The organism is Paludibacterium sp., from assembly GCF_019232825.1.
Classification (GTDB): domain Bacteria; phylum Pseudomonadota; class Gammaproteobacteria; order Burkholderiales; family Chromobacteriaceae; genus Paludibacterium.
Map to the genome: position 1 here is coordinate 1 of NZ_JAFAND010000127.1, position 54,205 is coordinate 54,205.

Below are 54,205 nucleotides of genomic sequence, written 5' to 3' on the forward strand. Positions count from 1 at the left end.
GGGCGTTTCGCGCCCGGAGCCTCGCCTGATGCGCCGCCTGATCCTGTGCGCCGACGACTTTGCCCAATCCCCCGGCATCAGCCGCGGCATCCTGGCACTGATCGATGCCGGCAGGCTGTCCGCCACCAGCGTGTTCGCGCCCTCGCCCTGCTGGCCGGAATTCGCGACCGAGCTGGCGACACGGCCGGTCGACGCCGGTCTGCACGTCAACCTGACCGAGGCGCTCGGTATGCCGACGCGCGGCCTGGGCTACTGGTTGCTTGCGAGCCAGCTGCGGCTGCTGTCCCGCGCGCGCCTGCGCGACTGTATTCTCAACCAGATCGACGCTTTCACCGAACAGCTTGGCCGCCTGCCGGACTATCTGGATGGTCACCAGCACGTGCACGCGCTGCCGGTAGTGCGCCAGGCGCTGACCGACGCCATCGCGCGACGCTGGCCCGAGAGCCACCGCCCGTACGTCCGCCGGCCGGACCGGCTGGCGAGCCTTGGCGATAGCGGTTTCAAGGGCAAGGTGCTGCGAACCTGCGTGGCCGGCTTCAGCGCCCATTTACGGCGGCAGCATCTCGACGGCCCGGACTGGTTCGCGGGGCTTTACTCGCTCACGCCCGGCGCCGATTTCGCCGCGCTCATGCGCCACTGGCTCGACATGGCGCCGGATGGCGCGCTGATCATGTGCCACCCCGGGCTTGCGGATCCCCTGCCCGACCCCATCGCCGTCACGCGACCGTTGGAATACGCCTACCTGATGAGCGAGCGCTTCGCCGCCGACCGCGCCGCGTGCGACGTGCGGCTCGCGCGCTACCGCGACTGACCGCCATTTTCGTCTGACACGGATTCGGGGGACGGCCCGGCGGCGGACAACCATTGTTCCAGCAACGGCTTTTCGTCCGGTTCGGGTACCGCGCGCGGCGGCAGTTTGAACAAAAACGGCGCCGGTGCTTCGATGGCGCCGGACAGATGCCGGTCCCGCGCCAACTGCGCGCAGCGTATCGCATCGATCGCCACCCCGGCGGAATTCGGGCTGTCCTCCACGTCCAGCCGTACTTCGATGGAAAATGCCATATCCAGGCAGGCATTGCCCTCCAGGCGGATATACGCCACTTTGCGGTCCTTGAGCAGCGGCAGGTAATCGGAGGGGCCGACGCTGATTTCCACCTGGGGCCCGAGCAGATCGGCAATGGCGTGGGACTTGGTGAACTTCTTCGAGGCGGCGCGACCGCGCTCGGCCATATTGTAAAAATCGGCATTGCCACCGACATTCAATTGATAGGTCGAGCGCACGCGCGCACCACGGTCGAGCAATGCCTGGCAGATTCGGCGATGCAACATCGTCGCGCCGATCTGGCTTTTGATGTCGTCGCCCAGCACCGGCACACCCGCCAACCGAAAACGCTCCGCCCAGGCCGAGTGGGTTGCCACGCGCTCGGGATTGCAATTGACGAACGCGCAACCGGCCAGCAAACTCGCCTCCGCATACAGATCGGTATCCTGGCGCGCACCTACCGGCAGATAGTTGACGACCACGTCGACGTGCCGCCCGCGCAGCAGCTCGACGATGCTGTCGACCGAGGTTTGCAGGCAGGCCGGATCGACTTCGATCTCCTGGCTCAAATTACTGCCGAGGCCATCCTGAAAGGCCCCCGGCGCCACGGTCACCCCCAACACCGGCACCGCCACATAGCGGGTGGTGCAGTTGGGGGCAGCGCCGATCGCCTCGGCCAAGTCCCGGCCGACCTTCTCGCGGTTAACGTCGAATGCCGCCACCACCTTGACCTGCCCGACGCCGTAGCCGCCGAGCGTCTGGTGCATGACGCCGACAAAGCCGTAATCGAACTGCTTGGATGCGTGGATGAGCTGAATCAGACTGGCGGCGCAATTGCCCACACCGACGATGGCCACATGGATGTTCTTCATTCATGACTCCTGATGGAAAGGGGAGAAATGAACCAACGGGCAGCAGGCTTGACGTTTTGGATTTTGAAATTTTGCACCGCCCATCGTAACGACGGCGTGACAAGACGGAAAGTTGGCGCGGCACGCTCACCAAGCGTCAGGCCGCCAGGCGGGTGCGTCAATCAGCGCACGGAAATCCGCGCGCAAGAATAGCGTCCCCTCTTGCGGCACACATTGAAAGGCGAAAGGCTCGTCCTCCAGCTGGAAACGAAGCTGCCAAGCATGCAGATAGCCCCGGTCCGCCGGCTCGCCGCCGGCGGGATGGTAGCGCTCATCGCCGATGATCGGCGCCCCCAGGCTCTTGAGCGCCACACGCAGCTGATGCGTGCGACCGGTCAACGGCTTGAGGAAAAACACCCGCAGCCCTGGCGCGAGCGACACGCTATGAAAATGGGTGACGGCAGGATTGTCCCGTGATGCCAGCAAGCGCCAGGAACCGCCTCGCCCCTTCTCCATATCCCCGCGCACCCAGCCCTGCTTCTTGGCCGGCTTGCGATCCGACAACGCCAGATAACGCTTGTCGATGCGCCGCTCGGCAAGCGCGGTGGACAGTTGCCGCGCCATATCGGGCGAACGCGCGAGCAACATGAGCCCCGACGTCATCCGGTCGAGCCGGTGCACCGGCCACATATCGCCAAGCTCAGCCCGCGCCAGCTCGATCAAACCCGGTTCCTCGTCTTGGCGATGAAAGCTGACACCGGGGCATTTGTCGATCACAAAAAATCGCGGATCTTGGTGTACCAGGCGGAACGCGCGCTCACTCCCCGGCATAGCGAAGCCCCAGCGTCGCGCGCGCCGCGTCCAGGATGGCGATCATGCGGCGCGAGTGGTCATGGCTGACCAGCGGGCTTTCCAGCGCGCCCTGGCGCAGCAGCTGGCAGAAGTGGGCGGTCTCGTAATTGAGGCCGCCGCCCTCGGCCGGTTCGTTGAGCTCGATGACACGGCCGTCGTTGTATTGGATGGTCGCATGCGCCGGATTCCACCACTTGTCGTGCAGGGTCACGTGGCCCAGCGTTCCGGCAAGCATCGCATCGCCCTTGCCGCTGACGTCCAAGCCGCTAAAGAGCTGGGCCATACCCTGATCGAAGCGCACGTTCAGGCTGGCGAACAGATCGACGCCGCCATCGCTCATCCGTCCCAAGGTTTGCACCTCGCGCGCCTCGCCCAGCCAGTCGACCGCCAGGAACGCGCCATAGATGCCGATATCGAGCAGGCTGCCGCCGGCCTGGTCGTGTTGAAACAACGTGCTGTCGGCCGGGGCGGTCGAGGTGGAAAAACCCGCGCGCACGAGCCGAACCGGGCCGATCGGCGCCTGCGCCAGATGCTGGCGCAAGCGCTGGTAGAGTGGAAAAAACGGCGGTTTCATCGCTTCCATGAATAGCCGTCGATGGCGGCGCGCCTCTGCCAGCACGCCCTCCAGCTGCGCTGCGTTCAATGCCGCCGGTTTCTCGCACAGCACCGCCTTGCCGGCCGCGAGTGCGGCGCGGGCGTAATGTGCGTGGCTGTCGTGCAAGGTCGCGATGTACACGGCGTCGATGTCGCTGGCCAACAGCGCCTCGAGCGAATCGCAGGGACTGGCGTCGCCGGCGAGCGCCAGCGCGGCGGCAGCCTCCGGACGGCGCGCCCAAACATGCCGTAGACGCGCTTCGGGCACATGACGCAGCGAATCAACGAAGCGTTGGGCAATGCGCCCGGCGCCGATGATACCAAAGCGCACCGGGGCAGAAGGTTGTTGCGGCATGAAGGGCTTCCATGGAAGAAAGGCGCCCATTGTGCCCGCGTTTTTCAGCCGGAATCAATCCACGTCCAGATCGCGCATGCGCGCCTCGGCCTCCATGCGCATCTTGCGGCGGATCTCGGCTTGGCGGAAGCGCTTTTTCTGCGCGTCGGTATCGAGCGAGAGCGCCGGCACCTTGACCGGCTTGCCATCCTCCAGCGCCACCATGGTGAAGTAACAGCTATTGGTATGGCGCACAGAGCGCTGCTGAATATTCTCGGCCACCACCTTGATACCGACCTCCATAGAGGTACGGCCGACATGATTGACGCTGGCGAGAAACGTCACCAGTTCGCCGACATGGATCGCTTGCTTGAACAGCACTTGGTCGACCGACAATGTCACCACGTAACGGCCGGCGTAGCGGCTGGCGCAGGCATAGGCGACCTGATCGAGCAACTTAAGCAATACCCCGCCATGCACATTGCCGGAGAAATTCGCCATATCCGGCGTCATCAGCACCGACATCACCAACTCGCGCTCTACCATGCCGCGTTCCTTATTCGTTTGAATTGACGGGAGTAACTGCTAAGATCATAACAGCATAAAGGCTTGTTTCCATGTCGATTTCCTCGATCAGCGCCAGCAACTACACCAGCAGCAGCAGCCCCTTCCCGGGCAGCAGCCAAACGCTGACGCCCGCGCAGCAACAAGAAGTCGCCCAACTCCAGGCGACCGACCGCGACGTGCGCGCGCACGAACAAGCCCACCTTAACGCCGCCGGCGGACTTGCCACCAGCGGCGCCAACTTCACCTATGAAACCGGACCGGACGGTAAGCGCTACGCCATCGGCGGCGAAGTGTCGATCGACACCTCGCCGGGCCGCACGCCGCAAGAAACGCTGGACCGCGCGCGCCGGGTGGTGAAGGCCGCGCTGGCGCCGGCCGATCCGTCGGCGCAGGATCTGCGTGTGGCTGCCGAAGCCGAGCAGCAGATCAATCAGGCCGAGGCGCAACTGCGCGCACAACAGACCCAGCAACAAAAAACCGGCGGCGCGAACGCCGCCGGCCCTTCCGCTTATACCGCCAGCGGCGCCGGGGTAACCAGCAATACCCAGAACGGTGGTCTGGTCAACACCTACGCCTGAGCCGGTTGATGCCGCGTCAGCCGAAGTCCATTTCCCACCACGATCAGACTGGCGCCGACATCGGCGAACACCGCCATCCATAACGTGGCGACGCCGGAGAGCGCCAAGGCAAAGAACACCAGCTTGATCGCCAACGCCAAACCCAGGTTGAAACGCAGCACACGCATCGTGCGCCGCGCCAGCGACAGCATTTGCGGCAACTGGGCGAGGCGGTCGTCCATCAAAGCCACCGCCGCGGTTTCCAGCGCCGTGTCCGAGGCCGCGCCCACGGCAATGCCAAGGTCGGCGCGCGCCAGCGCCGGCGCATCGTTGACGCCGTCGCCGACCATGGCCACCACGCCGTAACGGTTTTGCAACCGCTCGATCTGCGTCAATTTGTCCTGCGGCAGCAAAGCGCCGTGCGCGTCCTCGATGCCGGCGATCCGTCCCAGGCTATCGACCACGCGCTGGTTATCGCCGGAGAGAATGGCGGCGTGCACGCCGAGCGCGCCCAGACGCGACACGGCCAGGGCGGCATCGGCGCGGGCGCTGTCGGCCACCGCGAAAATCGCCAATAGCCGCGCGCCGTCCAACAGCAGCAGCGTGGCTTGCCCTTGCTGTTCGATGTCGTCCAACTGTTGCTGCAGCTCGACATTCAGCGCGCCAGCCTCAAACGCCATGCGCCGGCTGCCGATGGCGAGTTCGCGGCCGTCGACCGTGCCGGTCACCCCGAGCCCCGCGCGCTCGCTAAGGTCGCCGGCAGCCGGCAAGACCAGCGAACGCGCTCGTGCCGCCTGTTGCAGCGCCAATGCCAGCGGATGGGTGGAATGGGCATCCAGCGCGGCGGCCAAGGTCAGCGCCTGCGTCTCGTCGATGCCTGGCATCGGCACGATGCGCGCCACCTGGGCCTGGCCGGTGGTCAGCGTTCCGGTCTTGTCGAAGGCCACGGCGCGCACGCGGGCTGCGGTCTCCAGCGCCTCGCCGCCCTTGATCAATAACCCATGCCGCGCCGCCGCGGCCAGCGCGCTCACCAGCGTCACCGGCGTGGCGATCACCATCGCGCACGGGCAGGCGATCACCAGCAGCACCAGCGACTGATAGAACGCGGCGCGCGCCGGCATCAGGCCGACGAGCGGCAGCAAGATCGCTGCGGCAACGGCCAACAGCACCACCACCGGGGTATAGGCGCGGGCGAAGCGGTCGATGAACCGTTGCGTCGGCGCCTTCGATGCCTGCGCGTCGCGCACGCTGTCGATGATGCGCGCGAGCACCGAGCCATTGGCGGGCGCGCGGGCAACGATTTCCACCAGCCCCTGGCCGTTGATACTGCCGGCGAACACGGTGTCCCCCGCCTGCTTGTCACGCGGCAGGCTTTCACCGGTGATCGGCGCCTCGTTGAAGCTGCTCCGGCCGGCGGCCAGCTCGCCGTCGAGCGGTACGCGCTCGCCCGGACGCACTCGAAGCCGCGAACCCACCGGCACATCCGCCACCGGCACTTCGCGCCAGTCGCCCCCTGCATGCACCCAGGCGGTGGCCGGCGCCAAGTCCATCAGCGCCCGTACCGCATGGCCGACACGTGCGAGCGACAACGCTTCGAGCTTTTCCGCCAAACCAAACAGAAACAGCACCATCGCGGCCTCCGGCCACTGGCCGATCAGCAGCGCGCCGCCCACCGCCAGCGCCATAAGGAAATGAATGTTCAACACGCGCGAGCGCAGCGCGATCCAGCCCTTTTTCAGCGTCGGCAAGCCACCGCAGAGAATCGACAACACGGCGAGCGCCATCACCAGCGGATGTTGATCGCCCGTCGCCCAGGCCACACCCTCGGCCGCCACCGCCGCCATGCCGGAAAACAGGAATACCCAAGACCGGGCCGGCGCGGCGGGCACGGTTGCCGCAGGCGCGTCGGCAGCGATCGGCTCGGCGCGCATGCCGACGTGCCCGACGGCGGCAATCAACTGCGGAATCTCCAGCGGCGCGTGCTCGACCGTCAGCACCCGTTCGAAGAAATCGAACTGCAGCCCGGTCACACCCGGCACGGCGGCCAAGGCCTTTTCGATCAGCCGGGCCTCGGTCGGACAATCCATCGCCTGAATGCGCAGCAGGGTGCGCTCGGCGCCGGCTTGATCGCTGAAGCGGGTGGCGTGCGCGCCGTGATCGTGATCGTGATCGCGGTCGTGACTGTGATCGTGCCCGTCATGCGGGGGGTGGCGGTGGCCGTGCGTGGGCGGCGTGGGCGCGCAGGCATGGCCGGCGCAACCGCAAGAGGTCTTGCGCAGGGTCGGTTCGCTCATGGTACTGTCCTACATAGTAAGGGGTGCTATGTAGCGCATTTCAGACCCTGAAGCTACTATAGGGTCAAGGACTTTTTTGCGAGCAATAGGATGCTGATCGGTGAACTAGCCAAAATGGCCGGCTGCGAAGTCGAAACCATCCGCTATTACGAAAAAGAAAAACTGCTGTCGGCGCCGGAACGCGGCACATCCGGCTACCGCCACTATCGCGGCGAGCACTTGGGCGAATTGAATTTCATCCTGCACTGCCGCTCGCTCGGCATTTCGCTGGCGGAAATCCGTCAACTGGCCGACTTCCGCGCCGATCCGTCATTGGCCTGCGAGGAAATCAATCAGCTGATCGACCGCCACATCAAGAGCGTGCATCAGCAACTGGAATCGCTGCGCCTGTTGGAACAGCAACTGCTGACCTTACGCCAGCGCTGCCTGCATGCCAGCGACGCCGCGCACTGCGGGATCTTTCAGACCCTGGTGCAAGCCGCCGAGGGCGAAGGCTGCGCCTGCCACGACGGCGTGCTGACCACGCCGTCGTCCAGACAGGACTAGGGTCTATCTGCAGACAGGCCCTAATCGACAGGCTCGGCAGCCTCTTCCGCGGCATACTCCAGAATGTCCCCCGGCTGGCACGCCAGCGCGCGGCAAATCGCGTCGAGCGTGCTCAGACGCAACCCTTTGACCTTACCCTGTTTCAGCAGCGACAGGTTCTGCTCGGTAATATCGATCATGGCGGCAAGATCCTTGGATTTGATCTTGCGGCGGGCAAGCATGACGTCCAATCGAATGACAATCGCCATACGGCGCCCTTTCAAATGAATTGCTGGTTTTCCTGCTCGACCGCGACACCCGCGCGCAGCACGTGCGCAATCACCGCGAGGCAACCGGCCAAATACAGCGCAACCAGATCCGGCGACCCCAACGACAGCGACACCACATGTCCGCCAGCGGGGGCGGTCGCGGTCAACCACATACTGAGCGCCGGTTCGGACACCAGCGACAGCCCCACCCACAGAGCGATGTAACGTGCGATGCGGCTCATCAGCTCGGCCGTATGCTCGGAGAAATACGCGCGCCTGCTAAATGCGTGGAACAACCCGCGCGAGCACCAGAATGCGGCGGCAAGCGCGGTGAGTGGAATGCTGCTAATCGCGGCGGCACCGAACAACTGCCAACCGGCAAGGGAAGCCAAGTCGACGTGCCAACGGGCTGCAGCGCCTTCCGGCATGCCGAAGCGCAGACCGTATTGTTGCGCGATGTCGGGATTAAACCAGCACAACACGTTCAACAACAAGGTCGCGGCTACCAAAGCAGTTGATATCGCGGCCAACGCGGCGCTTAGCTTCGAGATTTGTTGCGAGGTCATGTAAGCTCCGATTAAAGAGATAAATACATAAATTATCGTAGCACAATCATTTATATTTACAAAAGGATAATTCTTAAACAAGAAAGCCGACGCAAAACGCCGGCCAGGTTGATTCGTGCGCGCCAATTAGGATATGCCGCGGAAGACCGCACTCACCGTGTCAATGGCAATCGAGACCTGGATCATGGCCAGCGGCCGCAGCCGCTTGGCGATACTCAGGAGCAGCGACTATTTTTTCCTGAAGATCAAAGCCGCCTTCCCCGGTAATCCGTGAAGAACATCGAGTAGGAGGCGGGGTCTCCCCGCCATCCTCGTGAGTGCGCCCTGCCGGGCGCGCAAAAAAAATGGGCCGGCTTGAAGGCCGGCCCTAATCAACGCTCGTTATGGGACATACGGAGAAAACGTCTTCCGCAATGGTGCCCACACAGCACACAGGGAACTGGTTGCTACAAATACATCACGACCGTGGTATCACCACAATCGCCAACAAAATCTTCAGACCGGCGGTTATAATCACGTCCGGAAACCCTTCGCCTGGAAGCCATCCCAGCCAGAGCACCCCGAGTACCAGGAACATCCCTAATACCCCGGCGGGTACCGCTGGCAGGAACTGACTCACAACACAACACAGGGAGAGTCGTTAGTATAGGGTCGCTGCTAATATTCTAAAAATGAATTAAAATTATAAAATCGATTCCAATTTAGAATGTGATAAATGGACATCCGCGCCCTACGCTACTTCACCGAAGTCGTTCGCCAACAAAGCTTTACCCGTGCCGCCGAACGCTTGTTCGTCACCCAACCCACGATCAGCAAGATGATGAAACAGCTCGAGGACGAGCTGGGCGTGCCGCTCTTTATCCGCGAAGGCCGCAGTTTTCGTCTGACCGACGCCGGCCGGGTCGCCTTTGAACGCGGCCAGGATGTACTCTCGGCGATGACGCGCATGAAAACCGAACTCGCCGATCTGGTGTCGTTGGAACGGGGCGAGCTGATGGTGGGCCTGCCGCCGATGTCGGGCGGCGCCTTCTTGGCCCCGGTTGTCAGCACATTCCGAGAACGCTATCCGAATATCGAACTCAAAGTAGTGGAAGACGGCGCGGTCGCGATCGAAAACAGTGTCAAGAGTGGCCAATTGGAAATCGGCGCCGCGGTGCTGCCGGTGGACACGCAAGTCTTCGAGCAATTCGGTTTCGCCCGCGACCCGCTGTGCGTGGTGGCGCCGGCCGGCTCGCCCTGGCACGGTAAGGCCTCGGTGCACCTGGCCGATGTGGCCGATTGGCCGATCGTGTTCTTCCCGGAGGACTTCACGTTGAGCCGGCGCATCCGCGCCGGCTTCGCCCGGCTCGGCGTGCCGATGCGCATCGCCGGCCGAAGCGCTCACTGGGACTTCATTGTCGCCATGGTCAACGCCAACCTGGGCATCGCGCTGCTGCCGCACTCGGTGGCGGAACGGCTCGACGCCCACGCCTTCGACGTGATCCTGCTCGACGAGGAGCAGATCGTGTGGAGCCTGGGGCTGATCTGGCAGAAAGACGTTTACTTATCGCACGCTGCGCGCGCCTGGATTCAGGTCACGCAGGAAATTTTAGGGAAATTGCCATGAAAAACACCCTGCGCCGCCTCGCCCTACTGGCGACTTTGAGCCTGCTGGCCGCCTGTGGCAGCCTGAACTTGAAGAAACCCGAGGTGCAGGTGGCCGATATCCAGGCCGGCCACAGCACGCTGCTGCAACAGGATTTCACCGTGACGCTGCGGGTACAGAACCCGAACGACCGCGAACTATCCGCCCGCGGTCTGGCGTTCGAGCTGAAGAGCCACGGCAAAACGTTGGCCACGGGGCTGAGCAACCAAGCGATCTCGATCCCGGCGATGGGCGAAGGCACGGTACCGCTGACCGTGCACGCCTCGCTGCTCGACCTGATCCAGCTGGCGCAAAACGCGCTGGAGCAAGGCGACGGCACGCTGGACTACCAGATCAGCGGCTACCTCGACGGCGTCGAGGGCTGGGGACGTATCCCCTTCAAGCGCGAGGGAAATTTGAAAGTGCCGCATTGACGCAGCCTTCGGGCGAGGAGAATGAGATTGCAAACCGCACTGCAGACCGAGCGGCTTTCGTTGCGCCAGGTGCAGCAACATGACTACCCGTTTTATCTGAGCCTCAACCAGATTCCGCAAGTCATGCACTTCATCGAACAGGGGCGTAGCGAGCAAAAAATCGCCGAATTGTTTGCCAAGAGCCTGCCGCCGTGGCATCAGCAGGCGGAACAGACGCTGCAATGGCTGATCGCCGAGAGAGAAACCGGCGCCTTGGTCGGTTTTTTTGGCGCTCGTTTACAAAACCCGCCGCAAGGCCCGGCCGAGATCGGCTACCGGCTGCACCCGGCCATGCAGGGCCACGGCTACGCGCAAGAGGCCGGCAGGGCCGTGCTGCGCTTTTTGTTCGAAACCTGCGGGGTACACAAGGCGGAAGCGGTGGTCACCGGCGGCAACCAGGTGTCCAGCCGTTTGTTGGAACGGCTGGGCTTCCGCTTGGAGGGCATCCAGCGCCAGCACTATTGGATGGGCGGCGCCTGGCATGACGATTGGCACTATGGGCTGTTGGCGGATGACCCGCAGCCGGGTTAGGGTTTATCCGGGTGCACCGGCCCCGCGGCAAAGCTGGTGCCGCCGCCGGTGGCATCCGGAATGAAGGTCATCGCCACGTCCTGCATTTTCCCGCACAGTCTGAACGTCCAGATTTCGTTCCAAACGCCCTTGAACGTTTTATCGCCTTCGACGACGTCGTGCGCCGGGGTCGTGACGCGCATATCGAAAACGTCGATTTGCCTGCAATCCTTCTGCCCGGTGCTCACGACGGCCGTCATCAGCGCGGACTTCATCGCATCCGCGACCAAAACCGGGCCCGCATTGGTCGAACCGGGGATGTAGGCTTTCGCCGCAGGCGCATCGCCGTTGGCGTTGGCCAGGAAGAACGCGTTATAGAACTTGGCCTCGCCGCAACGCTCAAGCTGGTAGCGCGCCATCCACAAACCCTTGGTGGGGTTCGCTTTGCCGGCCTCAAAGCTTATCGGCTTTAACACCACGATGCTGAATGGCTTCACTTGATATTGCGATTTACAGTCCGGTTTCAGGCCGAATTTCTTGTCTTGCTCCACCCCAAACCGAAACATCTCCTCCGCCAGCGGCGGGGAAAAGACATAGTCGAGCGCCGGCTTATTATTGTGCAGATCGGCCGCCGTATTGATGACCGTATCGGCCTGAGCAACACGCGCCAGCATGAACGTGGCAACAAAAACGGCGGCCAGCACCGCCAGATTTTTTTTGATCATGAAATGTCTTCGCTTTGATCGTTAAAGTCGTCGAGCGGGCATTGTACGCGCACACAATGCTATCATCATTGTTTTTTGAAACCATATACTCACCATGCAAGCCATCCTCGAATTAACCGATCAGCCGGCGGACAGCGAGCTGGCGCAGATCTCCGATGCGCTCGACCAATTCAACATCCAGGTTTCCGGCGTTGCCGACCGCACGCCGCTCGCCATTCTCGTGCGCGATCCCGAAACGCACGCCGTGTTGGGCGGGCTGACCGGGCGCACCTCGCTAGGTTTGCTGTTCGTCGATATTTTCTATTTGCCCGAACAGCTGCGTGGACAAGGGATGGGGAGCCGCATGCTCAAGATGGCGGAAGACGAAGGGCGTCGGCGCGGCTGCAATGCGGCGGTGCTTTACACCATCAGCTTTCAGGCCCCGGAGTTTTATCAGCGCAACGGCTGGCAACGATTCGGTGAGATCCCCTGCCAGCCGGCCGGCACCAGCAGGGTGTTTATGAGCAAGCGCCTCGCCTAGGGTTTGTCTGCACGCGGCGGGTGGTTTTAAAGAGGAGAAAACCCGTAGTTAATAACTGCATTGTTATTTTACAAATCCGCCATGCTGTTCACGATCACCGTCACGGCACAGGCGATACGCAAGAGCACTAACGTTGTCACCTAAATGGCAACCAACGCCGTCCGTATGTTCTTATTTATGCATTTGTCCACATTCCATTTATTCAACATCACGCTGAAATTGTGCAGCCAAGGCCATCTATGTAAAATAAATTACCGACGTAGCCTTATTTTTAAAAAGCAATAAAAACGGAAAATGAAGGAAACAATCATCAATGAAACGCCCATTGTTCTTCAGCTTGCTATGGCTATTTACCCATAGCGCCTGGGCAAGCCAACCGCTTGCATTGCTTCCAGTAATCGATTCATCCGCCAATATCCCCCGGCCCCTGGTCGAGGATATGCTCGCCCAGGCTTTTACCGGTACCCATCAATTCTCCCTTGTCCAGCCAGCACAAGCACCGAGCCCCCTCGACCAGCTCAGAACGCCACCGGCGAAGTTACTTGATGCCAACCCCGCCACCGTGACTAGCATTGGCAGACAGGCCGGCGCCAGCATGGTGGCGTTGATGAGTCTGGATCAGTACATCTATACAACCAAAGTATCAAAGTTCAACGAGGTTACTTTCCCTGGCTCGAACGAAATCATGTACTACCGAACCACGGGATTCGCCTATCACGCCCAATTGACCCTCAACGTGAAATTGGCAAATGTTAAAACCGGTCGGATAGCTCAGTCATTCGATATCAAAAGCAACTGTGAAAATGGATTTACAAACGATGCCGTCGAATGTTCGCTGGAGCTTCTACAGGACAAACTGAAACGCGAGCTGAAGACTCACTATCCCACGGTTGCACATATCGTCAAAGCCAAATCCGATACCGAATATATACTCGATATTGGCGCCGGCGAGGGAATTGAAATCGACGACAAAATGACCGTGTTCAACGAGGGTAAAAACGGCGCCGCTCGGTCAGTACTCGGAGAGGGGGTTATTACCCAATTATCTGGTGATATAGCCGTGCTGAAAGTCTCACAACTAAATGGGCCTATCGAGCTCGGAAAGACAAAAGTAGAATCGCACCCACCCGAGAAAAGCAGGCGTGAAAAATATAACGACGGCGAGTCTTAGCCTCCAATAAACACGTCAAGGACATGAATCATGAAACGCATTTTGTTGCCTGCAGCGCTTTGGCTATTCTGCCTCGGCGCACTTGCCGCCCCAACGCTCACGTTACTCCCGATCATTGAATCCTCACCCAATCTGCCAACCGCCTCGGCCAGCGATACGTACACCCAGGCGTTTGCCGATGTGCATCGCTTCAGTCTTGCGGCAACCGGCAACCTCGCCAACACACTGGATAGGCTTAAGCAGCTGCCTGCGGGGTTGCTCAATGCCGACCCGCGCGCCCTCGCCGATCTGGGCAAACAAGCAGGCGCGCAAATCGTGGCCGTTGGGCGCGTGAGAGGATCGGAAACCACACTGCAATTGGATGAGGACCGTTCTGCCAACAATACGCATGCCACAACCTACGCCACCGTCCTCATGCTGGAAGTCAGGCTCATCGATGTGCAGACCGGTGCGGTGATCAAGAACCTGTTTTTCAACGCGCGCAACTTTTCCGTCAAGAAAGACGACTGCTTGGATGACTCGTTTTCCGATCTTCAGGATGACCTGACGAAAGAACTCCAGACTATTTATCCACTGCAAGGCCATATTGTCCAAGCGAGCGGCAATTCGGAATACATGATCGACATCGGCTCTGCGAGCGAGCTGAAATCCGGCAGCCACATGCTGATTTTTGAGGACGGTGCGCCGATTCCGGACCCAAGCACAGGCAAACTACTGATGGGCGATCAAACCGTGCTTGGCGAAGGGGTCATCACCCACGTTGCGCACGATAGCGCCGTGCTGAAAGTCTCACATCTGAACGGCACGATCGAGGCGGGGAAGACAAAGGTGGAAGCGGCGCCCAAAGAGGCGGGATTCTGGTCGTCAATGGTCAAGAAAATACTCTGAGAGAACGCACGCTGTAACGCCGAGAGGGCGCTATCCGCGCTGCCGCGCCCACCCCCCTCTCAGCGAGGCCAACAGCGCTTCGCCCGGCCAGGATGGGCGGCTATCGGCCCGCTCCGCCTCGTGCACCCATTGGCATAGCAGCGCATTGACCGGCGCGGCCTGTCCCAGGCTGAGCGCGAGGCGCACGACCTCGCCGTTGATCCAATCGATCTCGGTGGCGCGCCCCGCGGCAAGGTCATCGGACATCGACGAACGCGCCAACGGGTCGATCTGCAGCATGGCGCGGCCCAGCCACGCGAACACCGCGTCGGGCAAGCCGAGAACGGACGGAATCCAAGCGGCGGGCAGCGGCGTCATTCTGGCGGGACGGATGCCGGCTTGCTTGAGCAGCGCCAGCGCCTCTTGCTGCGCCAGCCCCAAGCAGCGACGGTAGGCGCGTTGCGACAGTTCTTGTTTCAGGGGAAGATCCGCCAGCGCATTGATGGCGTTGTTGAGGTTAAGCAGCAGCTTGGCCCACTGCACTGGCAACATATCGGCGTATTGCCGCAGCGGCAGCGCGGCTTTCATGAACATGTCGACAAATGGTCGCATCGCCGGCGCCTGTTGGACCGCCAATATCCCCGCAGAGCCTTGATGAAATGCGCCCGGGCCGCGTTCGATGACATTGAATGGCACCATCCCCGCCAGCACGATATTGCCAGGCAAGGCGGCACGCAGCGCGTCGGCGTTGCCCAGGCCATTTTGAAAGCTGACGACGATCGTTCCGGGACGCAACACTGCCGCCAGCTCGGCCGCTACCGTCTCGGTCGCGGCGGACTTGACGGTGACCAGCACCAGATCCGCCGCCGCGGCCAGATCGGCCGCGGTCGACACTTCGACGCGCGCAGGCGCCACCTGCCAGCGCCGGCCATCGTAATGCGAAAGCGTCAGGCCATGCGCGCGAAGACGGTCCGCCATTCGCGCGCGGCCGACAAAACCAACGTCGCAGCCGCTGGCAAGCAGCCGGCCGCCAAGATAGCAACCAACCAGCCCCGCGCCATAGACACAGATTTTTGCCATAGCTCCCTCACGAGAGAACGACGGGACGCGATGATTTATCGACGAGACGTGGACGCCCGGTTCGGGCCTCGCCCTTCAATGAAGCGGAAAGTGATGCGCCCTTTCGTGATGTCATAGGGCGACAATTCCAGCGTTACCTTATCACCGGCAAGAATACGGATGTGATGCTGGCGCATTTTCCCTGCCGTGTAGGCAACGAGTTGATGCCCATTTTCAAGCGTCACGCGAAAACGGGCGTCGGGCAGGACTTCGTCAACCGTGCCCTGCATTTCGAGGTGTTCTTCCTTGGCCAAGTTCACTCTCCATGAAACCAAATAAAAAGCCCGGACCATCGGCCGGGCTAGGGATGAACAGACCGCGTCAAAACGGCCTGTCGCACTGCTTACTCTACGCGGATGTTGGACGCTTGGTCGCCCTTCGGGCCCTTGGTCACATCGAAGGTCACGCGTTGATTTTCTTGCAGCGACTTGAAGCCGTTGCCTTGAATGGCGGAGAAGTGAGCGAACAGATCGTTGCCGCCGTCATCCGGGGTGATGAAACCAAAACCCTTGGCGTCGTTAAACCACTTAACGGTACCAGTTGCCATATCTTGAATCTCCAAAGAAAAATAAAGGTGGGAATATCCCAGAGCAGTCTTTAGTTAGACACCGACTCTGCGAAGCTCAAGACAGCGAGGTAATGAAGGGTGAAACAACCAGGAAGACCGGGTGACGCCAGACAAAACTGAACATTGCTTGATGATCGCGCGCCTATCATGCGCGCATACCTCGGTTTTGGCAAATTTTTTATTCACCTGGCGTTGTTGCGCCTCTATCGCTTCGTCTACATCGCGCCACAGATCAGGCCTTTCCTATCGCAAAACCAGACCAAGTCCAACGGGCATCCACGCCTATGTTGTCGCGTGCGGCACATGTTTGTTAGAGGCCCTCGCGCGCAGGAAGGATGTCAGGGGTAGCACGTTCATCGGGCGAATCAAGCAAGCCTTTCTTGTAGATCAAACTCTTGACCCCACCGATTGAAGCAACCGCCATCGGCACAAATCCAAACGATTCGTAGAGCTTTTGCGCCGCGTATTGTTTAACGGACGTGTCCAACACCACCGCCTCCCCGCCGCGTTCACATGCAACAGACAAAAGACGACGTAATAATTCCGCGGCAATCCCACAACGTCGATACTCGGCGGCCACCCGCATTCGCTTGATTTCGAATTGCCTGCCATCGATATATCTCAGCGCCCCCATCCCCACCACTTTGCCGGCGGGATCAACGGCCAATAAATAAACGCCGCCCTTCGCAAAATAATTTGCCTCGACGTCATCTAGATCCGCATCGAGGCCAGGCTCTAAAGAGAAGCTGCCGGATTCCATCAATCCCGCAACGTGCAGTGCCTTGATTTGATCAATGTATGTATTCACAGCAGGGATAATGTTAAATCTTCCGTCCACCATCGCCGCCCCCTCGCTTAGCCACGTCGGAGTTTATAGATAAGGCGTGATATTTTTCAGCGCCTGCTCGACATACGCATCTTTTTCCCCGACCGGGGCGACGTAATGCAGCGCGCTCGCCGCCGCGTCGACACCCTCCCGCTTCGCCATCACCCACGCGGCCAGATAGACCGAGGACAGACAGCCACCAGCCGTCGCCAGATTGTCGCGGGCGTAGAACGGCTGGTTGAGCACCTCGACGCCGGCCTCCTGCACCCAGGGCTTGGTGGTCAAGTCGGTACAGGCGGGCATCGCCGACAGCAAACCCAACTTGGCCAGGATCAAGGTGCCGGAGCACTGCGCGCCGAGCAGTTGGCGGCTGGGGTCCAGTTGCAGTTGCCGCATTAATACGGGGTTGGCGGCAACGTCGCGCGTCTGTATGCCGCTGCCGACAATGACCGCATCGGCATGGCACGCCTCGGTGAGCAGCGACTGCGCCTCCACGGTCACACCGTTCATCGAAGTCACCCTTAGGGACCCTCTGAACAAGTTATTTACCGCTGCGGCGGCCCCTGGCGGGATGGGATGCGCGGCGTGGGGCGTAGTGGATGGTCATTCCATCCACAAGCCGCGCAACAAAGCAGACCGACCGCCAGGCGCCGCCCCCAAGGGTTTGGCCAACAACAGGCCGCCTGACGGCGTTGCGCTCCTTGGCATCGCAGAATGACTGCGACCAGCGTCGCGCGCCTTGCATCCGGTCTGTTGTTGACCAAACGCAGTGGCAGATAACTTGTTCAGAGGGTCCTTAGCTCCGGACAGCAAATCGACACGCGCCAATCGGGCTTTTTGATGCGGTTGAGAAGACTCAAGGCGATGAACGAATCCAGCTCGTTAAATCCTTGAAACGTCAGAATCGCGATATCCATCCAGACCCTTTCGATTAACCGATTGCATGCGTTTATCCAGCCGCTACGCCCATTGCGCCCTCTGTATCACCACGCGATAACCGTCGTGGTCTGCGAAGGTCCGCCCTTTCACTTGCCAATACGGATTGAACGGCGAGGTTTCCACGAATCCCGCCTGCAGTAATGCCGCACATTGCTGCTGCCACGCCATTTCGTCAGGGACGTAGAAAACCAGCAGATCCTCAGGCGTCGGCGCGGGTTTTACCGGATGGCTGCGACAATAGGTGAACTCAAAGTGATAGTTCTCGCCAGGACGGCCCAGCATGATGCCGTCGAAGCCCGCATGGTCCTCGAACCGGCCCAGCTCGATGAAGCCGAGCGCCGTCGTGTACATGGCCGCGGATTTCGCCAGCGCGCTGACTGGGCGGGCAATGCGGATTTTGGTCTGCATCGTGAGGCGGTGCTTTCAAGCGTCAAATAATGCATTCATCATATCAGAATCGGGTCGTTCATACAGTCACCACAGGCCGTTAACCGGTTCTTCAGCCGCGGCGCGGCGAAATCGAGAAAAGCGCGCAACTTCAGCGGCAAAATACCCTGCCCGGTGTGTACCAAACTGACGGGCCACGGCGCGGGTTCAAACGGCGCAAGCACGATGTCGAGATCGCCAGCCTGCAGTGCATTCGCCATTTGGTAAGACAACACGCGCGTGAAACCCACCCCGGCCACCGCGGCGTCGACCGCCGCTTCCGCCGTACTGACGGCCAGCCGCGAACGCACAGGCACCGAGATTTCCGACTTGCCCGACAAGAAACGCCAATCATGCCGCGAGGTCATCTGTTCGAACGTCACACAGGCCTCGGCGGAGAGGTCTTGCGGATGCATCGGCACGCCGTGCGCGGCCAAATAGGCCGGACTGGCGCACACCACCCGGCGCACGGCGCCCACGCGCGTGGCGATGAAACTGCTGTCTGGCAGCTCGCCGATCCGCAAGGCGATGTCCACATGCTCTTCCAGCAACGACACCACGCGGTCGGTCAATATCATGCGCACGTCGATGTCCGGATAGGTTTTAAGGAAATCCGCCACCACGGGCAACACGTGCAGACGGCCGAACACCATCGGCGCGGTAAGAACCAGCTCTCCCTTGGGCGCGGCATACTCCCCCGCCGCGGCGCGCTCCGCCTCGCCAAGTTCCTCCAAAATACGCCTGCAGGCGACGACATACGATTGACCAGCCTCTGTCAGCGAGAGTTGGCGCGTCGAACGGTGCAGCAACCGCGTTTTGAGGTGCGCCTCCAGGTCGCCGATCTTGCGGCTGACCGTAGCCAACGGCATGTTGCGTAGGCGCGCCGCCGCGGAAAAACTGCCCGCCTCCACCACAGCCAGCAGCAACGACATCGATTCGAATCGATCGACCATATTCTCACCAATTGGAATGATGATTATCAATTAAGGGTAATTATCTTAAATGATGGGAATAAATACAATTTGGCCAATGATTTTGGAGAATGCATGATGTCGATCGTCTCAACCGCCCCGGCGCCCACTGAGCGCAAAACCGCTTCCATCAGGAACCTGCCCGTCAACCTGTTCGCCTCGGTCATTGGCCTTGCCGGGCTTTCCATTGCCTGGCGCCAAGCCAGCCACGAGTTTGGGGTGAGTCCGATAGTCGCCAACGGGGCTGGCCTGCTGGCCTTCGCCGCTTTCTTCGCACTGAGCGCGGGCTATCTGATGAAGTGGGTCAAACATCCCGATGCCGTCATGGGCGAATACCAGCACCCCATCGTTGGCAATTTCTTTGGCACGATTTTTATCGGCATGCTGCTGTTGTCCGCGGTGGCGGCCCCGGTCAGCGCGCCGCTGGCCGAGATCATCTGGACCATCGCCAGCTTGGCGACGTTGACACTGTGCTTCGCGATTTCGAGCCGTTTGCTGCGAGGCCAAATCGACGTTACCCACGTCGCTCCGGCCTGGTTCATTCCCGGGGTGGCTACCTTGGATATCGCCGTGACCGGCGGCGACATGCCCATGGCGTGGGCACATGAGGTCAATCTATTCGCGTTGGCGATTGGGACGGTCATTGCGCTGTTATTCTTTACCATGATCATGGCGCGCATCATTCACCATGCGCCGTTGCCTAGCGGCATGGTGCCGTCGCTGCTGATCCTGATGGCGCCGTTTGAAGTGGGCTTTCTCGCCTATGGCAGCCTATTGCACCGTATCGACACCTTCTCCGCCATGCTGTTCTACTTCGGCCTGTTCATCTTTCTGACGCTAGCACCAAAGGTGTTTCGCGGCGGCATACCGTTCACCACCAGTTGGTGGTCGATCAGCTTTCCGATGGCGGTGCTGGCCATTGCCGCGCTGAAGTATTCGATGTTCGTTCAAGCTTGGCCGATGAAGGCGATCGCCGCCATCCTGCTTGCCTTGCTCAGCCTGGCGATTGCCGTGCTCTTGGTCAGGACGCTGCGTCATCTCGCCACGGGCAAGCTGCTGGCCGGTTAGCAGTATGAGAGAGGAATCGATGCCACCGTTGGCTGACGTGATCGCACCGGATTTGGCCGTCGTGTTCTGCGGCATCAACCCCGGCTTGAAAGCCGCGGCCAGTGGCCACCACTTTGCCGGCCAGGGCAACCGCTTCTGGCCGGTGCTGCATCGCGCGGGCTTTACCCCTCGACGTCTACAGCCGGAAAACGACAACGACCTACTCGCCTACCGTTGCGGGCTCACCACGGCGGTAGCCCGGCCGACGGCTCGCGCCGACCAACTCCACCAACAGGAATTTCTTGCGGCGGCAACGACGTTGCGACAGAAAATCGAGCACTATCGCCCGCGCTATCTCGCCTTCTTAGGGAAGAGCGCGTATGCCACGCTGTCGGGACAGCGGCAGCTGGCGTGGGGTCATCAGAACGCCCTGTTCGGCGGCGCGCGCGTATGGCTGCTGCCCAACCCGAGCGGCTTGAACCGCTCGTTTCGCCTCGACGATCTGGTTGCGGCGTATCGCGCGCTCTATCTGGAAATCGCGGAAAACTCGCTCAACACATAAGCGCCCAGGCCCCGGGGGCAAAGCCCCCGGCCTCCAGGTTAACGCCTTACGCGGCGGTTAAGATCATGCATCCCGCCACCCGCCGGGTACGCACGGTGTCTGGCAAATACATCCAAGAACGCTCCGAATCGACGCGCAGCGACGACCACGGCAAACGTCGGGGTCGGTGCGGAAGGCATCCGCACAAGTCTTGTAGCGTGCATTCGCCGCAGGCAATGCACGTCTTAAGCGAGTCCTAAAGCCGTGCGTTACTTCGCGAACGCACGCTACCCAACCGCGAAATGTGTTCAGAGGGTCCTTAGAGTTCTTTGCCACGAGAACACTCCGTCCATTCGCTACGAGGCACGGCTGCACATCGACACCAGCGCGCGAATCAGCCCGCCGATCATACCGAGGCCAATCAACAACCCGCCGGTAGGCAGCAACACAAACGGCTCGCGCAGAATCCCCTGTTCATCGATTTCCGATCCGATGGCGGCAAAGGCCAGCCAGCAAGCCAGCCCCGCGACCATGAACCCCGCGCAAGTTGCCCAATAGCGGCGGCGCTTTGCTTCTTTGACCGCCATCAGGATGGTCAAAACCAGCGCCGCCAGCGCAACGGTCAGAGTGATCAGTGGCATCATCATGCGCTCCTGTTCTGGCTGTTCACCGGAAGTTAGAGCCGCATGCCGATTGTTCCGTTCTTATTCCTGACCGGCCGCGCCGCCAATCACTTCAGCAAAACCGACCCCAACGGCGTCTGCAAGCGCTCGGCAAACGCCGCCTGGAAGGTGGCCAGCGTTTCCGGGCTCGCGCCCACCGCGCCATAGAACGCCAGCGGCTGGTTGTATTTCATGCCGACGTAGTAGGCGCTGGCCTTCATCGGCGTCAGCACCTCGTCCATCGAGCTGCGGATCAACCCTTGTTCACTGTAGGTCAACGCATTGGCGCCGGCCGTGACCACCACCTGCATCTCCTTGTCCTTCAGCGCCGTACCATTCGGACCGAAACTCCAGCCGTAAGACCACACCTGATTCAAGTAGGCCTTAAGCATCGGGGTGAGATTGAACCAGTGGATCGGAAACAGATAGACGATGCGGTCAGCGGCTTCGTGCGCCTTTTGTTCCGCGGCGATATCGAAGCGAGCCAGATCGTTTTGATACAGCGTCTCCAGGTGGCGCACGGTCACGTCGGCGGTCTGTTCGGCGATCTGCTGCAGCGACTTGATCGCGACCGATTGTTCCGGGTACGGATGAGAAACGATAACCAGGGTCTGCATGTTGAATTCTTTCTGAATCGTGGGATGTATCAGCTGCGGGTTCACAGCGCGACGCCTTCGAGCAGGAAGGCGATGCATTCCGCCGCCGCCAGGCGATAACCGATGATTGCTTGATAATCGGGCGAGTCGTACCAGGCGCGGGCGTCCGCCATGCTGTCAAAGCGCACGATGAAAATCTTGCCTTGCGGCGCGGCGCCTTCACGGGACTCCACCGCTCCGCCGGCCACAACGACGGTGCCGCGATAAGCCTGCAGGGTACCGTGCACCCGTTGCTGATAGGGTTTCATCCCTTCGACATCGTTGATGGTGGCTTGAAAGACAAAATAGGCAGGTTGGCTCATGGCGCTCTCCTTAGAGGGGTGACTGAGCCAGGATTATCGCCATTGACACAATCAACTATAAGTAGGTATATGGTTGATTAATTATTAACTTTAAGTTGATTTGTGAGCGCCATGGACTTATCGCAACGCACGCGGGCCATTCTCTCTTTTGTACAGACGACCGAGGCCGGCAGCTTTGCCGGCGCCGCGCGCGGTCTGGGGATCAGCACCGCCGCGGTAAGCAAGAATGTGGCCGGCCTGGAAAAAGCGCTGGGAGTGCGCCTGATCAACCGTACCACCCGCCAGCTAAAACTGACCGAAGAGGGCCAAGCGTTTCTCAAACAAGCCCGCATCGCGCTGGATGCGCTCGACGCCGCTGTCGACGCGGTGGCGGCCAAGCGCGTCGAGATCAGCGGTCAAGTGCGCATCTCCACCAGCGCGGGGTTCGGCCGTGATCACTTAATGCCGGCTCTACCCAGGCTCATGGCGCGCTACCCGGCGCTCTCGGTCGAAATCGATTTTGACGACCGGCTGATCGACCTGGTGGGAGACGGTTACGACTTGGCGCTTCGCGGCGGACAGATTGCCGACTCCGCGTTGGTGGCCCGCCCGGTATGCCATTTGAGCATGGTGCTGGTCGCTTCGCCCGACTATCTGGCGCGGCATGGGGTGCCGCGCGCGCCGCAAGACCTGCAGACGCACCGGTTGATCGTGCGGCGTTTTCTCGGCGGCAAAGCGGCGCCGTGGCATTTCCGATGGGACGACGGCGCGATCTCCACGCTGGATCTATCCACCGCGAGCGTTTCCCTGTCCGCGCCGGAGACGCTGACGCAGGCGGCGTGCATGGGCATGGGGGTGGCGCAGGTGGGCGTACATCACGCCTGGGCGCATTTGAAGGCCGGCCGCTTGAAAACGGTGTTGCTGGGGATGCACGATCCGGGAGGCTACGAGATGGTCATCCAATACCCGCACCGCGCGCTGGTGGCCCCTCGCGTCAAAGCCACCATCGACTATCTGCTCGACGTCTTTGCCCGCGACGAAGCCCTGCATGTGCCACTGGCGAGCTTGCAGGCTTTTGCCGCGGAATAGACCTAGCGCCCCTCTGCCATGGCGATCGGCAGTGCGGTGCGGGTGCCGATAAACACCATCGGCACCGCGAGGGCATAGAGAAAAAAGCACCCGCCGTCGGGTGCTCATAGTGACATCAAACGTCAATGCACTCCCACAGGAAACCAGACCTTACCATCGTCGATCGATTTCCAGAAGGCGCCTTGATTACTGACCGCGTAGACCGTCGTGCCGGTCGGCGCGTAGAACATCTGCGCAAGCGGATCATCGAAAGCCTGCCCTTCCAACCACGTTTTACCACCGTCCTCGGTGCGGAACACCGAGAACTTGGCAAAAAAAGGCCCTCCTCGGAAAGTCAGTCCATGCAGGGCATCACGCATGATCGGCAAGGCAAGAAAATGAGTTCCGTCCGGACTTTGCCAGGTCTGCCCCAGATCGCGGCTTTCAAAGGTTTGCATAGCGATCGTGGCAACGCATTTGCAACGTGCGACCCCGTCACCACCGAAAGCAGCGACGAATATATCTCCTGGGTACTTGCGCATCGCGGTCGCACCCGTTTTCAGGTCCAACACGGCCAAGTCGTCTGCCGGCAGCGCCACCAACAATTGATCACCGAACATCCCACTCGCGGGCCCAACGCCTTTGGGACCCAGCAGCGAATAGTGCAGCGTATAGCGTGCTAGCTGCTGCCAATGGTCGCTACCTTCTCCCGCAGAAAACACCATCACATCTAGATTTTGCCGCAGGGTAACAATGATTCTGTCGTGCCATTGGAACAAACCGAAGATTTGGCCAAAAGGCAGATTGCCGCGTTGCGAATGCCACGACAGTCCATTGTCGTCCGACTGCATCAGCGTGGAAAATTCGCCGCCAGCCAGCCAGTGTCCCTTGGCTGTGATCAGCGTGTTATCTAAAGAAACGTGCTCGCCCAAGTAAGCCTGCACTCGTTCGCCATTGGTGGTCACATGGGACACATTGCCAAACCGAGTGCCATAAATGAAACTGCCATCGCTGGCAAAAGCAGGCGAGTAAACGCCGGCAAGAAGCATGTGCGGATCTTCATCGCGGCCAAGGGGGGGATGCAGCGGGTCCCAGGACAAGGTTTGCCCGTGTAATTGCGTCACCATTTCCGGTACCGTGCTTGACGCGATTTCACGGTTGTTGCCGGTATGGGAGTGCTGAATGTAACGATGCAGCTCGTTATCCATCCCTCTTTCCAACGAAAACGACAGTAACCCCAGATCGGTCATCTGCCGCGGCTTAATATCGAACTCGCCAAACTGCTCGTTCAGAATTTTGCTCTCCATGGCATTCGCAAAATGATCGATGCGATAGTGCCCGGCGGGCAATGTCCCCACAAAGACCAGTGAATTCGAGCTTGCCTCGTTGGAAAAATCAATCTGATAGTATCCCAACGCGTTTTCATTCATATTGCGCACCACCATGGATCCATGCTTGCCATAAACGTCATCAAATACGTAGGCGGTACGCACGACCACGGCACCATCATCCGGCTTTTCAAATTGGGAGGAACGCTTAAAGGGGTCGTTGGCACAGGCAGTCAGCAATGCCAGCAGGGCGATGGAAAGACAGGTTTTGAACATGGGGAAGCCAAACAGATCCAAAACAAATATATTAATTGTTTAAATATATTTCGTCACCATCCGTCACAAAAAGAAAACATATGACCGCCAGGTACGGTCCGTCCACCCAAAGCACGGGCCTCAAGGCAGACATGACGAAAACGCCTCCCGCCAGCTCAGCCCATCACCCGATCGGCGATAGCGGCCTGAAGCGCGGCTTCGGCGTGCAACACGGCGGTGTCGAAGAGAGGAATGTCGCAGCTTTGCTGATCGACCAATAAGGGAATTTCCGTGCAGCCCAGAACAATGCCTTCTGCGCCACTGCCAATGAGCTGTTGAATCACGCTGAGATATTTGGCTTTGGATGCGGTAAGGAACGTTCCTCTTACCAACTCGTTCACGATAATACTGTGAACGAGTTCTTGTTCTTCAATACAGGGAACAAGCGCGCTGATACCGTGCCGGGCCAGGTAGTCGCGATAGAAGTGCTCACCCATGGTGAATTGGGTGCCGAGCACGCCCACCTTGGATAAGCCCGCCTTTTTAATCTCGGCGATCGTCGCGTCGAGAATATGCAAAAGCGGAAGGCGGGTGCCTTGCTGCACTTGGTAAAAGACCTTGTGCATAGTATTGGTGGCAATCAAACCGATATCCGCCCCCGCCTGCAGCAATTTGTTGGCGATATCGATCATTTCCGCCGCGATCAGATCCCAGCGGTTGATCGCGCGCCACTGATGGTATTTTTCCAGGTTAACGCTGTAGATGATGATTTCCGGGTAGCCATCGCTGCCGAACTGCCGCACAAACGAACGGGTCATGTGCAGGTAGTAACTCGCCGTCGACTCCGGGCTCAAGCCACCGATGATCCCGATCTTTTTAAACCCCATTCTCTACACCCATTTGACTGAAGCGAGAGATCATTCTACGCCAAACATCGCCCCCGCTTCGGCGCGGACGATATCGATGAAACGGCGCAGCCGCGCCGGGTAAAAGCGGGCGTAGGGATAGACCAGATTGACCGGCAATGGTGCGGCTTGCCACGCCGGGGTCAACTGTATCAGTTGCCCGCTCTTGAGCGCCTCGGTCATGACCCAGCGCGAGCCCAAACCGACGCCCAGGCCTTGGATGGCGGCGCTGCGCAGCGCGTAGAGGCTGTCCGTGCTGAAGCGCGGCTTGATCGGAATGCGCTTGCGCTTGTGGCTGGTGGCATGCGTCAACAGCACTTCATTGCGATAGAAAGTGCGCAGCGCGAGCCACGGCAAGTCGATCAGCTCGGCCGCGTCTTGCGGCACGGGCCGCCCCGCCAGCAGTTCCGGCGAGGCCACGACGATGCGCGGCACCTGCCCGAGCGGAATCGCCACCATCCCCGGATCGGTCAATTCGCCCACTTGAATGGCACAGTCGATGCCGGCGGCAATGTAATCTTGAATAGCACGGTCATCGTGTAGCAGCCACTCCACCGCCATGCCGGCATGCTGTTGCAAGTAGCGGGACAGCGGGCCAATCAACCGCTCCTGGCCAAACGCGTGCGGCACGATCACTCGCAGGATACCCTCCGGTTCCTCGCGCGCGCCCTTCAATTCCGACTCGAAGCGCGCCCAGCCCGCCAGCAATTCCTTGGCGCGCTCGTAGCAACGCTCGCCGTCGTGCGTCAAACGCATGGTATGGGTGGTGCGTTGGAGCAAACGCAAACCGAGCGCGCGTTCCAGCATTTGCAGCCGGCGGCTGACGGTGGGCTGGGTAGTGCCTAGTTGCGAAGCGGCGGCGGAGAGGCTGCCGGCTTCGACAATACGCAAAAACGTCAGCATCAGCTCGATGCGTTCGCCGGTGCCGGGCAACAAGGGCAGCGTCGCGTTGAGGGAAGGTTCCAGGGGGGCATCATCGGTCATCAAGATCGGCTCGGCTTTACTTATACGCTACATGTATAACAAATCTACATTTCATTCGTCTACACATACGCTTTGCGAACAGCCATCATGCAGCCATCACCAACATGCCTAGAGGTTGATCATGGCCACTACCGATATCTTGCCGGCGAACACCGCGCCGGCTACCCACCCAGCGACCGCACAGGGGCTGTCGCGCGCGCTGATTTTATTGCTGGCCATCGGCGCCGGCCTGTCCGTTGCCTGCTTGTACTACAGCCAGCCGATGCTCGGCGTGCTGGCAAGCGATATCGGCGCCTCCGATCGCGCCGTCGGTTTGATCCCCACCCTCAACCAGCTGGGCTACGCGCTGGGCATTCTGCTGCTGGCGCCGCTGGGCGACCGCCACGACCGGCGCAACATCATGCTGGTCAAGGCGGTGCTGCTGATCGCCGCCCTGGTGCTGGCGGGCCTCTCCCACTCGCTCGCCGCGCTGTTGCCGGCCTCGCTGATCATCGGGCTGATGGCGACATTGGCGCAGGACATCGTGCCGGCGGCCGCGGCGCTCGCGCCGGAAGCGCAGCGCGGCAAGGTGGTGGGCACCATCATGACGGGACTGCTCACCGGCATTCTGCTCTCGCGCGTGGTCAGCGGCTTGGTCGCCGAGCAATTCGGCTGGCGGGCGATGTTTTTCATCGCCGCCGCCACCATTCTGTTGATCGGCGCGGCGATTCGGCGCTTCCTGCCCCACGTGCGGCCGACGACCACGCTGCCCTATCACGCCTTGCTCGCCTCGCTGTGGACGCTGTGGCGGCAGCATGATGCGCTGCGCCGCGCCGCGATCGCTCAGGGCTTGCTGTCGTTGGGTTTCAGCGCCTTCTGGTCGACATTGGCCATCATGCTGCACGCTGCGCCTTTCCATCTGGGCAGCGCCGTGGCGGGCGGCTTTGGCCTCGCAGGCGCCGCCGGGGCGCTGGCCGCGCCACTGGCCGGCCATCTGGCTGACCGCCGCGGGCCGGAAGTGGTCACGCGTTTCGGCGCGGGCCTTGCCACCGTGGCCTTCGTACTGCTGAGCGTGGCCACGGCCTGGCCCATGCAAGCGCAACTGATCATGCTCGGCGTCGGCGCGGTGCTGTTCGACCTGGGCGTGCAAGCCAGCCTGATCGCGCACCAATCGGTGATCTATCGGATCGATCCCGCCGCGCGCAGCCGGCTCAACGCCGTACTGTTCGTCGGCATGTTCATCGGCATGGCGGCGGGCTCGGTGATCGGCAGCGCCTTGCTGGCGAGCCACGGCTGGATCGGCGTGACAACACTCGCGGCGGCCGCGTCGCTGGGAGCGCTGGCGGTTCGCTGTTGGAAAGGCGCAAAGGCATGATTAGCGCGTTGCACCCCGCGTCATTTGATTTTTCCGTTACGCTCCACCATTATGACCATAGTGTACGACCATAGTCGGAGTAGTTATGGAAACCATCGTTGGCGCGGGGGAGTTCAAAACCCACTGCCTAAAGCTGCTGGACGAGGTAGCCGCCACCAGGGCTCCCCTCGTCATCACCAAGCATGGCAAGGCGGTAGCCAAGCTGGTGCCCATGCCTGAGAAAATCGACTTGTTCGGTGCACTCAAAGGCACCGTCTTGCATCAAGAGGACATCATTTCCCCACTGGAAAATGAATGGGAGGCCGCGCTTTGAATGGCCTGCTGATGGATACTCACGTCCTGGTTTGGCTGCTCAACGGTGAAGATAGGCTATCCGCTAAAACCATCGAATCGATCACGCACGCGGCCGAGCACGATATGCTCTATGTTTCCGCCATCAGTGTTTGGGAGATTGCCATGTTGGTTAGCAAGGGACGGCTATCCTTGGACCGAGATGTGGGAGAGTGGATACAGCAAGCGCTCTCTCAGCCGGGGATCCACTTGGCATCACTGACGCCTGATATTTCGGTGGCGAGCACACGTCTTCCTTGGGAATGTCATCCCGATCCAGCCGATCGAATCATCGTGGCAACCGCGCGCCATCTTGGCGTGACGCTGGTCACCGAGGATTTGTTGCTGCTGGGCTATGCGACGCACGGGCACTTTCAGGCAAGACAAGCTAGCCGCTGAGCAGCGTCACGTTCTTCGTGTAGCGTGCACCGAGGCCGTGCGTTGCTTCGCGAATGCACGCTACCCAAAGCGCAGGCTCACTGGGGCAAACACCCCAAACCGCGCAGCGTCGCCTCCACCGCCTCATCCAGCGGCGTCAGCCATTCCCGCCCCTGCACCGCGCATAGCTTGCTGTTGTCGAGCCGCACCGGCCGGCGCCACAAGTAACGCATCTCCATCATTTCGCGCAGCGTGGTGTTAAACGGCGCGATCAGCCGGATCAGCCACCAAGGGAAAGCGGTCACCTTGGCATCGGTGCCGTGGCGTTGCAGCACCCGGCGGATCGTCTGCGCCATCAGCGTACCATCCTCGTCCCAATGCCCCCCTAGGTGAAAGGTAGCGAAAGCCGGCAAGGATTCACGCCTGACCAACAGCGCAACGATATTGCGCGCCACATCCGGCAAATAGGCCCATTGATGCCCCACGCCCGCTTTCGCCGGGTTTTGGATACGCTTGATCGTCTTGCCCGGCGTAATCAGCCCCTGTGAGAACCAGTTGTTGCCCGCCTTGGGGCCAAAAAAGTCGCCGGCGCGCACGATCAGCACCTTGCCGCCGTCGGCGGCGTAAGCATGCAAGCGCGCCTCCATCTCCGCCCGGATCGCGCCTTTCCGCGTGACGGGGTGCTGCGGCGCGGTTTCCGTCAGCAGCGGAAAAGCATCCGGCCCATAGTTGTAGACCGTGCCCGGCAACACGATGGTCGCGCCAGCCAGCCGCGCCGCGGCGATGGTGTTGTCGATCATCGGCAGCACCAGCTCGGCCCAGCGTCGATACCCCGGCGGGTTGACGGCATGCACGATCACTTCGCACCCCTGGGCCGCCCACGCCACATCCTCCGCGCGCATGGCGTCGCCCCTGACCCAGGTGATGCCGTCGCGATGCTGCGTCGGCTGCTCCAGGCGGCGCACCATGCCTTGCACCATCCAGCCGGCATCATGCAACTGCCGCGTCAGCTCACCGCCGATACCGCCAGCCGCCCCCACCACCAATACCTTCGGCTTCGTCTCCATGGCCCTACCCTTTCGTTGATATGAATGACCTCATCATAGAGAGAGAACCAACAATACAAAATTGACTAAAAAGGCAGACTGTCCATACATTTATGCATGGACACCTCGATCGACTGGCAACTCTACCGTTCTTTTCTCGCCGTACTGCGCGAAGGCTCACTCTCCGCCGCCGCGCGCGCGCTCGGCCTGGCCCAGCCCACCCTTGGGCGCCATATCGATACGCTTGAGACCACCCTTGGCATTTCCCTCTTCACCCGCTCTCAGGGTGGACTGATGCCGACGGATGCGGCCGATGCGTTGCGCCCCTATGCCGAGGCCATGGCCAGCCAGGCTGCGGCGCTGGAACGCATGGCATCCCGCCAAGGCGATGCGCCGCATGGCGTGGTGCGGGTGACGGCGAGCGAAGTCATTGGCGTAGAGGTGTTGCCGCCCATACTGGCCTTGCTGCGCCGCCGCTACCCCGCCATCACGATCGAACTGGTGCTGAGCAACCGCATGCAAGACTTGTTGCAACGCGAGGCGGATATCGCCGTGCGCATGCTGCAGCCGCAACAGGCACAATTGATCGCCCGTCCCGTCGGCACCATCGCCATCGGGCTGCACGCCGCGCCGGACTATCTCGCCGAATATGGCGAACCCGGTACCGTGGCCGCGTTGGAGAGCCATCGCTTGATCGGCTTCGACCAGCCCAGCGCCTTCGTGCGCGAAGCCGCTAAGCGGATGCCGGCCCTGTCGCGCGAACGTTTTGGCATGCGCAGCGATAGCGATTTGGCGCAACTGGCGCTGCTGCGGGCCGGCGCCGGCATCGGCTTCTGCCAGCTGCAGCTGGCACAGCGCTACGGCCTGCGGCGGGTACTACCCGAGCAGTACGCGCTCGCCATGGATACCTGGATCGCCATGCACGAAGACTTGCGCCATAACCCCGCCTGCAAGGCGGTGTTCGACGGGCTGGTGGAGGGAATGCTGCGCTACGCGGGACATCAGGCGATGCGCTAGGGTCTGTCTTCAGGTATTCGGCGCAATGCCGCGCGTTGCGCGGCGATTGCACCCTACGTAACTGGACTCACATTCGCGTAGGGCGCACTCGCCGAAGGCAGTGCGCCGCCATCTTATGACGACACGACCTAGGCAAACAAAAAGCGCCGACATCGAGCCGGCGCTTTGTCATGGCTAAAACCGGCGAGCTTAGGCCATGCCCTTCGACTTCAAGAGTTCCAGCATGGTGCTGCCGATTTCCGCCGGGCTGCGGGTGTAGGCCATGCCGGCCTTCTCGAAGGCGCGGAACTTCTCTTCGGCCGTGCCCTTGCCGCCGGAGATGATGGCGCCTGCGTGACCCATGCGCTTGCCCTTGGGGGCGGTCACGCCGGCGATGTAGCCGACTACCGGCTTCTTCACCTCGGACTGGATGAACTCGGCCGCTTCTTCCTCGGCGGTGCCGCCGATTTCACCGATCATGACGATGGCCTCGGTTTCCGGATCGTTCTGGAACAGCTTCAAGGCGCCTACATGGTTCAGGCCCGGGATCGGGTCGCCGCCGATGCCGATGCACGTGGTCTGGCCGAGGCCGAGCTTGGTGGTTTGCGCCACGGCTTCGTAGGTCAGCGTGCCGGAACGCGAGATGATGCCGATCTTGCCGCGACGGTGGATGTGACCCGGCATGATGCCGATCTTGCATTCGCCCGGGGTGATGATGCCGGGGCAGTTCGGGCCGATCAGGGTCACGCCGCCGACGGTTTCGATGTAGCGTTTGGCCTTGAGCATGTCCAGCGTCGGCACGCCCTCGGTGATGCAAACGATCAGCTCGATGCCGGCATCGACCGCTTCGACGATCGAGTCGAGCACGAACGGCGCCGGCACGAAGATGACCGAGGCGTTGGCGCCGGTGTTCTTGACCGCTTCGTTCATGGTGTTGAACACCGGGCGGCTCAAATGGGTCGCGCCGCCCTTGCCCGGGGTGACGCCGCCAACGATCTTGGTGCCGTAGGCCATGCACTGTTCGGCATGGAAGGTACCGTTTTTGCCGGTAAAGCCTTGTACCAGCACCTTGGTATCTTTATTGACAAGTACGCTCATTCTTCAATCCTTTGTGTGCTGGGTTAGGCCTTGACGGCGGCCACGATCTTGGCGGCGGCGTCGGCCAGGCCATCGGCCGGCGTCAGCTTCAGACCCGACTCGGACAACAGCTTCGCGCCCAGCTCGGCGTTGTTGCCTTCCAGGCGAACCACGACCGGCACGGTGACATGCACTTCCTTGACCGCGGCGATGATAGCCTCGGCGATCATGTCGCAGCGGACGATGCCGCCGAAGATGTTGATCAGCACGCCCTCGACCGACGGGTCGGCCAGGATCAGCTTGAAGGCTTCGATCACGCGCTCCTTGGTGGCGCCGCCGCCGACGTCGAGGAAGTTGGCCGGTTGGCCGCCGTAGAGCTTGATGATGTCCATCGTGGCCATCGCCAGACCGGCGCCGTTGACCATGCAGCCGATGTTGCCTTCCAACGCCACGTAGTTCAGGTCGAATTCGGAGGCCTTCAGTTCGCGTTCGTTCTCTTGGCTCTTGTCGCGCTGGCAGGCCAGATCCGCATGACGGTAGAGCGCATTGCTGTCGATGCCGATCTTGGCGTCGACGCAAGCCAGTTCACCGCTGGCGCGCACCGCCAGCGGGTTGATTTCGAACAGGGCGAAGTCGTTTTCCACGAAGGCTTGATAAGCGCCGAGCATCAACTTGGTGAAGGCGCCGATCTGCTCGCCTTTGAGGTTGAGCGCGAAGGCCACTTCACGCGCCTGACACGGCTGCATGCCCACAAGCGGATCGACCGTCACCTTGAGGATTTTCTCGGGCGTTTCTTCGGCGACCTTTTCGATTTCCACGCCGCCTTCGGTCGATGCCATGAAGGTGACGCGGCGGCTGCCGCGGTCAACCACGGCGCCGAGGTACAGCTCGCGCTCCACCGGATACATGTCTTCGCACACCAGCACCGAATTGACCGGTTGGCCGAGCGCGTCGGTCTGGTAGGTCACGAGCCGGGTGCCCAGCAGGGATTTGGTCACTTCCGCGGCTTCTTCGCGGCTCTTGACCACTTTCACGCCCCCGGCCTTGCCGCGGCCGCCGGCATGCACCTGCGCCTTGATCACGGCGAATTTGCCGCCGAGCTTGTCGAACGCGGCAGCGGCCTCTTCGGGCGACGCCGCCAGCACGCCCTGCTGCACCGGCAGACCGTATTTGGCCAACAGCGCTTTGGCTTGGTATTCGTGGAGATTCATCTATGGTTTCCTTTTCATTGAGACGGCGGCTGACGCCGCCGCGCCCGATGGTGGCTGATTTGCAGCTTCTTTCCGGGCGGGGGTCGCCCGCCCGGCGTTTCCTTGACGGCGGCTAGCCGTGCAGCGCGCGCTTGTCGCACGCCAGCGCCGCTTCGTGCACCGCCTCGGACAAGCTCGGGTGCGCATGCACGATGCGGGCGATGTCTTCGCTCGCGGCCTTGAACTCCAGCGACAGCACGCCTTCGGTGATCAGCTCGGACGCCATCGGTCCGATCACGTGCATGCCGAGGATGCGGTCGGTCTCGGCATCGGCCAGAATCTTGACCGTGCCTTGCGCCTGACCCATGCCAAGCGCGCGGCCATTGGGCGCGAACGGCGCGGTGCCCTTCTTGTAGGCCACCCCTTCCTTCTTGAGCTGATCTTCGGTCTTGCCGACCCAGGCGATTTCCGGCGAGGTGTAGATCACCCACGGAATCGAACCGAAGTCGACGTGCGGCTTCTGACCGGCGATACGCTCAGCCACGGCCACGCCCTCTTCCATCGCCTTGTGCGCCAGCATCGGCCCGCGCACCACGTCGCCGATCGCCCAGACGTTGGGCAGATTGGTATGGCAGCTGTCGTCGACGACGACGAAGCCGCGCTCGTCCATCTGCAGGTTCACCGCCTCGCCGCCAAGGCCGTCGGTGTTCGGCACGCGGCCGACGGCGACGATCAGCTTGTCCACGGTCAGGGTCTCCGCCTTGCCGTCCTTTTCGTATTCCAGCGTCACGGTCTTGCCGACCTTGACGCTGCCGATCTTGACGCCGGTATGGATGGTCAGCCCGGTGTCCTTGGTCAGCGTGCGCAGCGCCTCGCGCGCGATTTGGCTGTCGGCGGCGCCGAGGAAGGTCGGCAGCGCTTCCAGAATGGTCACCTGGCTGCCCACGCGGGCCCAGACCGAGCCCATTTCAAGGCCGATGACGCCGGCGCCGATCACGCCTAGGCGTTTGGGCGTGCTGGTCATCGCCAGCGCGCCGGTGTTGTCCAGCACGGTTTGGTTGTCGATCTCGACACCCGGCAGCGGACGCGGACGCGAACCGGTGGCGATGATCACGTGGCTCGCGGACACGGTGTCCACCACCTTGCCGCCGTCGCGCACTTCGATCTGCCATTTTTCGTTGTCGCGGCCCTTCAGACTACCCAAGCCATGCAGGCTCGTCACCTTGTTCTTTTTGAACAGGAAAGCCACGCCGGAAGTCAGCTTCTGCACGATGCCGTCTTTGCGCGCGATCATTTGCGCCGCATCGAAGCTCGGGCTCTTCACGTTGATACCATGTTCGGCGAAGCTGTGCTTGACCGCGTGGAAGTGTTCGGAGGATTGCAACAGCGCCTTGGACGGGATGCAGCCCACGTTCAAGCAGGTGCCGCCCAGCGCGGGCTGGCCGTCCGAACCTTTGAAGGCATCGATACACGCGGTCTTGAAACCGAGTTGCGCGGCGCGGATGGCGGCGATGTAACCGCCGGGGCCGGCGCCGATCACTACGACATCAAATTCCTGACTCATCACTTTTCCTTGAGGGCGAAACGCAAATCTTGAGGCATGGCCCGGCGAGAGGGATCTCCCCTCGCCGGGCCATGCCGCCGGTCCGAATTACAGGTCGAGAATCAGACGGGCGGGGTCTTCCAGCAAGTCCTTGATGGTCACCAGCGTCAGCACGGCTTCGCGGCCGTCGATGATGCGGTGGTCGTAGGACAGCGCCAGATACATCATCGGCCGCACCACCACCTGACCGTTCTCGACCACCGCGCGCTCCTTGGTGGCGTGCATGCCGAGAATCGCCGATTGCGGCGGATTGATGATCGGCGTCGACATCATCGAGCCGAAGGTGCCGCCGTTGGTGACGGAGAAGGTGCCGCCGGTCAACTCTTCCAGCGACAGCTTACCGTCCTTGGCCTTGACGGCAAAATCGGCGATCTGGCGTTCGATTTCGGCGATCGACATTTGGTCGGCATTGCGCAAAATCGGCACCACCAAACCGCGCGGACTGCCGACGGCGATGCCGATGTCGAAGTAGCCGTGATAGATGATGTCGTTGCCGTCGACCGAGGCGTTGACCACCGGGTACTTCTTCAGCGCCGCCACCGCCGCCTTGACGAAGAACGACATGAAGCCGAGCTTGATGCCGTGCTCCTTCTCGAACTTCTCCTTGTACTTGTTGCGCAGATCCATCACCGGCTTCATGTTGACTTCGTTGAAGGTGGTCAGGATCGCGTTGGTCTGCTGCGACATGATCAAGCGTTCGGCCACGCGCTGGCGCAAGCGCGACATCGGCACGCGCTGTTCGGGGCGGTCGGCCAGAAGGCTTGCGACATTGACCGCGGGCGGGGTCGAGGCAAGCGCCGCGCCGCCGGCCGGGCTGCTTACCGCCAGCACCGGGCCCGCTTGCGCCGGGGCCACCGCCGGCGCGGTCTTGGCCGCGGCCTGCACGTCTTCCTTCAGGATACGGCCGTCGCGGCCACTGCCCGAAACTTTGCTCAAGTCGACGCCGGCCTCGGCGGCAAGCTTGGCGGCCGACGGCATCGCGGCGCCGCCCGGGGCGGCTGCTGCGGCAGCCGGTGCCGGCGCTGCGGCGGGCGCCGCCGGGGCGGAAGCCGACACGCTGCCCGCGGCAGCCTCGGTATCGATCTGCGCCAGCAGTTGACCGGATACCACCGTGGCGCCGTCGGCCTCGACGATCTTGACGATCACACCGGCCTGGGGCGCCGGCAGCTCCAGCACCACCTTATCGGTTTCCAGGTCGATCAGATTCTCGTCACGGTTGACGGCTTCCCCCACCTTCTTGTGCCAGGTCATGAGCGTGGCTTCGGAAACAGACTCCGGCAACTGCGGGACTTTGACTTCGATCAGCATCTTCTTCTCCGTTTCGCGGGGCACGAACCCCGCGGGTTATTCTTGTCCGGTGCCTTACTTGGCAAGGGTCATGGCCTCATCGATGAAGGCCTTGAGCTGCGCGACGTGCTTGCTCATATAGCCCACGGCCGGCGAGGCGGACGACGGCCGACCGGCGAACGCCAGCGATTGCTTGCCGATCAGGAGCCCCTCCAGACGGTGGCGGATCTGGTACCACGCGCCTTGGTTGCGCGGCTCTTCCTGCACCCACAGCACTTCGCGCGCCGCCGTGTAGCGGGCGAGCTCGGCGGCCACCTGCTCGGTCGGGAACGGGTAGAGCTGCTCGATGCGCACGATGGCGATGTCCTTCTCCAGGCCGCGGTCGCGGCGGGCGTTGAACAGGTCGTAGTACACCTGACCGGCGCACAACAACACGCGCTTGACCTTCTTGGCATCCGGCACCGTGCTGTCGCCGATCACCGGACGGAAGCCGCCGGACGTCAGCGATTCGATCGGGCTCATCGCGTCCTTGTAGCGCAGCAGGCGCTTGGACAGGAAGATGATCAACGGCTTGCGGTACGGGCGCAGCACTTGGCGGCGCAGCAGGTGGAACATCTGGCCGGCCTCGGACGGCATGATCACCTGGATGTTGTGCTCGGCGCACAGCTGCAGCCAGCGTTCCACGCGGGCGGACGAGTGTTCCGGCCCCTGACCGTCGTAGCCGTGCGGCAGAATCAAGCCCAGACCGCACAGGCGGCCCCACTTGGTTTCGCCCGAGGAAATGAACTGGTCGATGGCGACTTGGGCGCCGTTGGCGAAGTCGCCGAACTGGGCTTCCCAGATCACCAAGTCGTTCGGCGACGAGCAGGCATAGCCGTATTCGTAGGCCAGCACCGCTTCTTCGTTGAGGATGGAGTCGATCACCAGGAAATTGCCCTGGTTGTCGGCCATGTTGCGCAGCGGCACGTAGACGCCCTGGTCCCAGCGCTCGCGGTTCTGGTCATGCATCACGGCGTGGCGATGGGCGAAAGTGCCGCGGCCGGAGTCCTCGCCCGACAAGCGCACGGCGTAGCCGTTGGTCACCAGCGACGCGTAGGCCAGCGTTTCCGCCATGCCCCAGTCGACGTCCTGCTTGCCCTCGGCCATCGCGCGGCGGGCGTTGATCACCTTTTCCACCGTCGGATGCAGCTTGAAGCCCTCCGGCATCGTGGTGAACTTCTCCGCGAGACGCTGCAAGTCCGCCAGCGGCAACGAGGTGTCGGTCGGGTGCGCCCAGTGGGTGCCGATGAAGCTGCTCCAGTCGTTGGCGTGTTCGCGCTTGTAGTTGGACAGCACCGTCTGCTCGACGTGTTCACCCTTATCGAGCGCGTCGCGGTAGGCGGTGATCAGGCGATCGGCCTCGTCCTTGCCGATCACGCCCTCGGCCGCCAGGCGGTTGGCGTAGACCGCGCGCACGCCCTCGTGCTTGGCGATCCGCTTGTACATCATCGGCTGGGTCAGGAACGGATCGTCGCCCTCGTTATGGCCGAGCTTGCGATAGCAGACCATATCGATGACCACGTCCTTGTGGAACGCCATGCGGTAATCGAGCGCGAGCTGGGTGACGTAGCAAACCGCTTCCGGATCGTCGCCGTTGACGTGGAAGATCGGCGCCTCGACCATCTTGGCCACGTCGGTACAGTACAGCGTCGAACGCACGTCGCGCGTGTCCGAAGTGGTGAAACCCACTTGGTTGTTGATCACCAGGTGGATCGTGCCGCCGGTGCCGTAGCCGCGCGTCTGCGACAGGTTGAACGTGCCTTGGTTGACGCCGAGACCCGAGAAGGCCGAGTCGCCGTGGATCAGAATCGGCACGACCTGGTTGCGCTCGGTGTCGTTGCGGTGCTCCTGGCGGGAGCGTACCGAACCTTCGACCACCGGGTTGACGATTTCCAGGTGCGACGGGTTGAACGCCAGCGATACGTGCATCGGGCCCGACGGCGTCGGAATGTCGCTGGAGAAGCCCATGTGGTATTTGACGTCGCCCGAGGCCAGGTCGGTGGTCTTCTTGCCTTCGAATTCGGCGAACAGATCGCGCGGCAGCTTGCCGAGCGTGTTGACCAGCACGTTCAAGCGGCCGCGGTGGGCCATGCCGATGATCAGCTCTTGCGTGCCGTGCTGGCCGGCATTCTGAATCAGGTGGTCGAGCGCGGCGATTGCGCTCTCGCCGCCTTCGAGCGAGAAGCGCTTTTGGCCGACGTATTTGGTGTGCAGATAACGCTCCAGCGTTTCCGCGGCGGTGATCTGCTTGAGGATGCGCGTCTTGCGCGCGACATCGAAGCGCGGCGTCGACAGATCGGCCTCGAAGCGGTTCTGCAGCCAATGCTTCTCCGACGACTCGGTCAGATGCATGTACTCGAAACCGATGTTACCGCAGTAGGTCTGCTTCAGCCGCGCCAGAATCTCCGACAAAGGCAGGCGCTGCGGGCCGACCAGCGAGCCGACGTTGAACTGTACCGCCATGTCGGCGTCGCCCAAGCCGTGACTGGCCAGGTCGAGTTCCGGCACCGCGTGCTGGTCCATGCGCATCAGCGGATCCAGATTGGCCTGACGTGCCCCCAACACGCGATAGGCCGAGATCAGCTTGAGCACGCCGACCTGTTTCTGCATCGATTCCCATTCGGCGACGGCGCTTCTGCCCTTTGAGCCAGTTGGCTGTTTCGCCAATTGGATGAACGATTCCTGAATGGGAAGGTGCGGTACGTCGCGCTCGCTGGCGCCGGGCGCCTGCGCGAGCTTGTCGAAGTAGGCGCGCCACTCTACATCGATAGCGTTCGGATCGGTCAGATACTGTTCGTACAGTTCCTCGATGAACGGTGCATTCCCACCGAACAGGTAGGAATGACTGTACATGCTTTGCATCATGGTTCGGCCCTTTGTCTTGTCTTGGTGCAGCGTGGTAAAAGCGTTATGGCGATGGCGGGCGGCCCTGCGATCGCCATAAAGCTCTCAAAGCGGCGAGAGCGATCCGCAGCATCTTCGCCCTGGCATTTATTTGCTCCCGTCATTTTGGTCGGCTGCCGCGGGAGTAACGGCAACACCTTTAAAGCGGGAGTGGGGGCGAGCTTTTACTGCCGCCGTTAAGGTTTTCGCTCCTCCCCCACTCCGTACTCCCGGTTAGCGCTTCGCGACCGGCACGTAGTCGCGGCGTGCCGCGCCGGTGTACAGCTGACGCGGACGGCCGATCTTCTGTTGCGGATCGGACAGCATTTCGTCCCAGTGGCTGATCCAGCCCACGGTGCGCGCCAGCGCGAAGATCACGGTGAACATCGAGACCGGGATGTTCAGCGCGGCCAGCACGATGCCGGAGTAGAAGTCGACGTTCGGGTACAGCTTGCGTTCGACGAAGTACGGGTCGTTGAGCGCGATCTGTTCCAGCTTCATCGCCAGCTTGAACTTCGGATCGTCGTGCAGACCGAGCTCGTTGAGCACGTCGTGGCAGGTCTCGCGCATGATGCTGGCGCGCGGGTCCATGTTCTTGTACACGCGGTGGCCGAAGCCCATCAGGCGGTAGCGCTTGTCCTTCACGCCCTGGATGAATTCCTCGATGTTGTCCTCGGTGCCGATCTCGTCGAGCATCTTCAGCACCGCTTCGTTGGCGCCGCCATGCGCCGGGCCCCACAGGCAGGCGATGCCCGCGGCGATGCAGGCGAACGGATTGGCGCCGGAGGAGCCCGCCAGACGCACGGTCGAGGTCGAGGCGTTCTGCTCGTGGTCGGCGTGCAGGATCAGGATGCGGTCCAACGCGCGCACCAGCACCGGGTTCGGCTCGTACTGCTCGCACGGGGTGGCGAACATCATGTGCAGGAAGTTGGCGCTATACGACAGGTTGTTGCGCGGGTACATGAACGGCGCGCCGATCGAGTAGCGGAAACACATGGCGGCGATCGTCGGGATCTTGGAGATCAGACGGAACTTGGCCACCTTGCGGTGCTCGGGGTTGGAGATGTCCAGGCTGTCCTGATAGAACGCGGACAGCGCGCCCACCACGCCCACCATCATCGCCATCGGGTGCGAGTCGCGGCGGAAGCCCTTGAAGAAGCTGGACAGCTGCTCGTGCACCATCGTGTGGTGCATGATGGTGTAGTTGAATTCTTCGCGCTGCTTGGCGGTCGGCAGTTCGCCGTTCATCAGCAGATAGCAGCACTCGAGATAATCGGATTGCTCTGCCAGCTGTTCGATCGGGTAGCCGCGGTAGTAGAGCTGGCCCAGATCGCCATCGATGAAGGTGATCTTGGACTCGCAGCTCGCGGTGGCGAGAAAGCCCGGGTCGAAGGTGAACATGCCGGTTTTGGCAAAGTTGCGGATGTCGACGACGTCCGGCCCGAGCGAGCCGGCCAGCACCGGCAGATCCAGGTTTTCTTTGCCTTCGCTGTAAGTGAGCGTCACTTTACGGTTGGTTTCCACTAGCGTAACTCCCAGTTGTTATGGTGTTTGTTTGCAGCCCATCGACCGCCCTCGCGGGCGGCTTTCCCCTACCTCATTCAAACGGCGCGCAATAGCCGCACGATCGCCATCAGCGCGGGATCGTCCAAATCGGCTTTGCCGTTGACGACATCCAAAAAATCGTTGTCGTCCAACGCCAGCAGGCGGCGATAATCCGCCAACTGGTCCTGATCGAGTTCGTCGAACCCGCGCGCGAGGAACCGTTCGAGCACGATATCAAGTTCCAGCAATCCGCGCCGCGAGCGCCAGCGAATCCGCTTCTTTTCCGTGGCGTCGATCAGGGTCATACCGCGCGCTTCACCATCAGGTCCTTGATCTTGCCGATCGCGCGGGTCGGGTTCAGATGCTTCGGACAAACGTCGACGCAATTCATGATGGTATGGCAGCGGAACAGGCGATACGGGTCTTCCAAGTTATCCAGGCGCTCGCTGGTGATCTCGTCGCGCGTGTCGGCGATGAACCGGTAGGCGGCCAGAAGGCCGGCCGGGCCGACGAACTTGTCGGGGTTCCACCAGAACGACGGGCACGACGTCGAACAGCAGGCGCACAGGATGCATTCGTACAAGCCGTCGAGTTCCTTGCGGTCCTCCGGCGACTGCAGGCGCTCACGCTCCGGCGCCGGCGTGTTGTTGACCACGTACGGCTTGATCGAATGGTATTGCTTGAAGAACTGGGTCATGTCGACGATCAGGTCGCGCACCACCGGCAGGCCCGGCAGCGGACGCAGCGTCACCGGCTCGGCCAAGGTCGCCACGTCGGTCAGGCAGGCGAGCCCGTTCTTGCCGTTGATGTTCATGCCGTCGGAGCCGCAGATACCTTCGCGGCACGAGCGGCGGAACGACACCGTATCGTCCATGGCCTTGAGCTTGGTCAGCACGTCCAGCAACTTGATGTCCTTCGGACCGATCTCCACCTCGTAGTCCTGCATGTAAGGCTTGGCATCGGTCTCCGGGTTGTAGCGGTAGATCGAGAAACGCATTTTCTTCATGGCTCGGCTCCGGGTCAGAAAGTCCGCTCTTTCGGCGGGATGTAATCCACCGAAAGCGGCTTGGTGTGCACCGGCTTGTAGCGCAGGCTGCGGTCAGAACCGAAGTACAGCGAGTGCTTCATCCAGTTTTCGTCATCACGCGTCGGATAATCGTCGTGCGCGTGCGCGCCGCGCGACTCCTTGCGTGCCTCGGCCGCCACCAGCGTGGCCACGGCCACCTCGATCAGGTTTTCCACCTCCAGCGCCTCGACGCGCGCGGTGTTGAACACCTTGGACTTGTCCTTGATCTGCAACAGACGGGCGCGTTCGGCCACTTGCGCGATCTCGTCCACGCCGAGCTTGAGGTTGGCGCCGTTGCGGAACACCCCGGCGCGCGACTGCACGGTGCGCTGCATCGCGGCGCGCACGTCGGCCACTTCCTCGCCGTTGGTCTGGCCATCCAGACGCGCCACACGGGCGAGCGAACGGTCGGCGGCGTCGGCCGGCAGATCCTTCCAGGTCGGCATTTCGTCACGGATGTACTTGATCATGCTGTCGCCAGCCGACTTGCCGAACACCACCAGGTCCAGCAGCGAGTTGGTGCCCAGGCGGTTGGCGCCGTGCACCGAGGCGCAGGCGCACTCGCCGGCGGCGTAGAAGCCGTTGACGCGCGCTTCCGGGTTGTCCCCCTGAGGCGCGACCACTTCGCCTCGGTAGTTGGTCGGAATGCCGCCCATCATGTAATGACAGGTCGGAATCACCGGGATCGGCTCCTTGATCGGGTCGACGCCGGCGAACTTGATGGCGATCTCGCGGATGCCCGGCAGACGCTGATTGATGATGTCCGGACCGAGGTGGTCGAGCTTGAGCAGCACGTGATCCTTGTGCGGACCGCAGCCGCGCCCCTCCAGCACCTCGAGCTCCATCGAGCGCGAGACGAAGTCGCGCGGCGCCAGGTCCTTCAGGTTCGGCGCGTAGCGTTCCATGAAACGCTCGCCATTGGCGTTAAGCAGAATACCGCCCTCGCCGCGCACGCCCTCGGTAATCAGCACACCGGCGCCGGCCACGCCGGTCGGGTGGAACTGCCAGAACTCCATGTCTTCCAGCGGCAGGCCGGCGCGCACGCACATGCCCAGGCCGTCGCCAGTATTGATGAAGGCGTTGGTCGACGCGGCATAGATACGGCCCGCGCCGCCGGTGGCGAACAACACCGCCTTGGCGTGCAGGATGTAGATATCGCCGGTCTCCATCTCCAGCGCGGTGACGCCGACCACGTCGCCGTCGGCGTCGCGGATCAGGTCGAGCGCCATCCACTCGACGAAGAACTGGGTATTGGCGCGCACGTTGCGCTGATAAAGCGTGTGCAGCATGGCATGGCCGGTACGGTCGGCCGCGGCGCAGGCGCGCTGCACCGGCGTCTTGCCGTTATGCTGGGTGTGGCCGCCGAACGGACGCTGATAGATCTTGCCGTTCTCCAGCCGGTCGAACGGCATGCCGAAATGCTCCAGCTCGACCACCGCGTCAGGCGCGGTGCGGCACATGAACTCGATGGCATCCTGGTCGCCCAACCAATCCGACCCCTTGACGGTATCGTACATATGCCACTGCCAATGGTCTTCCTGGACGTTGCCCAGCGAAGCGGAAATCCCGCCTTGCGCCGCCACGGTGTGCGAACGGGTCGGGAATACCTTGGAAAGCACGGCGGTCTTGAGGCCGGCCTCGGACAATTGCAGCGCGGCACGCAAACCGGCGCCGCCGCCACCAACAATTACTGCATCGAAACGACGAACAGGTACGCCCATTACAGCCCCCAGACTACCTTGACGGAATAGATGAGACAGGACACCAGCCACAGAATGGTCAACACGTGCAGCGTCAGGCGCACGCCAACCGGCTTAACGTAGTCCATCCAGATATCGCGCACGCCCACCCAGGCATGCAGCAGCAGCGCCAACACGGTGACCTGGGTCAGCAAGCGCACCCAGGTGCAGGCGAACAACGCCTTCCAGCCCGCGAAGCCCGACGGCATCACCAGCAGGAACAACACCAGCGCCAGCGTGTAGGCCAGCATCACCACCGCGGTGACGCGCTGCGCCAGCCAATCGCGCAGACCATAGTGAGCGCCGACAACAATACGGTTCACCATACCGCCACCCCCAGAATCACGGTCAGCGCCAGGCTGACGACCAGCACGGTCTTGGCGGTCGCTCGCGCGGTGGCGAGTTCCAGACCCTTGTGCATGTCAAGGAACAAAAAGCGAATGCCGGCGCAGGCATGATGCAGGAAGGCCCACAACAGGCCGATCAACACCAGCTTGACGAGCGGATTGGCAATCAGGATACGGAAAGAATCGAAGGACTCGGCCGAGCTCAAAGAGCCCTGGAGGAGATAGATCAGGACAGGCAGGAACAGGAACAGCGCCACCCCGCTGACCCGATGCAAGATCGAGACGATGCCGGGCACCGGCAGCCTGATCTTGGCCACGTCCAGATGCTTGGGTCTTTGCTTCTGCATTTGGTTTTCCACTTTGTTGAGCAATATGTCTTAGCCACGCACGCCTGGACAGGCGGGAGGCCTGAGCACGCCGGCTCTTTTGTGTTACGGCCGGCTGGGCTCCCTTTTTGTCACATACTTAATACTTCTGGCATATGACTGATGAATTCTATCAAATGCGGGCACTCCCCGCCCGCTTCATGGCTGCCGCCCGGTGGTGTAGGCAAGCGCATCGGTCAGGCACACACGCTGACGCCATTCCAGCGGTTCACCCTCCATGGTGGTCGATACCCGCAACTGCGACAGCGTCGGCTGATCGGGCGCCACGCCCAACATCGCGGCGTCCTCGCGCGACAGCGCCACCGCGCGCCATTGCTCCACCGCCACCCGAGGCCGCACGCCAAAACGCCGCTGCAACGTCACATAGACGTCACCGCCGCACTGCCGGATCGACCGCGCATCCAAGCCGTCAAACGACTCGGCCGGCAAATAGGCGTCGTCCAAGGCCACCGCCATGCCGCGCAGGCGCCACAGCTGCCGCACGCGGATCACCGCCTCGCCGCGCCGCAGCCCCAGCGTCTGAGCCACATCTTCCGGCGCGTTGCCGCGCGAGCAGCCCAACAACTCCAACACCAGCATGTCCGGTTTTTCATCCAGAAAGCCGGGGGTGACCAAATAACCAGCCCCCCAGTCGCTGGCGACTTCGGCCACGAAGGTGCCGCGCCCCTGGCGCCGGTATAACACCCCCTGCGCCACCAGTTCGCCCAGTGCCTTGCGGACGGTTCCCTGGCTCACATCCAGCTGCGCCGCGAGTTCCCACTCGCTTGGCAAGGCCTGATTGGCTTGCCATTCGCCTTCGCCGATGCGCCGGATCAAAACCGACTTGATTTGTGCATAAAGCGGCAGGCGCCGCAGCGTGTTTCTCATCATCCCCGTCTTTTTATCACCAAACAAATCAAGCGTAAAGACTAGTCTTATATAAGACATAAGTTTAAAGCCGGGATATTTCGCCAAGTCGGACATTTCCGAACACATTACTAATTCTGCGTGCTACACTCAGTCATCCTGACGCAAACGCAGCACCAAAACGGACACACAAAGGAGAGTCAGTCATATGAAAGCCCCCGTACGCGTAGCCGTAACCGGCGCCGCCGGCCAGATTGGTTACAGCCTGCTGTTCCGCATCGCCAGCGGCGAAATGCTCGGCAAGGATCAGCCCGTCATCCTGCAACTGCTCGATCTGCCGCAAGCGCAGACCGCGGTCAAAGGCGTGATGATGGAACTGGAAGACTGTGCCTTCCCGCTGTTGGCCGGCATGGTCGCCACCGACGATCCCAACGTGGCGTTCAAAGACGTGCAAGTCGCCATCCTGGTGGGCGCCCGTCCGCGCTCGAAGGGCATGGAGCGCAAGGATCTGCTCGAAGCCAACGGCGCCATCTTCACCGTGCAAGGCAAGGCGCTGAACGACCACGCCGCGCGCGACGTCAAGGTGCTGGTGGTCGGCAACCCGGCCAACACCAACGCCTACATCGCCATGAAGAGCGCGCCGGATTTGAATCCGCGCCAATTCACCGCCATGTTGCGTCTTGACCACAACCGCGCCCTGTCCCAAGTGGCGGCCAAGGCCGGCAAGCCGGTGTCCGCCATCCGCCACATGGCCGTCTGGGGCAACCACTCGCCGACCATGTACGCCGACTACCGCTTCGCCTCCGTCGACGGCAAGAGCGTCAAGGATCTGATCAACGACGAGGCCTGGAACCGCGAAGTGTTCCTGCCGACCGTGGGCAAGCGCGGCGCCGCCATCATCGAAGCGCGCGGCCTGTCCTCGGCCGCTTCGGCCGCCAACGCCGCCATCGATCACATCCACGACTGGTGGCTCGGCACCGACGGCGAATGGGTCACCATGGGGGTGGTGTCCGACGGCTCCTACGGCATCCCGGAAGGCCTGATGTACGGTTTCCCGGTGGTGTGCGAAAATGGCGACTACAAGATCGTGCAAGGTCTTGCCATTGACGACTTCAGCCGCGAACGGATGACGCTGACCCAGAACGAACTGGAAGAAGAACGCGCCGCGATTCTTCCCCTGCTGGGCTAAAGCACTCGCCGTTTCGCCAGTGGCGCAACGGCAGCCGACCGAAGCGCACCCTCATCACGGGTGCGCTTTGTCTTTGTCGATACGCGTTTTTTGATTCTTTATTTGGAGTAGCAACAGATGATCGAAGCCGAGGTATTGAACCAGATCACGGCCAAAATGGATGACATGGCCAGCCGATTGACCGATATCCGGGGGTATCTTTGACTACGCCGGGAAAAAAGACCGGCTGGAAGAAGTCGTCCGTCTGAGCGAGGATCCGGACGTCTGGAACGACCAGAAGCGCGCTCAGGATCTGGGCCGCGAACGCAAGCTGCTCGAAGACGTCGTCCTGACGCTGGAAGCGCTGACCGCCGGCATCGGCGACAGCCGTGATCTATTCGACATGGCGTGCGAGGAAGGCGACGACGATACCGTCCTGGCGGTAGAGGCCGATCTTACTGCCATCGAGGCGAGCCTGGCGCAACTCGAATTCCGCCGCATGTTCAACGACCCGATGGACCCGCGCCCCTGTTTCCTGGATATCCAGGCCGGCGCCGGCGGCACCGAGGCGCAGGACTGGGCCGGCATGCTGCTGCGCATGTACACCCGCTACGCCGAACGCAAAGGGTTCAAGGTCGATGTACTGGAAGAGTCGGAAGGCGAAGTCGCCGGCATCACCAGCGCCACGTTGAAAATCGAGGGCGACTACGCCTACGGCCTGTTGCGCACCGAGACCGGCGTGCACCGCCTGGTACGGGTTTCGCCGTTCGATTCCAACGCCCGCCGCCACACGTCGTTCTCTTCGGTATTCGTCTATCCCGAGGTCGACGACTCGATCGAAATCGACATCAATCCGGCCGATCTCAGAATAGATACCTACCGCGCTTCCGGCGCGGGCGGTCAGCACATCAACAAAACTGACTCTGCGGTTCGCATTACCCACAACCCTACCGGCATTGTGGTACAGTGTCAGAACGACCGATCACAGCATCGCAACCGCGACGAAGCCATGCAGATGCTGCGTGCCAAGCTATATGAGCTAGAGCTTAAAAAGCGCAATGCGGCCAAGCAGGCACTGGAGGACAGCAAAACCGACGTGGGCTGGGGACACCAGATCCGTTCCTATGTGTTCGACCAGTCGCGCATCAAGGATCTGCGCACCAGCCACGAAGTGGGCAATATCAAAGCCGTGATGGATGGCGACCTCGACGGTTTCATCGAGGCCAGCCTGAAGCAAGGCGTATAAATTACCGGGGATGGTCCCCGGTTGCAGTAAGGGGAGCCCTCCTCCCGGCGTACACTACCCCACGCGCGCCGACAGCGGCTTCCCTCTTCCGTAGCTAATGGAGCTTTTATGTCTGAACACGAACAAACCTCTGCGATTCAGGACGAAAACCAAATCATGGCGGAGCGCCGCCTGAAGCTGAAAGCCATCCGCGAAAAAGGCGTCGCCTATCCGAACGATTTCAAACGCACCGCGTTTGCCAAAGATCTGCAGGATAAACACGCCGGTAAACCGGGTGATGCGCTGGAAGCCGAAAAGATCGAGGTCGCCGTCGCTGGTCGCATGATGCTTAAACGTGTGATGGGCAAGGCATCATTTGCCACGCTGCAGGATTACACCGGCGCGATCCAGATCTTCGTCGCCAGCGACGACATTCCGGCCGACATCTACGACGACTTCAAGCGTTGGGACATCGGCGACATCCTGGGGGTGAAGGGCACGCTGTTCGTGACCAAGACCGGCGAGCTGACCGTGCGCGCGAGCGAAATTCGCCTGCTGTCGAAGGCGATTCGCCCGCTGCCGGACAAATTCCACGGCCTGGCCGACCAAGAGCAGAAATACCGCCAGCGCTACGTCGACCTGGTCATGCACGAAGACTCGCGCAGCGTCTTCATGAAGCGCTCGCAGATCATTCAGGGCATCCGCCAAGTGATGATCGGCGAACGCTACCTGGAAGTGGAAACCCCGATGATGCACCCGATTCCGGGTGGCGCGGCGGCGCGTCCGTTCAAGACGCACCACAACGCGCTCGACATGCCGCTGTTTCTGCGCATCGCGCCGGAGCTGTATCTGAAGCGTCTGGTCGTCGGCGGCTTCGAGCGCGTGTTCGAGATCAACCGCAACTTCCGTAACGAAGGGATGAGCACCCGCCACAACCCCGAGTTCACCATGATGGAGTTCTACGAGGCTTATTCGGATTACCATCGCATGATGGAAATGACCGAAAAAGTCATCCAGGACGCCGCCATGCGTGTTTGCGGCTCGTTGCAGATCCCGTACCAGGGCAAGACCGTCGATCTGTCGAAATTCGACCGGCTGACCATCGTGCAGGCGATCAAGAAGTACAACCCGCAATACACCGATGCGCAATTGAACGACGAAGCCTGGGTGGCGGCGGAAATCCAGCGTCTGGGCGGCAAGCTGCCGCCGGCCAAGGGGCTGGGCAGCCTGCATCTGGCACTGTTCGAAGAGTGCGCCGAGGGCCTGTTGTGGAATCCGACCTTCATCATCGACTATCCGGTGGAAGTGTCGCCGCTGGCACGAGCCTCGGACAAGCACGCGGGCATCACCGAACGCTTCGAGCTGTTCTGCGTCGGCCGCGAACTGGCCAACGGCTATTCCGAGTTGAACGACCCGGAAGACCAAGCCGACCGCTTCATGCAGCAGGTCAAGCAGATGGAAAGCGGCGACGACGAAGCCATGCACTATGACGCCGACTACGTGCGCGCGCTGGAATACGGCCTGCCGCCGACCGGCGGCTGCGGCATCGGCATCGACCGCCTGGTGATGCTGTTGACCGACTCGGCCTCGATCCGCGACGTGATCCTGTTCCCGCACATGCGTCCGGAATAAGCGTAACCGGCTTCACCACAAGCCGCGCAGCCCTTGGGTTGCGCGGCTTTTTTATTGCCATGTTGATAAGAGGGGCATCATCGACCAAACCACGTGTCGTTCGATACGGAACACGCGCAGGCCGCTAGGGACCCGCGCGCGTTGTCATGGCCGGGCAAGGCACTTGCCGCGAATGCCCAACACGTATTGGGCCGCGACATGCGACCAGGCAATCAGCTGCCGCGCCAGTAGCGCCTCGGCCACCGCCTGCGGGATCTCCTCGTCCCCCAGTTGATCATCGATGATCCGCTGCAGCCAGTACCGCTCTTCCTCGCTGAGATTATCCATACCCGCCCTCCCTGGGGCCTGAGAGTTTGCTCGCCTCCCCCGATCCTAACCCTTGGTTCTAGGGCCTGTCTGCAAACTATTTGCGGCTGCGGCCAGTGTCCGCCGGATGCAGCGCGAGGAGTGCGCCCCGCCGCAGTGTCATTCACTGCCAGGGGCAAACGACAAAGCGATGCGCCGGCAGACGCCGGCCCCGAAGGGCTGGTCTGGCAAACGGCCATCTGCGTCGTTGCGCGGCTTGGCCTTAGAATGACTAAGGCCGGCGCCCCCCGCCTAGCATCTGGCCGTTTGTCAGGCCAGCGCAGTTCACAAATAGTTTGCAGACAGGCCCTAGTCCGAGGCGAGGTTCTCACCCCTGTCAATTCAATACGGGTTGTATAATTGATATAACAATTTTTTTGTCATAGTGTTCGAGGGCCGCCGCGTCAGGCGGTTTCCCCTCACTGTAGTTCCCATCTGAAAGGGCATCACTATGACGACCAAACCCGTTGTCGACCTCAGCAATGCCAGCAACGAGGATTTGAAACAAATCCACAGCGCGGTATTGCAGCAATTGACCTCGCGCGCCATGAATCCCGCCACGCTGGCAGACGGCTACGACCGCCACGGCAGTGGCCACTCGCGTTCCGGCGGCAATCCGATGACTCAGCAGCAAGTCGTCGATCCCGCCAACGTCGCTGCCGCGCGCGGAGGCTGAGATCGTGAGCACAGTGGCTCGGGGGGCCGCCCAAGCGCTCGACTGGATCGTGCTGAAGGTGGTGCAGCGCTGCAATCTCAACTGCACCTACTGCTACGTCTATAACCGCGGCGACGATTCGTGGAAGTCGCGTCCGCCGATCATTACCGATGCCGTCGTCGACCAACTGGCCGCGCGCATCGTCGCGCATTGCGCCCGGCATGGCTTGAACGCCTTCGTCATCGAACTGCACGGCGGCGAACCGCTGCTGTTGGGCAAGCGGCGCATGCAGCGCCTGATCGACACGCTGCGCGCGCGCACGGCGCCGATCACCTTGCGCTTCATCCTGCAAACCAACGGGCTGCTGCTGGACCAGGAATGGCTGGCGCTGTTCGACCGCAACGCCATGTCTTTCGGCATCAGCCTAGACGGCCCGCCGGAAGTGGCCGACCGTTTCCGCATCCAGCGCAATGGCCGCGGGTCGACACAGAAGCTCCTCGACAAAATTCGCACGCTGCGCGCGGCCGGACCGGACTTCGACCGGCTCATGGGCAGCATTCTATGCGTCGTCAACCCGGCCTTGCATGGCGGCAAACTCGTGCAGTGGTTTATTGACAATGGCTTTGACGCCTTTGAGTTTTTGCTGCCGGACGGCAATTACGCCAACTACCCGCAAGGTTGGACCGGCGTCGCGCCCTATCGCCGCTTTCTACTCGAAGCGTTCGACGCCTGGTATGCGCTGGGGAGCCACGCGCCGCAGATTCGCTTGTTCGAAATGATGATGCTGGGATTCATGGGAATCAAATCGCCGCTTGACGCGCTGGGCGGGGATTTGCGCCGGCTGTGCGTGGTCGAGTCGGACGGCTCGATCGGCATCAGCGACGTGGTGCGCATGTGCGGCGGCGAATTTGCCAACGACAAGCTGAACATTTTCCGGCATCCGCTCGATCTGCATGCATCGGTCTATCAACTGTCGCAACTGCAGCGCCCCTGCGCGCAATGCCAAGCCTGCCCGCACCTGGCGAGCTGCGGCGGCGGCTACTTGCCGCACCGTTTCGACGGCAGCGGCTTCGATCACCCGTCGATTTATTGCCAAGCGCTGTACGCGCTGGCCGAGCGCATGTTGCGCGCGATCCGGCGCGACCTGCCGCCGACGCTGCTCAGCGATCCGACCTGCAGCCTTTGGACAGCCGACCTGGCTGAATGACCATGCCGATAGAAACGCACGAAAACCGCTACCGTCAATTCGCCAACCCGCAGACCCCATTCGATCCGGCGCTGTTCGACGCCGTGGTGCAATGCCATGCGCAAGCGGTGCTGGACCTATTTCTCGAACGGCGAGCGGCGCAGATCGCCGAGCAGAGCGACGGCGTCGCGCCGCTGATTGCGCGCTGGCGCCAAATCGCGCGCACAGCCGAGGCGGCGACGCATATCGCCTGGGACATGGCGTTTGGCCGGGTGCAATGGGCACTGGAAACCGACGAGGTCGATCCGGCGGATGTCGCTTTGCACCTGGCGCTTCATCTGTCGGCGCAAGGCCTGCCCGGGCAGTGGCATGGCCGGCTGCGGGCGGGAGGCGTCATGCGCTGGGGGCGCTGGCTCTTGCCCGTCGCGCAGGATATCGCGGTTGACAGCGATGGCCGCGTGGCGCGGGTGACGTTTATCGACGCCGAACGCGGCGAGCCATGCGAAAGCGTATTTCACGCCCACGCCGATGGCTGGCGCTGCGACAGGCCGCCCATGTTGCAGCAAACCGGCACGCGCCAACCGATCCTGCTCTTGCCCGAGCGGGCCATCCGCGGCCAACTGACGTTAGAGGATCAGTTCGGCAGCATCGTCGGCTATCCCGAACCGACGGCGGCCATGGCCGACACGCTGACACAGGCGCTCGGCCTGCTCGCGCGCTATGCGCCAGACTATTTGGTTTGGGTCGAGCGCGTGATTCGCGGCGTAGTGATCTGCCAGTGCCGGGAAACACGCACGCGCAGCAGCACCTGGTCCGAGGCGCCCGGCATCATCCTGCTGTCACACACCACCGATGCGGTGACGGTGGCCGAGATGCTGGTTCATGAGGCCTCGCACCAGTACTACCATGTGGTCGGGCGCGTCGGCAAAGTCGACGACGGCAGCGATACACGGCTGTATTTCTCGCCGGCGGTGGCGCGCGAGCGGCCCCTCTCGCGCGTGTTGATCGCCTATCATGCCTTTGCCAACATTCTGCTGATGTATCGTGCCTTCCGCCAAAATGGTCTGCCCGAGGCCGGCACCGAATGGGCGCGGACCGCCGAGCGCATGGAAAGCGACGTCGGCGTGCTGGAGGCCCCGCTCATCGGCAATCCGGCATTGACGGGCTATGGCAGGGCGCTGTTCACGTCCCTCTCCCAACGGGTTCACCGGCGGGAGGCCATCGATGGCTGATCCCCCGGCGGTGGCCCTCACGGACCTACCGTCTCTGCTCGCCTGGGAAGCGTCGCCCGGCGCATGGCGCCCATGGCGGACGATGTACGATGCCTTCTTGTGGCGGCGTGCCCGCGCCTTGTGCGCACAAAACCCCGACGATGCCTGCATCGCCCTGGCGCTGCAGGCGTTACCGCCGGCCAAGCGGCGGCGCTTCTTGCGCACGCCGCAGGTCGCCCGCCTGCTCTACCGTCAAGATGGCGAACACCCGTGGCGCGGCGGCGCGACCTTTGCGCGCGAACTCCTGGCGGAGCTCGGCTCCGCGCTCCCGCGCGATCGCGGCAACACCTTGCTGCCCGCCGCCTTGACGCTGGACATCGATGGCGACGCCCCTTTTCCTGACGAGGACGACGGCTTTGCCACCCTTTGCTATCGGCCAGGCGAGTGCGACCGGGTCGTGAGCAAATTGCGCGATGCCATGATGGCGCTAAGACGGCTGTCGCCGACAATCGCGGCGCTCGTGACCTCCTGGATCTCTGTGCTGGCGTTGCGCCGCCAGCCAGGCAAACCCAATGCGCTCTTTTCCAGCACCTTCAGCCATGCCGTGGGTCTGGTGCGCATTACCAACGCCCATTTGGCCGAAGCCGACAGGACCTCGCTGATGGACGCGCTGGTCCACGAGGCGATTCACAGCCTGCTGTATGGCTACGAGGAGTCGCGCGCACCGTTTCAGACGGAGCCGGCCTGGCGGGTGCCCATCCGTTCACCGTGGACCGGTGCCACTTTGGCCCTGCCATCGTATCTGCAAGCTTGCTTGGTCTGGTACGGCCTCTATCATTTATGGCGCCTCGCCCAGCGTGCCGGATTCGGGCCTGCCGAACGCGTGGCAGCGCTCGCCGGGCGCGCGCGCACCGGCTTTCATCACCGGCCGGTATCCCAGGGGCTGGCCGATTATCACGCCTGGGTCGCCCCCGATTGCCTAGCGCTGCTGTACACGATCGAGGGGCGGATGTTGAACGAAGTCTGGGTATGAGGCCACGACATAAAAAGGCCCCCTCAAGAGGGGGCAAGTTCAATGAAATCACACTTCACGTTGCAGCTATCGCCGCACTACCGTTTACGCCACCATCGCAGAAGCCCATGCCCTTTCGGGCGCGTAAACGCCAGGTAGCGTGCCAGCAGCAGTTGCTGGCGCCGCGCCCACGCATCCTGCGGCACCATAGCGGTTTGCTCGGGTGCATCGTGATTCAGCAAATGGCTATAAAGGCCCATGGTCTTCTCCTCATCATGCCGTCTACAAACGGCAGTCTCTTGAGCATAGAAGACAAAATATAAAATATGCATAAATCCGTATAGGCGCCCCCGCTGGCCTTGACCGATTTTTGTCATCTATTTACGGTAAGCTCGGCCATAGTTAAGTGGCATAATAACCATACCAATAAAATTGGTATTAGCGGAGTCCTTGCTTATGACATCGAAGCCCGACAACAAACAAATCGATCTTTCCACTGAACAGCCCGCCGATCCGTCGCGGCGCAAATTATTCGAAACCGCCGCCGCATTAGGCGTGGCGAGCGTCATGCCGGCCGTCTGGTCGCAAGACGCCGAGGCCGCCGCGGCGCCGGCCATCGTCGCCGGCGGCGCGCTTGACGCGCGCCTCAAAGCGCACGTCAAGAATATCGTGGTGATCTATCTGGAAAACCGCAGCTTCAACAACCTGTTCGGCGATTTTCCCGGCGTGCGCCATCCGTTGT

Annotated in this window: 61 protein-coding genes (1 of these 61 cut by a window edge); 24 read left to right on the top strand and 37 right to left on the bottom strand. The window is 61.8% G+C overall.

Features of this window, described 5'->3' with window-relative positions:
* Positions 1–811: ChbG/HpnK family deacetylase (locus JOZ06_RS16260; protein WP_293234308.1), on the top strand; the 811-nt coding region annotated here is incomplete at its 5' end.
* On the opposite strand, the gene JOZ06_RS16265 is transcribed toward JOZ06_RS16260, so the two are convergent.
* The 4 genes from JOZ06_RS16265 to JOZ06_RS16280 form a co-directional block, all read right to left on the bottom strand.
* Complete coding sequence (locus JOZ06_RS16265; RefSeq protein ID WP_293234310.1) at positions 799–1,914, bottom strand: inositol-3-phosphate synthase; 1,116 nt, start codon at positions 1,912–1,914, stop codon at positions 799–801. The genes JOZ06_RS16260 and JOZ06_RS16265 overlap by 13 nt on opposite strands.
* Positions 1,915–2,040: 126 nt before the next feature.
* Positions 2,041–2,724, bottom strand: coding sequence for a TIGR01621 family pseudouridine synthase (locus JOZ06_RS16270; protein ID WP_293234312.1), 684 nt, complete (start codon positions 2,722–2,724; stop codon positions 2,041–2,043).
* Positions 2,711–3,694, bottom strand: a complete 984-nt coding sequence (locus JOZ06_RS16275) for a Gfo/Idh/MocA family oxidoreductase (RefSeq protein WP_293234314.1) — start codon at positions 3,692–3,694, stop codon at positions 2,711–2,713. Before JOZ06_RS16275 ends, JOZ06_RS16270 begins: the two co-directional genes overlap by 14 nt.
* A gap of 54 nt (positions 3,695–3,748) precedes the next feature.
* Positions 3,749–4,219 (bottom strand): acyl-CoA thioesterase, encoded by a 471-nt coding sequence (locus tag JOZ06_RS16280; RefSeq protein ID WP_293234316.1) that lies wholly within the window; start codon positions 4,217–4,219, stop codon positions 3,749–3,751.
* 71 nt (positions 4,220–4,290) lie between these two features.
* Here JOZ06_RS16280 and JOZ06_RS16285 point away from each other — a divergent pair, with 71 nt between their 5' ends.
* Positions 4,291–4,818, top strand: a complete 528-nt coding sequence (locus tag JOZ06_RS16285; protein WP_293234318.1) for a putative metalloprotease CJM1_0395 family protein — start codon at positions 4,291–4,293, stop codon at positions 4,816–4,818.
* Here the strand turns inward: JOZ06_RS16285 and JOZ06_RS16290 are convergent.
* The gene (locus JOZ06_RS16290; protein WP_293234320.1) at positions 4,809–7,091 is read right to left on the bottom strand and encodes a heavy metal translocating P-type ATPase; all 2,283 of its coding nucleotides are present in this window, start codon (positions 7,089–7,091) and stop codon (positions 4,809–4,811) included. The genes JOZ06_RS16285 and JOZ06_RS16290 overlap by 10 nt on opposite strands.
* A gap of 90 nt (positions 7,092–7,181) precedes the next feature.
* Here JOZ06_RS16290 and JOZ06_RS16295 point away from each other — a divergent pair, with 90 nt between their 5' ends.
* The gene (locus tag JOZ06_RS16295) at positions 7,182–7,637 is read left to right on the top strand and encodes a Cd(II)/Pb(II)-responsive transcriptional regulator (protein ID WP_293234322.1); all 456 of its coding nucleotides are present in this window, start codon (positions 7,182–7,184) and stop codon (positions 7,635–7,637) included.
* Between the two features lie 20 nt (positions 7,638–7,657).
* On the opposite strand, the gene JOZ06_RS16300 is transcribed toward JOZ06_RS16295, so the two are convergent.
* Together JOZ06_RS16300 and JOZ06_RS16305 are read right to left on the bottom strand one after the other, a co-directional pair.
* Complete coding sequence (locus JOZ06_RS16300) at positions 7,658–7,885, bottom strand: helix-turn-helix transcriptional regulator (RefSeq protein WP_293234324.1); 228 nt, start codon at positions 7,883–7,885, stop codon at positions 7,658–7,660.
* A gap of 11 nt (positions 7,886–7,896) precedes the next feature.
* Positions 7,897–8,451, bottom strand: a complete 555-nt coding sequence (locus JOZ06_RS16305; RefSeq protein ID WP_293234326.1) for a DUF2975 domain-containing protein — start codon at positions 8,449–8,451, stop codon at positions 7,897–7,899.
* A gap of 715 nt (positions 8,452–9,166) precedes the next feature.
* Here JOZ06_RS16305 and JOZ06_RS16310 point away from each other — a divergent pair.
* The 3 genes from JOZ06_RS16310 to JOZ06_RS16320 are packed head-to-tail and all read left to right on the top strand — an operon-like array spanning position 9,167 to position 11,079.
* Positions 9,167–10,057, top strand: coding sequence for a LysR family transcriptional regulator (locus tag JOZ06_RS16310; RefSeq protein ID WP_293234328.1), 891 nt, complete (start codon positions 9,167–9,169; stop codon positions 10,055–10,057).
* Complete coding sequence (locus tag JOZ06_RS16315; RefSeq protein ID WP_293234330.1) at positions 10,054–10,509, top strand: LEA type 2 family protein; 456 nt, start codon at positions 10,054–10,056, stop codon at positions 10,507–10,509. Before JOZ06_RS16310 ends, JOZ06_RS16315 begins: the two co-directional genes overlap by 4 nt.
* A gap of 21 nt (positions 10,510–10,530) precedes the next feature.
* A complete protein-coding gene (locus JOZ06_RS16320; protein ID WP_293234332.1) occupies positions 10,531–11,079 on the top strand; it encodes a GNAT family protein in 549 nt (182 codons plus the stop codon).
* Here JOZ06_RS16320 and JOZ06_RS16325 read toward each other — a convergent pair.
* A complete protein-coding gene (locus JOZ06_RS16325; protein ID WP_293234334.1) occupies positions 11,076–11,783 on the bottom strand; it encodes a hypothetical protein in 708 nt (235 codons plus the stop codon). The genes JOZ06_RS16320 and JOZ06_RS16325 overlap by 4 nt on opposite strands.
* A gap of 94 nt (positions 11,784–11,877) precedes the next feature.
* Here JOZ06_RS16325 and JOZ06_RS16330 point away from each other — a divergent pair, with 94 nt between their 5' ends.
* The 3 genes from JOZ06_RS16330 to JOZ06_RS16340 all read left to right on the top strand — a co-directional run bounded on the left by JOZ06_RS16330 (position 11,878) and on the right by JOZ06_RS16340 (position 14,362).
* Complete coding sequence (locus JOZ06_RS16330; protein WP_293234336.1) at positions 11,878–12,303, top strand: GNAT family N-acetyltransferase; 426 nt, start codon at positions 11,878–11,880, stop codon at positions 12,301–12,303.
* 313 nt (positions 12,304–12,616) lie between these two features.
* Entirely contained in the window at positions 12,617–13,474 is an 858-nt protein-coding gene (locus tag JOZ06_RS16335; RefSeq protein WP_293234338.1) for a hypothetical protein, read from the top strand.
* A gap of 30 nt (positions 13,475–13,504) precedes the next feature.
* A complete protein-coding gene (locus JOZ06_RS16340; protein WP_293234340.1) occupies positions 13,505–14,362 on the top strand; it encodes a hypothetical protein in 858 nt (285 codons plus the stop codon).
* A 30-nt stretch (positions 14,363–14,392) separates the two neighbouring features.
* On the opposite strand, the gene JOZ06_RS16345 is transcribed toward JOZ06_RS16340, so the two are convergent.
* The 8 genes from JOZ06_RS16345 to JOZ06_RS16380 all read right to left on the bottom strand — a co-directional run bounded on the left by JOZ06_RS16345 (position 14,393) and on the right by JOZ06_RS16380 (position 19,172).
* Positions 14,393–15,421, bottom strand: coding sequence for a 2-dehydropantoate 2-reductase (locus JOZ06_RS16345; protein ID WP_293234342.1), 1,029 nt, complete (start codon positions 15,419–15,421; stop codon positions 14,393–14,395).
* Positions 15,422–15,456: 35 nt separating this feature from the next.
* A complete protein-coding gene (gene infA / locus JOZ06_RS16350; RefSeq protein WP_293234344.1) occupies positions 15,457–15,714 on the bottom strand; it encodes a translation initiation factor IF-1 in 258 nt (85 codons plus the stop codon).
* An 89-nt stretch (positions 15,715–15,803) separates the two neighbouring features.
* Complete coding sequence (locus JOZ06_RS16355; protein WP_293234346.1) at positions 15,804–16,007, bottom strand: cold-shock protein; 204 nt, start codon at positions 16,005–16,007, stop codon at positions 15,804–15,806.
* Between the two features lie 331 nt (positions 16,008–16,338).
* Positions 16,339–16,869, bottom strand: coding sequence for a GNAT family N-acetyltransferase (locus JOZ06_RS16360; protein ID WP_293234348.1), 531 nt, complete (start codon positions 16,867–16,869; stop codon positions 16,339–16,341).
* Between the two features lie 30 nt (positions 16,870–16,899).
* Positions 16,900–17,364, bottom strand: a complete 465-nt coding sequence (locus JOZ06_RS16365) for an AraC family transcriptional regulator (protein WP_293234350.1) — start codon at positions 17,362–17,364, stop codon at positions 16,900–16,902.
* Between the two features lie 275 nt (positions 17,365–17,639).
* Positions 17,640–17,771, bottom strand: a complete 132-nt coding sequence (locus JOZ06_RS16370; protein WP_293234352.1) for a hypothetical protein — start codon at positions 17,769–17,771, stop codon at positions 17,640–17,642.
* A 43-nt stretch (positions 17,772–17,814) separates the two neighbouring features.
* Complete coding sequence (locus JOZ06_RS16375) at positions 17,815–18,201, bottom strand: VOC family protein (RefSeq protein ID WP_293234354.1); 387 nt, start codon at positions 18,199–18,201, stop codon at positions 17,815–17,817.
* A gap of 38 nt (positions 18,202–18,239) precedes the next feature.
* Complete coding sequence (locus JOZ06_RS16380; RefSeq protein ID WP_293234356.1) at positions 18,240–19,172, bottom strand: LysR family transcriptional regulator; 933 nt, start codon at positions 19,170–19,172, stop codon at positions 18,240–18,242.
* 93 nt (positions 19,173–19,265) lie between these two features.
* Between JOZ06_RS16380 and JOZ06_RS16385 the strand changes: the two genes are divergently transcribed.
* The gene (locus tag JOZ06_RS16385) at positions 19,266–20,258 is read left to right on the top strand and encodes an SLAC1 anion channel family protein (RefSeq protein WP_293234358.1); all 993 of its coding nucleotides are present in this window, start codon (positions 19,266–19,268) and stop codon (positions 20,256–20,258) included.
* Positions 20,259–20,277: 19 nt separating this feature from the next.
* Positions 20,278–20,799, top strand: a complete 522-nt coding sequence (gene mug, locus JOZ06_RS16390) for a G/U mismatch-specific DNA glycosylase (RefSeq protein WP_293234360.1) — start codon at positions 20,278–20,280, stop codon at positions 20,797–20,799.
* A 335-nt stretch (positions 20,800–21,134) separates the two neighbouring features.
* Here mug and JOZ06_RS16395 read toward each other — a convergent pair whose 3' ends face one another.
* The 3 genes from JOZ06_RS16395 to JOZ06_RS16405 all read right to left on the bottom strand — a co-directional run bounded on the left by JOZ06_RS16395 (position 21,135) and on the right by JOZ06_RS16405 (position 22,398).
* Positions 21,135–21,419, bottom strand: a complete 285-nt coding sequence (locus JOZ06_RS16395; RefSeq protein WP_293234362.1) for a DUF3955 domain-containing protein — start codon at positions 21,417–21,419, stop codon at positions 21,135–21,137.
* An 89-nt stretch (positions 21,420–21,508) separates the two neighbouring features.
* Positions 21,509–22,057 (bottom strand): NAD(P)H-dependent oxidoreductase, encoded by a 549-nt coding sequence (locus tag JOZ06_RS16400; RefSeq protein WP_293234364.1) that lies wholly within the window; start codon positions 22,055–22,057, stop codon positions 21,509–21,511.
* A gap of 41 nt (positions 22,058–22,098) precedes the next feature.
* Positions 22,099–22,398 carry a DUF1330 domain-containing protein gene (locus tag JOZ06_RS16405; protein ID WP_293234366.1) on the bottom strand — a complete coding sequence of 100 codons (300 nt, stop codon included), beginning with the start codon at positions 22,396–22,398 and terminating at the stop codon, positions 22,099–22,101.
* A 111-nt stretch (positions 22,399–22,509) separates the two neighbouring features.
* On the opposite strand from JOZ06_RS16405, the gene JOZ06_RS16410 reads away from it, so the two are divergent.
* The gene (locus tag JOZ06_RS16410) at positions 22,510–23,466 is read left to right on the top strand and encodes a LysR family transcriptional regulator (protein WP_293234368.1); all 957 of its coding nucleotides are present in this window, start codon (positions 22,510–22,512) and stop codon (positions 23,464–23,466) included.
* 122 nt (positions 23,467–23,588) lie between these two features.
* Here the strand turns inward: JOZ06_RS16410 and JOZ06_RS16415 are convergent, their stop codons facing one another.
* The 3 genes from JOZ06_RS16415 to JOZ06_RS16425 all read right to left on the bottom strand — a co-directional run bounded on the left by JOZ06_RS16415 (position 23,589) and on the right by JOZ06_RS16425 (position 26,917).
* Positions 23,589–25,049, bottom strand: coding sequence for a hypothetical protein (locus JOZ06_RS16415; protein ID WP_293234370.1), 1,461 nt, complete (start codon positions 25,047–25,049; stop codon positions 23,589–23,591).
* Between the two features lie 155 nt (positions 25,050–25,204).
* A complete protein-coding gene (locus tag JOZ06_RS16420) occupies positions 25,205–25,915 on the bottom strand; it encodes an amino acid racemase (protein ID WP_293234372.1) in 711 nt (236 codons plus the stop codon).
* 30 nt (positions 25,916–25,945) lie between these two features.
* A complete protein-coding gene (locus JOZ06_RS16425; protein ID WP_293234374.1) occupies positions 25,946–26,917 on the bottom strand; it encodes a LysR family transcriptional regulator in 972 nt (323 codons plus the stop codon).
* 121 nt (positions 26,918–27,038) lie between these two features.
* Here JOZ06_RS16425 and JOZ06_RS16430 point away from each other — a divergent pair, with 121 nt between their 5' ends.
* The 3 genes from JOZ06_RS16430 to JOZ06_RS16440 all read left to right on the top strand — a co-directional run bounded on the left by JOZ06_RS16430 (position 27,039) and on the right by JOZ06_RS16440 (position 29,000).
* Positions 27,039–28,271, top strand: coding sequence for an MFS transporter (locus JOZ06_RS16430; protein WP_293234376.1), 1,233 nt, complete (start codon positions 27,039–27,041; stop codon positions 28,269–28,271).
* An 85-nt stretch (positions 28,272–28,356) separates the two neighbouring features.
* Positions 28,357–28,584: a type II toxin-antitoxin system Phd/YefM family antitoxin gene (locus JOZ06_RS16435; protein WP_293234378.1), complete on the top strand. Its 228-nt coding sequence runs from the start codon at positions 28,357–28,359 to the stop codon at positions 28,582–28,584.
* Positions 28,581–29,000 (top strand): type II toxin-antitoxin system VapC family toxin, encoded by a 420-nt coding sequence (locus JOZ06_RS16440; RefSeq protein WP_293234380.1) that lies wholly within the window; start codon positions 28,581–28,583, stop codon positions 28,998–29,000. The genes JOZ06_RS16435 and JOZ06_RS16440 overlap by 4 nt, the downstream gene beginning before the upstream one ends.
* A gap of 77 nt (positions 29,001–29,077) precedes the next feature.
* Here JOZ06_RS16440 and JOZ06_RS16445 read toward each other — a convergent pair whose 3' ends face one another.
* On the bottom strand, positions 29,078–30,046 hold the full coding sequence (locus tag JOZ06_RS16445; protein ID WP_293234383.1) for an NAD-dependent epimerase/dehydratase family protein: 969 nt from the start codon (positions 30,044–30,046) through the stop codon (positions 29,078–29,080).
* A gap of 96 nt (positions 30,047–30,142) precedes the next feature.
* On the opposite strand from JOZ06_RS16445, the gene JOZ06_RS16450 reads away from it, so the two are divergent.
* Complete coding sequence (locus JOZ06_RS16450) at positions 30,143–31,042, top strand: LysR family transcriptional regulator (RefSeq protein WP_293234385.1); 900 nt, start codon at positions 30,143–30,145, stop codon at positions 31,040–31,042.
* A gap of 189 nt (positions 31,043–31,231) precedes the next feature.
* Here the strand turns inward: JOZ06_RS16450 and sucD are convergent, their stop codons facing one another.
* From sucD to JOZ06_RS16510, 12 genes are all read right to left on the bottom strand, one after another.
* A complete protein-coding gene (sucD, locus tag JOZ06_RS16455; protein WP_293234387.1) occupies positions 31,232–32,119 on the bottom strand; it encodes a succinate--CoA ligase subunit alpha in 888 nt (295 codons plus the stop codon).
* A gap of 23 nt (positions 32,120–32,142) precedes the next feature.
* Complete coding sequence (gene sucC, locus JOZ06_RS16460; RefSeq protein WP_293234388.1) at positions 32,143–33,309, bottom strand: ADP-forming succinate--CoA ligase subunit beta; 1,167 nt, start codon at positions 33,307–33,309, stop codon at positions 32,143–32,145.
* Between the two features lie 112 nt (positions 33,310–33,421).
* Positions 33,422–34,852: a dihydrolipoyl dehydrogenase gene (gene lpdA, locus JOZ06_RS16465; protein WP_293234389.1), complete on the bottom strand. Its 1,431-nt coding sequence runs from the start codon at positions 34,850–34,852 to the stop codon at positions 33,422–33,424.
* Positions 34,853–34,939: 87 nt separating this feature from the next.
* The gene (odhB, locus tag JOZ06_RS16470) at positions 34,940–36,199 is read right to left on the bottom strand and encodes a 2-oxoglutarate dehydrogenase complex dihydrolipoyllysine-residue succinyltransferase (protein ID WP_293234390.1); all 1,260 of its coding nucleotides are present in this window, start codon (positions 36,197–36,199) and stop codon (positions 34,940–34,942) included.
* Between the two features lie 54 nt (positions 36,200–36,253).
* Positions 36,254–39,082: a 2-oxoglutarate dehydrogenase E1 component gene (locus JOZ06_RS16475; RefSeq protein WP_293234391.1), complete on the bottom strand. Its 2,829-nt coding sequence runs from the start codon at positions 39,080–39,082 to the stop codon at positions 36,254–36,256.
* Between the two features lie 252 nt (positions 39,083–39,334).
* On the bottom strand, positions 39,335–40,624 hold the full coding sequence (gltA, locus tag JOZ06_RS16480; RefSeq protein WP_293234392.1) for a citrate synthase: 1,290 nt from the start codon (positions 40,622–40,624) through the stop codon (positions 39,335–39,337).
* A gap of 77 nt (positions 40,625–40,701) precedes the next feature.
* Positions 40,702–40,950 (bottom strand): succinate dehydrogenase assembly factor 2, encoded by a 249-nt coding sequence (locus tag JOZ06_RS16485; RefSeq protein ID WP_293234394.1) that lies wholly within the window; start codon positions 40,948–40,950, stop codon positions 40,702–40,704.
* Positions 40,947–41,651 (bottom strand): succinate dehydrogenase iron-sulfur subunit, encoded by a 705-nt coding sequence (locus JOZ06_RS16490; RefSeq protein WP_293234396.1) that lies wholly within the window; start codon positions 41,649–41,651, stop codon positions 40,947–40,949. Before JOZ06_RS16490 ends, JOZ06_RS16485 begins: the two co-directional genes overlap by 4 nt.
* 14 nt (positions 41,652–41,665) lie before the next feature.
* Positions 41,666–43,432: a succinate dehydrogenase flavoprotein subunit gene (gene sdhA / locus JOZ06_RS16495; RefSeq protein WP_293234398.1), complete on the bottom strand. Its 1,767-nt coding sequence runs from the start codon at positions 43,430–43,432 to the stop codon at positions 41,666–41,668.
* Positions 43,432–43,776, bottom strand: a complete 345-nt coding sequence (gene sdhD / locus JOZ06_RS16500; protein WP_293234400.1) for a succinate dehydrogenase, hydrophobic membrane anchor protein — start codon at positions 43,774–43,776, stop codon at positions 43,432–43,434. The genes sdhA and sdhD overlap by 1 nt, the downstream gene beginning before the upstream one ends.
* Positions 43,770–44,144, bottom strand: a complete 375-nt coding sequence (gene sdhC, locus JOZ06_RS16505; protein WP_293234402.1) for a succinate dehydrogenase, cytochrome b556 subunit — start codon at positions 44,142–44,144, stop codon at positions 43,770–43,772. Before sdhC ends, sdhD begins: the two co-directional genes overlap by 7 nt.
* Positions 44,145–44,321: 177 nt before the next feature.
* Complete coding sequence (locus JOZ06_RS16510; protein WP_293234404.1) at positions 44,322–45,053, bottom strand: GntR family transcriptional regulator; 732 nt, start codon at positions 45,051–45,053, stop codon at positions 44,322–44,324.
* Positions 45,054–45,237: 184 nt separating this feature from the next.
* On the opposite strand from JOZ06_RS16510, the gene JOZ06_RS16515 reads away from it, so the two are divergent.
* The 3 genes from JOZ06_RS16515 to lysS all read left to right on the top strand — a co-directional run bounded on the left by JOZ06_RS16515 (position 45,238) and on the right by lysS (position 49,054).
* On the top strand, positions 45,238–46,218 hold the full coding sequence (locus tag JOZ06_RS16515) for a malate dehydrogenase (RefSeq protein ID WP_293234406.1): 981 nt from the start codon (positions 45,238–45,240) through the stop codon (positions 46,216–46,218).
* A 120-nt stretch (positions 46,219–46,338) separates the two neighbouring features.
* Positions 46,339–47,443, top strand: a protein-coding gene (gene prfB / locus JOZ06_RS16520; protein WP_293234456.1) for a peptide chain release factor 2 whose coding sequence is annotated in 2 segments (ribosomal slippage) — positions 46,339–46,419 and positions 46,421–47,443 — 1,104 coding nt in all. Because the reading frame shifts where the segments join, the coding sequence is not laid out codon by codon here.
* A 108-nt stretch (positions 47,444–47,551) separates the two neighbouring features.
* Positions 47,552–49,054 (top strand): lysine--tRNA ligase, encoded by a 1,503-nt coding sequence (gene lysS / locus JOZ06_RS16525; RefSeq protein ID WP_293234408.1) that lies wholly within the window; start codon positions 47,552–47,554, stop codon positions 49,052–49,054.
* A gap of 144 nt (positions 49,055–49,198) precedes the next feature.
* Here lysS and JOZ06_RS16530 read toward each other — a convergent pair whose 3' ends face one another.
* Positions 49,199–49,381, bottom strand: coding sequence for a hypothetical protein (locus JOZ06_RS16530; RefSeq protein ID WP_293234410.1), 183 nt, complete (start codon positions 49,379–49,381; stop codon positions 49,199–49,201).
* Between the two features lie 469 nt (positions 49,382–49,850).
* On the opposite strand from JOZ06_RS16530, the gene JOZ06_RS16535 reads away from it, so the two are divergent.
* Genes JOZ06_RS16535 through JOZ06_RS16550 form a run of 4 tightly spaced genes read left to right on the top strand, consistent with a single transcriptional unit; the run spans position 49,851 to position 53,484 of the window.
* Positions 49,851–50,075, top strand: a complete 225-nt coding sequence (locus tag JOZ06_RS16535) for a hypothetical protein (RefSeq protein ID WP_293234412.1) — start codon at positions 49,851–49,853, stop codon at positions 50,073–50,075.
* A 4-nt stretch (positions 50,076–50,079) separates the two neighbouring features.
* The gene (locus tag JOZ06_RS16540) at positions 50,080–51,261 is read left to right on the top strand and encodes a radical SAM protein (RefSeq protein ID WP_293234414.1); all 1,182 of its coding nucleotides are present in this window, start codon (positions 50,080–50,082) and stop codon (positions 51,259–51,261) included.
* Positions 51,262–51,263: 2 nt separating this feature from the next.
* Positions 51,264–52,472 (top strand): HEXXH motif-containing putative peptide modification protein, encoded by a 1,209-nt coding sequence (locus JOZ06_RS16545; RefSeq protein ID WP_293234416.1) that lies wholly within the window; start codon positions 51,264–51,266, stop codon positions 52,470–52,472.
* On the top strand, positions 52,465–53,484 hold the full coding sequence (locus tag JOZ06_RS16550; RefSeq protein ID WP_293234418.1) for an HEXXH motif-containing putative peptide modification protein: 1,020 nt from the start codon (positions 52,465–52,467) through the stop codon (positions 53,482–53,484). Before JOZ06_RS16545 ends, JOZ06_RS16550 begins: the two co-directional genes overlap by 8 nt.
* A gap of 77 nt (positions 53,485–53,561) precedes the next feature.
* Here the strand turns inward: JOZ06_RS16550 and JOZ06_RS16555 are convergent, their stop codons facing one another.
* A complete protein-coding gene (locus JOZ06_RS16555) occupies positions 53,562–53,723 on the bottom strand; it encodes a hypothetical protein (protein ID WP_293234420.1) in 162 nt (53 codons plus the stop codon).
* Between the two features lie 196 nt (positions 53,724–53,919).
* Here JOZ06_RS16555 and JOZ06_RS16560 point away from each other — a divergent pair, with 196 nt between their 5' ends.
* On the top strand, positions 53,920–54,205 hold the 5' portion of the coding sequence (locus JOZ06_RS16560) for an acid phosphatase (protein ID WP_293234422.1). It continues 1,394 nt past the right edge of the window; the window shows 286 of its 1,680 coding nt (coding positions 1–286); its start codon is at positions 53,920–53,922; the stop codon falls past the right edge of the window.

What these genes read in the sequence shown, in the direction of transcription:
- JOZ06_RS16265 (WP_293234310.1), bottom strand. Translation starts at nt 1,914, where the DNA reads ATGAAGAACATCCATGTGGCCATCGTCGGTGTGGGCAATTGCGCCGCC.
- JOZ06_RS16270 (WP_293234312.1), bottom strand. Translation starts at nt 2,724, where the DNA reads ATGCCGGGGAGTGAGCGCGCGTTCCGCCTGGTACACCAAGATCCGCGA.
- JOZ06_RS16275 (WP_293234314.1), bottom strand. Translation starts at nt 3,694, where the DNA reads ATGCCGCAACAACCTTCTGCCCCGGTGCGCTTTGGTATCATCGGCGCC.
- JOZ06_RS16280 (WP_293234316.1), bottom strand. Translation starts at nt 4,219, where the DNA reads ATGGTAGAGCGCGAGTTGGTGATGTCGGTGCTGATGACGCCGGATATG.
- JOZ06_RS16285 (WP_293234318.1), top strand. Translation starts at nt 4,291, where the DNA reads ATGTCGATTTCCTCGATCAGCGCCAGCAACTACACCAGCAGCAGCAGC.
- JOZ06_RS16290 (WP_293234320.1), bottom strand. Translation starts at nt 7,091, where the DNA reads ATGAGCGAACCGACCCTGCGCAAGACCTCTTGCGGTTGCGCCGGCCAT.
- JOZ06_RS16295 (WP_293234322.1), top strand. Translation starts at nt 7,182, where the DNA reads ATGCTGATCGGTGAACTAGCCAAAATGGCCGGCTGCGAAGTCGAAACC.
- JOZ06_RS16300 (WP_293234324.1), bottom strand. Translation starts at nt 7,885, where the DNA reads ATGGCGATTGTCATTCGATTGGACGTCATGCTTGCCCGCCGCAAGATC.
- JOZ06_RS16305 (WP_293234326.1), bottom strand. Translation starts at nt 8,451, where the DNA reads ATGACCTCGCAACAAATCTCGAAGCTAAGCGCCGCGTTGGCCGCGATA.
- JOZ06_RS16310 (WP_293234328.1), top strand. Translation starts at nt 9,167, where the DNA reads ATGGACATCCGCGCCCTACGCTACTTCACCGAAGTCGTTCGCCAACAA.
- JOZ06_RS16315 (WP_293234330.1), top strand. Translation starts at nt 10,054, where the DNA reads ATGAAAAACACCCTGCGCCGCCTCGCCCTACTGGCGACTTTGAGCCTG.
- JOZ06_RS16320 (WP_293234332.1), top strand. Translation starts at nt 10,531, where the DNA reads ATGAGATTGCAAACCGCACTGCAGACCGAGCGGCTTTCGTTGCGCCAG.
- JOZ06_RS16325 (WP_293234334.1), bottom strand. Translation starts at nt 11,783, where the DNA reads ATGATCAAAAAAAATCTGGCGGTGCTGGCCGCCGTTTTTGTTGCCACG.
- JOZ06_RS16330 (WP_293234336.1), top strand. Translation starts at nt 11,878, where the DNA reads ATGCAAGCCATCCTCGAATTAACCGATCAGCCGGCGGACAGCGAGCTG.
- JOZ06_RS16335 (WP_293234338.1), top strand. Translation starts at nt 12,617, where the DNA reads ATGAAACGCCCATTGTTCTTCAGCTTGCTATGGCTATTTACCCATAGC.
- JOZ06_RS16340 (WP_293234340.1), top strand. Translation starts at nt 13,505, where the DNA reads ATGAAACGCATTTTGTTGCCTGCAGCGCTTTGGCTATTCTGCCTCGGC.
- JOZ06_RS16345 (WP_293234342.1), bottom strand. Translation starts at nt 15,421, where the DNA reads ATGGCAAAAATCTGTGTCTATGGCGCGGGGCTGGTTGGTTGCTATCTT.
- JOZ06_RS16355 (WP_293234346.1), bottom strand. Translation starts at nt 16,007, where the DNA reads ATGGCAACTGGTACCGTTAAGTGGTTTAACGACGCCAAGGGTTTTGGT.
- JOZ06_RS16360 (WP_293234348.1), bottom strand. Translation starts at nt 16,869, where the DNA reads ATGGTGGACGGAAGATTTAACATTATCCCTGCTGTGAATACATACATT.
- JOZ06_RS16365 (WP_293234350.1), bottom strand. Translation starts at nt 17,364, where the DNA reads ATGAACGGTGTGACCGTGGAGGCGCAGTCGCTGCTCACCGAGGCGTGC.
- JOZ06_RS16370 (WP_293234352.1), bottom strand. Translation starts at nt 17,771, where the DNA reads ATGGATATCGCGATTCTGACGTTTCAAGGATTTAACGAGCTGGATTCG.
- JOZ06_RS16375 (WP_293234354.1), bottom strand. Translation starts at nt 18,201, where the DNA reads ATGCAGACCAAAATCCGCATTGCCCGCCCAGTCAGCGCGCTGGCGAAA.
- JOZ06_RS16380 (WP_293234356.1), bottom strand. Translation starts at nt 19,172, where the DNA reads ATGGTCGATCGATTCGAATCGATGTCGTTGCTGCTGGCTGTGGTGGAG.
- JOZ06_RS16385 (WP_293234358.1), top strand. Translation starts at nt 19,266, where the DNA reads ATGATGTCGATCGTCTCAACCGCCCCGGCGCCCACTGAGCGCAAAACC.
- mug (WP_293234360.1), top strand. Translation starts at nt 20,278, where the DNA reads ATGCCACCGTTGGCTGACGTGATCGCACCGGATTTGGCCGTCGTGTTC.
- JOZ06_RS16395 (WP_293234362.1), bottom strand. Translation starts at nt 21,419, where the DNA reads ATGCCACTGATCACTCTGACCGTTGCGCTGGCGGCGCTGGTTTTGACC.
- JOZ06_RS16400 (WP_293234364.1), bottom strand. Translation starts at nt 22,057, where the DNA reads ATGCAGACCCTGGTTATCGTTTCTCATCCGTACCCGGAACAATCGGTC.
- JOZ06_RS16405 (WP_293234366.1), bottom strand. Translation starts at nt 22,398, where the DNA reads ATGAGCCAACCTGCCTATTTTGTCTTTCAAGCCACCATCAACGATGTC.
- JOZ06_RS16410 (WP_293234368.1), top strand. Translation starts at nt 22,510, where the DNA reads ATGGACTTATCGCAACGCACGCGGGCCATTCTCTCTTTTGTACAGACG.
- JOZ06_RS16415 (WP_293234370.1), bottom strand. Translation starts at nt 25,049, where the DNA reads ATGTTCAAAACCTGTCTTTCCATCGCCCTGCTGGCATTGCTGACTGCC.
- JOZ06_RS16420 (WP_293234372.1), bottom strand. Translation starts at nt 25,915, where the DNA reads ATGGGGTTTAAAAAGATCGGGATCATCGGTGGCTTGAGCCCGGAGTCG.
- JOZ06_RS16425 (WP_293234374.1), bottom strand. Translation starts at nt 26,917, where the DNA reads ATGACCGATGATGCCCCCCTGGAACCTTCCCTCAACGCGACGCTGCCC.
- JOZ06_RS16430 (WP_293234376.1), top strand. Translation starts at nt 27,039, where the DNA reads ATGGCCACTACCGATATCTTGCCGGCGAACACCGCGCCGGCTACCCAC.
- JOZ06_RS16435 (WP_293234378.1), top strand. Translation starts at nt 28,357, where the DNA reads ATGGAAACCATCGTTGGCGCGGGGGAGTTCAAAACCCACTGCCTAAAG.
- JOZ06_RS16445 (WP_293234383.1), bottom strand. Translation starts at nt 30,046, where the DNA reads ATGGAGACGAAGCCGAAGGTATTGGTGGTGGGGGCGGCTGGCGGTATC.
- JOZ06_RS16450 (WP_293234385.1), top strand. Translation starts at nt 30,143, where the DNA reads ATGGACACCTCGATCGACTGGCAACTCTACCGTTCTTTTCTCGCCGTA.
- sucD (WP_293234387.1), bottom strand. Translation starts at nt 32,119, where the DNA reads ATGAGCGTACTTGTCAATAAAGATACCAAGGTGCTGGTACAAGGCTTT.
- sucC (WP_293234388.1), bottom strand. Translation starts at nt 33,309, where the DNA reads ATGAATCTCCACGAATACCAAGCCAAAGCGCTGTTGGCCAAATACGGT.
- lpdA (WP_293234389.1), bottom strand. Translation starts at nt 34,852, where the DNA reads ATGAGTCAGGAATTTGATGTCGTAGTGATCGGCGCCGGCCCCGGCGGT.
- odhB (WP_293234390.1), bottom strand. Translation starts at nt 36,199, where the DNA reads ATGCTGATCGAAGTCAAAGTCCCGCAGTTGCCGGAGTCTGTTTCCGAA.
- JOZ06_RS16475 (WP_293234391.1), bottom strand. Translation starts at nt 39,082, where the DNA reads ATGATGCAAAGCATGTACAGTCATTCCTACCTGTTCGGTGGGAATGCA.
- JOZ06_RS16485 (WP_293234394.1), bottom strand. Translation starts at nt 40,950, where the DNA reads ATGACCCTGATCGACGCCACGGAAAAGAAGCGGATTCGCTGGCGCTCG.
- JOZ06_RS16490 (WP_293234396.1), bottom strand. Translation starts at nt 41,651, where the DNA reads ATGAAGAAAATGCGTTTCTCGATCTACCGCTACAACCCGGAGACCGAT.
- sdhA (WP_293234398.1), bottom strand. Translation starts at nt 43,432, where the DNA reads ATGGGCGTACCTGTTCGTCGTTTCGATGCAGTAATTGTTGGTGGCGGC.
- sdhD (WP_293234400.1), bottom strand. Translation starts at nt 43,776, where the DNA reads ATGGTGAACCGTATTGTTGTCGGCGCTCACTATGGTCTGCGCGATTGG.
- sdhC (WP_293234402.1), bottom strand. Translation starts at nt 44,144, where the DNA reads ATGCAGAAGCAAAGACCCAAGCATCTGGACGTGGCCAAGATCAGGCTG.
- JOZ06_RS16510 (WP_293234404.1), bottom strand. Translation starts at nt 45,053, where the DNA reads ATGATGAGAAACACGCTGCGGCGCCTGCCGCTTTATGCACAAATCAAG.
- JOZ06_RS16515 (WP_293234406.1), top strand. Translation starts at nt 45,238, where the DNA reads ATGAAAGCCCCCGTACGCGTAGCCGTAACCGGCGCCGCCGGCCAGATT.
- lysS (WP_293234408.1), top strand. Translation starts at nt 47,552, where the DNA reads ATGTCTGAACACGAACAAACCTCTGCGATTCAGGACGAAAACCAAATC.
- JOZ06_RS16530 (WP_293234410.1), bottom strand. Translation starts at nt 49,381, where the DNA reads ATGGATAATCTCAGCGAGGAAGAGCGGTACTGGCTGCAGCGGATCATC.
- JOZ06_RS16535 (WP_293234412.1), top strand. Translation starts at nt 49,851, where the DNA reads ATGACGACCAAACCCGTTGTCGACCTCAGCAATGCCAGCAACGAGGAT.
- JOZ06_RS16545 (WP_293234416.1), top strand. Translation starts at nt 51,264, where the DNA reads ATGCCGATAGAAACGCACGAAAACCGCTACCGTCAATTCGCCAACCCG.
- JOZ06_RS16550 (WP_293234418.1), top strand. Translation starts at nt 52,465, where the DNA reads ATGGCTGATCCCCCGGCGGTGGCCCTCACGGACCTACCGTCTCTGCTC.
- JOZ06_RS16555 (WP_293234420.1), bottom strand. Translation starts at nt 53,723, where the DNA reads ATGGGCCTTTATAGCCATTTGCTGAATCACGATGCACCCGAGCAAACC.